46 protein-coding genes, 1 rRNA gene and 1 riboswitch are annotated in these 57320 nt (G+C 38.1%); of the genes, 32 read left to right on the forward strand and 15 right to left on the reverse strand.

All coding sequences use genetic code 11. The annotated features are described in order from the left end of the window. The first annotated feature begins 648 nt into the window (after positions 1 to 648). Entirely contained in the window at positions 649 to 978 is a 330-nt protein-coding gene (locus FCI53_RS16845) for an ArsR/SmtB family transcription factor (protein ID WP_138420212.1), read from the forward strand. Positions 979 to 1115: 137 nt separating this feature from the next. Here the strand turns inward: FCI53_RS16845 and FCI53_RS16850 are convergent, their stop codons facing one another. Beyond that, positions 1116 to 1382: a hypothetical protein gene (locus FCI53_RS16850; RefSeq protein ID WP_138420213.1), complete on the reverse strand. Its 267-nt coding sequence runs from the start codon at positions 1380 to 1382 to the stop codon at positions 1116 to 1118. 275 nt (positions 1383 to 1657) lie between these two features. Here FCI53_RS16850 and FCI53_RS16855 point away from each other — a divergent pair, with 275 nt between their 5' ends. The 11 genes from FCI53_RS16855 to FCI53_RS16905 all read left to right on the forward strand — a co-directional run bounded on the left by FCI53_RS16855 (position 1658) and on the right by FCI53_RS16905 (position 13698). Further along, on the forward strand, positions 1658 to 3589 hold the full coding sequence (locus FCI53_RS16855; RefSeq protein WP_138420214.1) for a fructose-1,6-bisphosphatase: 1932 nt from the start codon (positions 1658 to 1660) through the stop codon (positions 3587 to 3589). A gap of 424 nt (positions 3590 to 4013) precedes the next feature. Then, the gene (locus FCI53_RS16860; protein ID WP_138420215.1) at positions 4014 to 6185 is read left to right on the forward strand and encodes a DNA topoisomerase III; all 2172 of its coding nucleotides are present in this window, start codon (positions 4014 to 4016) and stop codon (positions 6183 to 6185) included. Positions 6186 to 6397: 212 nt separating this feature from the next. Next, positions 6398 to 6763 (forward strand): hypothetical protein, encoded by a 366-nt coding sequence (locus FCI53_RS16865; protein WP_138420216.1) that lies wholly within the window; start codon positions 6398 to 6400, stop codon positions 6761 to 6763. A gap of 282 nt (positions 6764 to 7045) precedes the next feature. Further along, complete coding sequence (locus FCI53_RS16870; RefSeq protein WP_138420217.1) at positions 7046 to 7639, forward strand: DUF421 domain-containing protein; 594 nt, start codon at positions 7046 to 7048, stop codon at positions 7637 to 7639. A gap of 152 nt (positions 7640 to 7791) precedes the next feature. Further along, positions 7792 to 8109, forward strand: a complete 318-nt coding sequence (locus tag FCI53_RS16875; protein WP_138420218.1) for a lmo0954 family membrane protein — start codon at positions 7792 to 7794, stop codon at positions 8107 to 8109. A 21-nt stretch (positions 8110 to 8130) separates the two neighbouring features. Further along, a complete protein-coding gene (locus FCI53_RS16880; RefSeq protein WP_138420219.1) occupies positions 8131 to 8760 on the forward strand; it encodes a PspA/IM30 family protein in 630 nt (209 codons plus the stop codon). 639 nt (positions 8761 to 9399) lie between these two features. Beyond that, positions 9400 to 10122, forward strand: a complete 723-nt coding sequence (gene liaF, locus FCI53_RS16885) for a cell wall-active antibiotics response protein LiaF (RefSeq protein ID WP_171038215.1) — start codon at positions 9400 to 9402, stop codon at positions 10120 to 10122. Further along, complete coding sequence (locus tag FCI53_RS16890; RefSeq protein WP_138420221.1) at positions 10119 to 11156, forward strand: sensor histidine kinase; 1038 nt, start codon at positions 10119 to 10121, stop codon at positions 11154 to 11156. The genes liaF and FCI53_RS16890 overlap by 4 nt, the downstream gene beginning before the upstream one ends. Beyond that, a complete protein-coding gene (locus FCI53_RS16895; protein ID WP_138420222.1) occupies positions 11149 to 11778 on the forward strand; it encodes a response regulator in 630 nt (209 codons plus the stop codon). Before FCI53_RS16890 ends, FCI53_RS16895 begins: the two co-directional genes overlap by 8 nt. Positions 11779 to 11849: 71 nt before the next feature. Further along, on the forward strand, positions 11850 to 12704 hold the full coding sequence (locus FCI53_RS16900) for an alpha/beta hydrolase (protein ID WP_171038216.1): 855 nt from the start codon (positions 11850 to 11852) through the stop codon (positions 12702 to 12704). 94 nt (positions 12705 to 12798) lie between these two features. Further along, positions 12799 to 13698 (forward strand): nuclease-related domain-containing protein, encoded by a 900-nt coding sequence (locus tag FCI53_RS16905; RefSeq protein WP_138420224.1) that lies wholly within the window; start codon positions 12799 to 12801, stop codon positions 13696 to 13698. A gap of 508 nt (positions 13699 to 14206) precedes the next feature. Here FCI53_RS16905 and FCI53_RS16910 read toward each other — a convergent pair. The 3 genes from FCI53_RS16910 to FCI53_RS16920 form a co-directional block, all read right to left on the reverse strand. Continuing rightward, entirely contained in the window at positions 14207 to 14818 is a 612-nt protein-coding gene (locus FCI53_RS16910) for a YpmS family protein (RefSeq protein WP_138420225.1), read from the reverse strand. A 28-nt stretch (positions 14819 to 14846) separates the two neighbouring features. Further along, positions 14847 to 15761 carry an SGNH/GDSL hydrolase family protein gene (locus FCI53_RS16915; protein WP_246050138.1) on the reverse strand — a complete coding sequence of 305 codons (915 nt, stop codon included), beginning with the start codon at positions 15759 to 15761 and terminating at the stop codon, positions 14847 to 14849. Positions 15762 to 15951: 190 nt separating this feature from the next. Further along, positions 15952 to 17697 (reverse strand): PLP-dependent aspartate aminotransferase family protein, encoded by a 1746-nt coding sequence (locus FCI53_RS16920; RefSeq protein ID WP_138420227.1) that lies wholly within the window; start codon positions 17695 to 17697, stop codon positions 15952 to 15954. A gap of 77 nt (positions 17698 to 17774) precedes the next feature. Continuing rightward, a riboswitch (SAM riboswitch) is annotated at positions 17775 to 17882 on the reverse strand. A 232-nt stretch (positions 17883 to 18114) separates the two neighbouring features. On the opposite strand from FCI53_RS16920, the gene FCI53_RS16925 reads away from it, so the two are divergent. Then, positions 18115 to 18585, forward strand: coding sequence for an Hsp20/alpha crystallin family protein (locus tag FCI53_RS16925; RefSeq protein WP_138420228.1), 471 nt, complete (start codon positions 18115 to 18117; stop codon positions 18583 to 18585). A gap of 165 nt (positions 18586 to 18750) precedes the next feature. Here the strand turns inward: FCI53_RS16925 and rarD are convergent, their stop codons facing one another. Both rarD and FCI53_RS16935 read right to left on the reverse strand, forming a co-directional pair. Further along, complete coding sequence (rarD, locus tag FCI53_RS16930) at positions 18751 to 19716, reverse strand: EamA family transporter RarD (RefSeq protein ID WP_138420229.1); 966 nt, start codon at positions 19714 to 19716, stop codon at positions 18751 to 18753. 171 nt (positions 19717 to 19887) lie between these two features. After that, positions 19888 to 20067 carry a gamma-type small acid-soluble spore protein gene (locus FCI53_RS16935; RefSeq protein WP_138420230.1) on the reverse strand — a complete coding sequence of 60 codons (180 nt, stop codon included), beginning with the start codon at positions 20065 to 20067 and terminating at the stop codon, positions 19888 to 19890. 164 nt (positions 20068 to 20231) lie between these two features. Between FCI53_RS16935 and cls the strand changes: the two genes are divergently transcribed. From cls to FCI53_RS16960, 5 genes are all read left to right on the forward strand, one after another. Continuing rightward, positions 20232 to 21674, forward strand: a complete 1443-nt coding sequence (cls, locus tag FCI53_RS16940; RefSeq protein ID WP_138420231.1) for a cardiolipin synthase — start codon at positions 20232 to 20234, stop codon at positions 21672 to 21674. A gap of 27 nt (positions 21675 to 21701) precedes the next feature. After that, positions 21702 to 22244: an acyl-CoA thioesterase gene (locus tag FCI53_RS16945; protein WP_138420232.1), complete on the forward strand. Its 543-nt coding sequence runs from the start codon at positions 21702 to 21704 to the stop codon at positions 22242 to 22244. 497 nt (positions 22245 to 22741) lie between these two features. Next, positions 22742 to 24634 (forward strand): ABC-F family ATP-binding cassette domain-containing protein, encoded by a 1893-nt coding sequence (locus FCI53_RS16950; RefSeq protein WP_138420233.1) that lies wholly within the window; start codon positions 22742 to 22744, stop codon positions 24632 to 24634. Between the two features lie 119 nt (positions 24635 to 24753). Beyond that, complete coding sequence (locus tag FCI53_RS16955) at positions 24754 to 25998, forward strand: aminopeptidase (RefSeq protein ID WP_138420234.1); 1245 nt, start codon at positions 24754 to 24756, stop codon at positions 25996 to 25998. Between the two features lie 220 nt (positions 25999 to 26218). Then, positions 26219 to 27448, forward strand: a complete 1230-nt coding sequence (locus FCI53_RS16960; RefSeq protein ID WP_425457193.1) for a TolB family protein — start codon at positions 26219 to 26221, stop codon at positions 27446 to 27448. 236 nt (positions 27449 to 27684) lie between these two features. On the opposite strand, the gene recQ is transcribed toward FCI53_RS16960, so the two are convergent. The 3 genes from recQ to FCI53_RS16975 all read right to left on the reverse strand — a co-directional run bounded on the left by recQ (position 27685) and on the right by FCI53_RS16975 (position 32145). Next, positions 27685 to 29826 (reverse strand): DNA helicase RecQ, encoded by a 2142-nt coding sequence (recQ, locus tag FCI53_RS16965; RefSeq protein ID WP_138420236.1) that lies wholly within the window; start codon positions 29824 to 29826, stop codon positions 27685 to 27687. A 448-nt stretch (positions 29827 to 30274) separates the two neighbouring features. After that, positions 30275 to 31579, reverse strand: a complete 1305-nt coding sequence (brnQ, locus tag FCI53_RS16970) for a branched-chain amino acid transport system II carrier protein (protein WP_138420237.1) — start codon at positions 31577 to 31579, stop codon at positions 30275 to 30277. Positions 31580 to 31965: 386 nt separating this feature from the next. Continuing rightward, positions 31966 to 32145, reverse strand: a complete 180-nt coding sequence (locus FCI53_RS16975; RefSeq protein ID WP_138420238.1) for an SE1832 family protein — start codon at positions 32143 to 32145, stop codon at positions 31966 to 31968. Between the two features lie 103 nt (positions 32146 to 32248). Here FCI53_RS16975 and FCI53_RS16980 point away from each other — a divergent pair, with 103 nt between their 5' ends. The 4 genes from FCI53_RS16980 (at position 32249) to dctP (ending at position 36426) form a co-directional block, all read left to right on the forward strand. Further along, positions 32249 to 33100 (forward strand): GNAT family N-acetyltransferase, encoded by an 852-nt coding sequence (locus FCI53_RS16980; RefSeq protein WP_138420239.1) that lies wholly within the window; start codon positions 32249 to 32251, stop codon positions 33098 to 33100. Between the two features lie 249 nt (positions 33101 to 33349). Further along, positions 33350 to 33910 carry a TRAP transporter small permease gene (locus FCI53_RS16985; RefSeq protein ID WP_138420240.1) on the forward strand — a complete coding sequence of 187 codons (561 nt, stop codon included), beginning with the start codon at positions 33350 to 33352 and terminating at the stop codon, positions 33908 to 33910. 30 nt (positions 33911 to 33940) lie between these two features. Next, positions 33941 to 35218, forward strand: coding sequence for a TRAP transporter large permease (locus FCI53_RS16990; RefSeq protein ID WP_138420241.1), 1278 nt, complete (start codon positions 33941 to 33943; stop codon positions 35216 to 35218). A 71-nt stretch (positions 35219 to 35289) separates the two neighbouring features. Beyond that, positions 35290 to 36426 (forward strand): TRAP transporter substrate-binding protein DctP, encoded by a 1137-nt coding sequence (gene dctP, locus FCI53_RS16995; protein WP_138420242.1) that lies wholly within the window; start codon positions 35290 to 35292, stop codon positions 36424 to 36426. 377 nt (positions 36427 to 36803) lie between these two features. Here the strand turns inward: dctP and FCI53_RS17000 are convergent, their stop codons facing one another. Further along, entirely contained in the window at positions 36804 to 37895 is a 1092-nt protein-coding gene (locus FCI53_RS17000) for an AI-2E family transporter (RefSeq protein ID WP_342774226.1), read from the reverse strand. A gap of 221 nt (positions 37896 to 38116) precedes the next feature. Between FCI53_RS17000 and FCI53_RS17005 the strand changes: the two genes are divergently transcribed. The 4 genes from FCI53_RS17005 to FCI53_RS17020 all read left to right on the forward strand — a co-directional run bounded on the left by FCI53_RS17005 (position 38117) and on the right by FCI53_RS17020 (position 43414). Continuing rightward, entirely contained in the window at positions 38117 to 39829 is a 1713-nt protein-coding gene (locus FCI53_RS17005) for a phospho-sugar mutase (RefSeq protein ID WP_138420244.1), read from the forward strand. 311 nt (positions 39830 to 40140) lie between these two features. Beyond that, complete coding sequence (locus tag FCI53_RS17010; RefSeq protein ID WP_138420245.1) at positions 40141 to 40926, forward strand: TerC family protein; 786 nt, start codon at positions 40141 to 40143, stop codon at positions 40924 to 40926. Between the two features lie 180 nt (positions 40927 to 41106). Then, a complete protein-coding gene (locus tag FCI53_RS17015; RefSeq protein WP_138420246.1) occupies positions 41107 to 41559 on the forward strand; it encodes an OsmC family protein in 453 nt (150 codons plus the stop codon). 460 nt (positions 41560 to 42019) lie between these two features. After that, positions 42020 to 43414 carry an L-cystine transporter gene (locus tag FCI53_RS17020; protein ID WP_138420247.1) on the forward strand — a complete coding sequence of 465 codons (1395 nt, stop codon included), beginning with the start codon at positions 42020 to 42022 and terminating at the stop codon, positions 43412 to 43414. A gap of 98 nt (positions 43415 to 43512) precedes the next feature. On the opposite strand, the gene FCI53_RS17025 is transcribed toward FCI53_RS17020, so the two are convergent. Then, positions 43513 to 43848: a hypothetical protein gene (locus FCI53_RS17025; RefSeq protein ID WP_138420248.1), complete on the reverse strand. Its 336-nt coding sequence runs from the start codon at positions 43846 to 43848 to the stop codon at positions 43513 to 43515. Positions 43849 to 44081: 233 nt separating this feature from the next. Here FCI53_RS17025 and FCI53_RS17030 point away from each other — a divergent pair, with 233 nt between their 5' ends. Beyond that, positions 44082 to 45326, forward strand: a complete 1245-nt coding sequence (locus FCI53_RS17030; RefSeq protein WP_138420249.1) for an aminopeptidase — start codon at positions 44082 to 44084, stop codon at positions 45324 to 45326. Here FCI53_RS17030 and FCI53_RS17035 read toward each other — a convergent pair. Further along, on the reverse strand, positions 45323 to 47143 hold the full coding sequence (locus FCI53_RS17035) for a DNA ligase D (RefSeq protein WP_138420250.1): 1821 nt from the start codon (positions 47141 to 47143) through the stop codon (positions 45323 to 45325). The two genes, FCI53_RS17030 and FCI53_RS17035, sit on opposite strands and share 4 nt — an antisense overlap. A 301-nt stretch (positions 47144 to 47444) precedes the next feature. Between FCI53_RS17035 and ku the strand changes: the two genes are divergently transcribed. Beyond that, entirely contained in the window at positions 47445 to 48335 is an 891-nt protein-coding gene (gene ku / locus FCI53_RS17040) for a non-homologous end joining protein Ku (protein ID WP_138420256.1), read from the forward strand. A gap of 426 nt (positions 48336 to 48761) precedes the next feature. Further along, positions 48762 to 49781, forward strand: coding sequence for an acyltransferase family protein (locus FCI53_RS17045; protein WP_138420251.1), 1020 nt, complete (start codon positions 48762 to 48764; stop codon positions 49779 to 49781). Between the two features lie 31 nt (positions 49782 to 49812). Here FCI53_RS17045 and FCI53_RS17050 read toward each other — a convergent pair whose 3' ends face one another. Together FCI53_RS17050 and FCI53_RS17055 are read right to left on the reverse strand one after the other, a co-directional pair. Then, a complete protein-coding gene (locus tag FCI53_RS17050; RefSeq protein WP_246050139.1) occupies positions 49813 to 50739 on the reverse strand; it encodes a fructosamine kinase family protein in 927 nt (308 codons plus the stop codon). Between the two features lie 286 nt (positions 50740 to 51025). Further along, complete coding sequence (locus FCI53_RS17055; protein WP_138420252.1) at positions 51026 to 51763, reverse strand: AraC family transcriptional regulator; 738 nt, start codon at positions 51761 to 51763, stop codon at positions 51026 to 51028. Positions 51764 to 51964: 201 nt separating this feature from the next. Here FCI53_RS17055 and pgmB point away from each other — a divergent pair, with 201 nt between their 5' ends. Both pgmB and FCI53_RS17065 read left to right on the forward strand, forming a co-directional pair. After that, positions 51965 to 52645: a beta-phosphoglucomutase gene (gene pgmB / locus FCI53_RS17060; protein ID WP_138420253.1), complete on the forward strand. Its 681-nt coding sequence runs from the start codon at positions 51965 to 51967 to the stop codon at positions 52643 to 52645. A gap of 21 nt (positions 52646 to 52666) precedes the next feature. After that, positions 52667 to 54961 carry a glycoside hydrolase family 65 protein gene (locus tag FCI53_RS17065; protein ID WP_138420254.1) on the forward strand — a complete coding sequence of 765 codons (2295 nt, stop codon included), beginning with the start codon at positions 52667 to 52669 and terminating at the stop codon, positions 54959 to 54961. 688 nt (positions 54962 to 55649) lie between these two features. On the opposite strand, the gene FCI53_RS17070 is transcribed toward FCI53_RS17065, so the two are convergent. Next, a complete protein-coding gene (locus tag FCI53_RS17070) occupies positions 55650 to 56384 on the reverse strand; it encodes a YwaF family protein (RefSeq protein WP_138420255.1) in 735 nt (244 codons plus the stop codon). A gap of 811 nt (positions 56385 to 57195) precedes the next feature. Here FCI53_RS17070 and FCI53_RS17075 point away from each other — a divergent pair. Further along, positions 57196 to 57320: ribosomal RNA gene (locus FCI53_RS17075) — 16S ribosomal RNA — on the forward strand; the annotation flags it as partial.

Below are 57320 nucleotides of genomic sequence, written 5' to 3' on the forward strand. Positions count from 1 at the left end.
ATCATACAAGAGGGCTATTTTTATATCAAGTACCTTTTGGTTCACTAACAGGAATGCTCCTCGCTCGTCCCTCGCTGCGGGGTCTCACCTAGGCCTTTCCTCCCGTAGGAGTCTCCGTGTATTTCCTTCGCTGTTTACTGTACTCCGAAATTTTATAGTGCATTGCTTAATAAAAATTATATAAAATACCTTTAATAATAATTGCCATGCTGCAATACAAGCTTACAGGAAATTTGTTATTTTGAATTTATAGAGTATTGCATCATCACTAATCAGAAAACCTAATTTAGTGGAGGCAGAATACGGAGACTCCTATGGGAACAGCACGAGCTGAAGATCCACTTGGTAAAGCGGTTTTCTTTACCAAGTTAGCTGAAGCCGTGCCCATGGAAAGCGTAGTATTCTGCCGGAACGGTATATTCGCTCTTATTACAACCAGAATGCAAGAAAGTAAATTCTAGTTACTGCACATAATACAGCTAATGTGCAATAAAAAAATAGAGTTTACGAACTAAGCTAACGTTATTTTGAGGTTGATAGGCATAGATTATGTGGGGAGTTTAAAGAAAGTTCATGCTAGATGTTTGGCGATTGTACTTGTTTTTTGTTAATGGAAAAGTTCATATGCACGTATAAGGAGTGATAAGGATGGAAAAGGATACAAATCAATCGAATGAATGGGAAGGTGCTGATTTAGATGAAGAGACATTGTTTGTGGTTTCCCAAACGTTTAAAGCATTAGGAGATCCAACTAGGATTAGAATCCTGCATTTATTATTTAGTAACGAATACTCAGTCAATGACATAGCGAAACAACTAAATTTACGGCAATCGACGGTTTCGCATCAGTTGCGCTTTTTGAAAAATTTGCGCTTAGTCAAATACCGTAGAGAAGGAACCACATTGTACTATTCCCATGATGATGAACATGTGATTAATATATTAAAACAAACGATTAAACATGCGTTACACCAATAAGGTTAATGAGGAATTTGAAGAAAATAAGATTGGAGAAAGAGAAGCTGATTGGTGCTTGTGAAGGTAAGGAAACCTTCTCCAATCTTCGTTTTTAAGTAGACAACTAGCCCTGACCGGTGGCTCTAAGCATTTGTTCTCTATTTGGAAGAAGTCTCTAACTTATGGATCGCCATGTCATGCTTAGAAACCTGTTCACGAAGATAGTCAATTTCAGCAGTATGGTTGCGTAATTCTTTTATTATTTCTTTATGACGCTGTGCGTTTGATTTTTCCATTTGATCCATTCGCTCAGATAAGCTAGTAACCACTTTATTATTTTCAGTTACCATCTTATTATTTTCAGCAACCATTTTCATCAATTGTTCCATATGTTTTTCGATACGATCTAATTTCTCTTCACTCATTTTTTTACCTCCTTTTAAGCCTTGTTCTTCTCTTATATTATATCGAATACACGTTCGCAAAACAATGCTCCACCTAGTTATTTTATCACCTTATAACGAAACTATGTCCGTTTTATGAAGGATTTAGAAAGGAACGATTCACCACTAATATTCTTAATAATTTGAAAATTAATCCCATTAAAAATATAATAACCATATACATTTAACTTTTTCAATTGGGGAATTTTGAATTAGTCCTATTAGAAATAAAAAAATTAAAGGGGGATGCGGGAATTTTGTATAAAAGATATTTGGATTTATTAGCTCAAGAATTTGATAGTGAAGAGAAAGTGGCCACTGAAATCATTAATCTTGAAGCCATACTTAATTTACCTAAGGGAACGGAACACTTTGTTAGTGATTTACATGGGGAGTTTCAAGCCTTTCAACATGTGTTACGAAATGGTTCAGGTAAAGTGAAGGAGAAAATAAGAGATATCTTCACTGATGTATTATCTGAAAAAGAAATCAATGAATTTGCCACATTGGTTTATTATCCTGAAGAAAAGTTACAACTAATTAAAAATAATTTTACAACGGACCAAGAATTACACAGTTGGTATATAGACATGATTGATCATATGATTAAGCTGATTGCGTATGCATCCTCCAAATATACACGTTCCAAGTTACGTAAAGCATTGCCTAAACAGTTTGTATATATTATCGAAGAATTACTATACAAAACAGATGAATACACCAATAAGAAACAATATTATAAAAAAATTGTCCAGCAAATCATTTCCCTCGATCAAGCAGATAAACTAATCATTGGTCTTGCCTATACCACACAACGTTTAGTAGTGGATCACCTTCATGTGGTGGGGGATATTTATGACCGTGGACCAGAACCAGATAAAATTATGGATACGCTGATTAACTATCATTCCGTTGATATTCAGTGGGGAAATCATGACGTCTTGTGGCTCGGTGCTTTTGCTGGGTCAAAGGTATGCCTTGCTAATATTCTTCGTATCTGTGCTAGATATGACAATTTGGATATCATTGAGGACGCCTATGGAATTAATCTAAGACCACTTCTTAATCTTGCTGAGAAATATTATAAAGACAATCCAGCCTTTCGACCAAAAATCCAATCAGAAGAAATGCTATCTGAACAGGAAACCGTACAAATTACTAAAATTCACCAAGCCATTGCTATGATTCAGTTTAAATTAGAAATGCCGATCATCAAAAGACGACCAACTTTCAATATGTCCGAACGGCTCTTACTTGAAAAAATTGATTATGACAACAACAAAATTACAATCGGGGGAAAAACGTATCCACTTGAAAACACCTGTTTTGCAACGGTTAATCCCAAACAACCGGAACAATTGTTAGAAGAAGAAGAGCAAGTGATGGACAAGTTATTATTTTCAATCCAACATTCAGAAAAACTGACTAGACATATGAAATTCTTAATGAAAAAAGGCAGTTTTTACTTGAGGTATAATGGTAACTTATTACTGCATGGCTGTATACCTCTAGACGAAGATGGAAAAATGGAAAAGATGGAGATTGAAGACAAAACCTATACAGGTCGTGAACTACTTGATGTATTCGAACACTATTTAAGATATGCTTTTGCACATTCAGAAAAAACGGACGATCTTGCTACAGACATGGTTTGGTATTTATGGACGGGAGAATATTCCTCCTTGTTTGGCAAGAGGCAAATGACGACATTTGAAAGGTATTTTATAAAGGATAAGGAAACACATAAAGAAACAAAGAATCCCTATTACTATTTACGGGAAAATGAAGATACTTGTAAAAGAATCTTACAAGAATTTGACCTCGATCCTGACCAAGGTCATATCATAAATGGGCATACACCGGTTAAGGAGATTGATGGGGAGAATCCAATTAAAGCTTGCGGCAAGATGATTGTGATTGATGGTGGCTTTTCGAAAGCTTACCAATCGACTACAGGGATTGCTGGTTATACATTATTGTATAATTCCTATGGGATGCAACTTGTCGCCCATAAACAGTTTACGTCAAAACAAGATGTGCTTTTAAACGGAACGGACGTGTTATCGGTAAGAAGGTTGGTGGACAAAGAATTGGAGCGCAAAAAAGTTCTAGAAACGAATGTTGGGGAAGAATTAAAACAGGAAGTTTCTCTTCTCAAAAGTTTGATGGAGTATCGTTATACAAATTAATTTGATGTGCTGTGTGAGTAACAGGAACATGATTCCTTGCTCACGCAGTTTTTTTATGATCACTGGAGGAAAGAGGTCATCCATAATAATATGGTATATATTAATAGTATAAATGAAACCGCACACCAGTTCTTGCTTTCACTCAGAATTAAACAGAGACTCTTGGTAGAAGTTAGCATGATAGATGTTTGCGATAGATAAGGACGTGTAGATAGATGATTAAAAATGCAGGGCTTGCAATTCCATTAAGATATTATAGTTGCGACCACGCTGATTGGCTACATAAGAATTTCCAATTAATGGGTCATCATGGCGCACGGTCCATTTCGTTTATGTTACTAAAAATTAAAAAGATCCTATAAAGGTTGTTTGGTACAAGTATGTTATAGTAATAGGAGTAATTTACTTGAAAGGATGTTCATCCATGAAGAAGACTGTAGTCTTAGCGGAAAAGCCCTCTGTGGGCCGTGATATTGCTAGGGTATTAAATTGTAACAAAAAAGGCAATGGCTTTTTTGAGGGTTCGAAATATATTGTAACGTGGGCACTGGGGCATTTGGTTACGTTAGCTGATCCAGAAGTCTATGATGATAAATATAAAACATGGAAATTAGAAGATTTACCGATGCTTCCATCGCGATTAAAACTTGTTGTCATAAAAAAGACAGGGAAGCAATTTAATTCGGTAAAGACACAATTAAATCGAAACGATGTTGGCGAAATCGTCATTGCTACCGATGCAGGTCGTGAAGGGGAACTTGTCGCACGCTGGATTATTGAAAAGGCGCGAGTGAAGAAACCGGTCAAAAGACTGTGGATTTCTTCGGTAACAGATAAGGCCATTAAGGATGGATTTAAGAAACTAAAACCAGGCAAACAGTATGAAAACCTGTATGCGTCAGCAGTTGCTCGTTCAGAAGCAGACTGGTACGTTGGGCTAAATGCAACACGAGCGCTAACGACCAAGTTTAATGCACAACTATCAAGTGGTCGTGTGCAAACACCTACCTTGCAAATGATTGCTTTACGTGAACAGGAAATTCGTAATTTTAAACCGAAAGATTATTACGGGATTAAAGCGGTAGCTAATAAAGGGTTAACCTTAACATGGCGTAGTCAAAAAAATGATACGAGAATTTTTGACAAACAAACGGCAGAGAAAATGGTTGCTAATCTAAATGGTCAACAAGCAAAAGTAGTGCAGATTGATAAAAAACAGAAGAAAAGTCATGCGCCTGGCCTATATGATTTAACCGAACTACAACGTGATGCCAATAAAATATTTGGTTTCTCTGGTAAGCAAACATTATCTTTGATGCAAAAATTATATGAACAACATAAGGTACTAACTTATCCACGAACGGATTCAAGGTACATTTCATCGGATATTGTTCCAACGCTAAAGGATCGCCTCAAAGCTTGTGGTGTTGATCAATATGCTCCTGTTGCTAACAAACTTGCAAAGCGGGATATCAAGCCTAATAAATCATTTGTTGATGATAATAAAGTGTCCGATCACCATGCGATTATTCCAACAGAACAAACCGTGTATCTGTCAGAGCTAAATGATAAAGAAAGAAAAATTTATGATTTAGTCGTCAAACGATTTTTGGCCGTCCTATCTCCTGCTTTTGAATATGAACAGACCACTTTGGAGGTTGCAATTGGAAACGAGAAATTTACAGCCAAAGGGAAAAATGTGAAAAAACAAGGGTGGAAAGAGGTTTACAACAACCGCACTGGTGAGGAGGAGGAAGAGGATCAGCGAATTCCTAATCTTCAACAGGGAGACACATTATCTGGCGTAACAGTTAAACTGACAAAAGGCCAAACCAAAGCCCCTGAACGTTTTACGGAAGGAAACTTGTTACAAGCAATGGAAAATCCAGCGAAGTATATGGAACAACAAGATAAAAAGCTTGTGAGTACCCTTAATAAAACAGGCGGACTCGGAACAGTAGCGACACGAGCAGATATTATTGAAAAGCTATTTAATAGTTTTTATATTGAGAAAAAGGGTAAACATATTTTCCTTACTTCAAAAGGCAAACAGTTGCTAGACCTTGTTCCGGAAGACTTGAAATCCCCAACCTTAACGGCTGAGTGGGAACAAAAGTTAGAAGCCATTTCAAGCGGGAAATTAAACAAAGATACATTTATTAAAGAAATGAAAGGCTATGCAAGTAATGTTGTGAAAGAGATTAAAAATAGTGATGCAAACTTCAAACATGACAATATGACGGGAACAAAGTGTCCGGATTGCGGTAAGTTAATGTTAGAAGTTAACGGTAAAAAAGGGCGCATGCTCGTTTGTCAGGATCGTTCCTGTGGAGGCAAGAAGAATATTGCTAAGAAAACGAATGCTCGTTGTCCAAACTGTCATAAACGAATGGAACTTCGTGGTGAAGGCGAGGGGCAGATGTTTACTTGTACATGTGGACACCGAGAAAAATTATCGACCTTTAATGAACGGAAGCAAAAACAAAAACAGAGCAAGGTATCGAAGAAAGATATTAATAAATATATGAAAAAGCAACAAAATGAGGAATTTACCAATACGGCTTTAGCAGATGCATTGTCTAAGTTGAAAAAGTAATATAGATGAAAAACTCGCCCAGCTAGTGGCGAGTTTTTTAGTTTTTAATACGGTTTTTTATGGGACTGAAGTACAGAGGTTTTCAAATTACGGAACCAAAGGGAAAAGCGCTGAGGTGATGTAAGAAAAAGCTGTAAATACGCAGGATCTAGAGAAAAAGTGCTGGATGATGTAAGAAAAAGCTGTAATACGTAAGATCTAGAGAAAGAGCGGTGGATGATGTAAGAAAAAGCCGTAAATACGCAAGATCTAAAGAAAAAGCGGTGGATGATGTAAGAAAAAGCCGTAAATACGCAAGATCTAGCGAAAAAGTGGTGGATGATGTAAGAAAAAGCTGTAAATACGCAAGATCTAGAGAAAAAGCGTTGGATGATGTAAGAAAAAGCCGTAAATACGCAGGATCTAGAGAAAAAGTGCTGGATGATGTAAGAAAAAGTTGTAAATACGCAAGATCTAGAGAAAAAGCGGTGGATGATGTAAGAAAAAGCCATAAATACGCAGGATCTAGAGAAAAAGTGCTGGATGATGTAAGAAAAAGCTGTAAATACGCAAGATCTAGAGAAAAAGCGCTGAGGTGATGTAAGAAAAAGCCGTAAATACGCAGGATCTAGAGAAAAAGTGGTGGATGATGTAAGAAAAAGCTGTAAATACGTAAGATCTAGAGAAAAAGCGTTGAGTTAATACACATAATACAGCTAATGTGCATTAAAAAACAATGAGGGTTACGAAATAGTTAAGCGATTATTAATAAATGTATCTAGAACGGTATCAATTTTCATCTCACTACATAATAAATGCATGAAATCTCCTAATAAATTACCTGTTAAAACAAAAGCTAATATAGATAAGGAGGTTTGCTTATGTCAGGTTTAATAGACGCCATTATCTATTTGTTTGCTACGCTTATTTTGTTAAGATTTGCTGGGAAACGAACCATTTCTCAAGCAACACCAAGTGAAGTCGTTATTATGATAGGAATTGGTACTGTGCTTGTTCACCCATTGAAATCAGTAGATGCTTGGGTTAGTGCTTATCATGGTTTGTTAATTGTAATCGGAGTGATTTTCGTTTCGATTTTACAAATTTATGTTCCAAAGGTGCAAAAGTGGATCATGGGTGAACCACTTCTCGTTGTGAAAAATGGACAAATTTTACATAAAAATATAAAGAAAGCACGAATTACTGAAGATGAGTTAAAGATGAAGTTGAGAATAAAGAAAATAACGGATATTACAAAACTAAAATCCGTTACATTAGAGGTGAGTGGTGATGTAGGTGTAGAAGTGGCGGAACAACCTGCTACTCAAAAGGATATTGATGACATAAAAAAAGCATTAGAAATGATTGGAGATAAAATTGGGTCTCCTGTTACTTTTTATACACCACCCAATGACTCAAAACAAAACCTTTTTAAACAGATAGAAGGAGTACAAGAAAAGGATCCACTTCAATAAATGAAGCTAAGTTGGCTCAGATAGGGAATTGTCTGAGCTTTTTTTGTTACAACATTCTAAGCCTCTAGTCTTAGTCTAAAATATACCGCTAGTCCGTTACCGTGGACAAGCATGAAAGGTATGATGGAAATATGAAAGGAGGGAGTAAAACAATGAAAACATTATTACTACTATTACTAGGGATTACAGCGGTGATTATTTTTCTTGCCAATTTGGGACCAATGATTGTGCTCGCAATTAGCGTAGTCATTTCCTATTACGCAGTGAAGAAATTTATTCTAGCAGATACAGTTGGAAAAAAAGTGCTTTGGGGATTTGTTATATTAATCGGACTAGCTATATCACTATCAAATATTCCAGCTTTAATTGGTGTCGCCTCCTTCGTGGTGCTTTATTACACCTATAAAACATGGAAAAAAGACAAACAAGACACATACGTTGATGATGATTTCTTAATGACTGATCAATAGATAATAAAAGGAGTGTTTAAAATGGCAAACCTATTTACAAGGATAAAAGAAACAATTCAAGCCGACCTACATGAATTAATGGATCAAAAAGAACAAAAGAATCCTATTACACATTTAAATCAGTATATTCGTGAGTGTGAGCAGGAAGTTCGGAACATGAAGCAACTCGTTGAAAAGCAATACACGTATAAACATGAATTCACACGCGAATTGAGCCAAGCAAAGAAAATGGCTGCAAAACGCAAACGCCAAGCAGAGCTTGCGAAAGAAGCGGAAGAGAATGAACTTTATCAATATGCAACAGAGGAACAACAACAATTTGAAACAAGAGTCAATCAACTAACAGAACTACTAGATAAAACGATTGCTGAATTAGAACAATTAGAAAACAAGTACGTACAAATGAAACATAAATTGAAAGATCTTTACGTAAAAAGAATGGAGCTAAAAGGAAGAGAAAATGTGGCAAGAGCACACAAGGGAATGAATAAGGTGCTTAATTCAGGTCTAGCCGAAAAGACGGTATCTAAATTTGAAGAAATGGAAAGTTATATTGAAAGGTTAGAAAACCAAGTAAAAACTGACCATCGCTTACACACACTAGACGCAAGGTTAGCAGAGCTAGAAAAAAATGAGGCTACCCCTAACTAAAATATGTTAATCTGAAAGAGGCACTCCGAGCGTACTTGTGTGCCTTTTTCGTTTAGATACTAAGTAAAACTAATGTGTTATTGCAGATAAGCTGTATTATGCGGCATAACTATTTACTTTTTTACATTCTGATTGAAATAAGTGCTAATATATCGTTCCGGCAGAATACTACGCTTTCCATGGGCACGGCATCAGCTAACTTGGTAAAGAAAAGCCCTTTACCAAGTGGATCTTCGGCTCGTGCTGTTCCCATAGGACAAGGAACGCTTCGGCAGCGATACATCGCACGAAGAAAATGGCTTTGTATTTTCGAGGAGTCTCCGTATTCTGCCTACGCTTGGATAAGTTCACTGATTAGTGGTAGATGTAATACGCAATAAAATCAAAAGTAGTAAATTTATTGCAGTATTGTGTTACAACATATCAATTAACAATAAAAAGGTATATTTTATGATTTTTATTAAGTAATGCTCTATAAAACTTCAAAGTGCCGAAAAAAGCGTAGGTGTATTTCCGCAGCGATATATTAGTACTCTTTTTATAAAGAGGACAGTGGAGGTAAATGCGTATAATACAGCAAATGCGCAATTGTATAAGTTATAACTGCATGCCAAATCATTAATGAAAAGGAGATCTTTTATGGATAAAAGAAACAGCACAGATATTGTTCATATACTTTTATTTGCCATGGTGGTCTTATTTGTATTTGAATTGATTTTCATCAATATGGGCCATCTTGTGTCTATCTTGATTTGGCTTGCATTTATTTACTATGGAAAAAAAAGATATAGTCGCATGCGGGGAAAAGTACTTTTCTGGCTAGGTGTTTTCTTGTTAACAGTAACCATTTTAAATACGCTCGCATTCAAATTTTTGTTATTTATTCTAATCGTTTATTTGATCGTGAAATGGTATAAAGCAAAGCAAGAGCCAACTTATATGCAGCCAGAATTTTCGGTGGATGAACATGAAGGCATATCGGAAGAACCAATATTGTTCACGAATAAATGGTTTGGTCAACAACGTACCAAACGTCAAGCATATGAATGGAAAGATGTTAATATCCAGTCCGGTGTTGGAGATACTGTCATTGATTTAAGCTATACCGTGATCCCTAAAAGTGATCCAGTAGTTGTGGTGCGGCATTTAGTCGGGAATGTCCAAATTGTTGTCCCTTATGATGTCGAAGTCAGTGTACATCATTCGTCTCTCTTTGGTTCTGTGGATATTTTTGATTACCATGAGCAACATACATGGAACCGTGTCGTACATTTACAATCTGAAAATTATCAACAGGCAACAAAAAGAGTGAGGATTTTCACCTCAGTACTTGTCGGAAAAATTGAGGTGAAAAGAGGATGAAACCAGTACTACACCGAGCGATTGTAATAGGGGTTGCGTTTTCCATTTTGCTTATGGTCTTGTTACTCACTTTAGTATTTATCGTGTTCCCATTTACTAATTGGACTGAACTGTGGGAAAGAAAATTGTTTGAACTTCCGTTTGTGTTGATGATTCTTGCGATTACATTGTTTGCAGGAGCTATATTTGGTATAGGAATTGGGTTGTTTTTAAAAAGACAATTAACCGGATTAGAAACAGCAATGGATTCTGTACATGAGGGTTCGTTTGATGGAACGACGTCGATTACAGAGATACAAGTATTGTTTGAAAAAGTCAATCAATTGCAACAATATATTCGAGAACAAACACTACGTACTCAAAAGTTAATTGATGAACGTGTGCAAGACCAAGAAGTTCAGATCAACAAAGTTGTGTCAGAAGAACGGAACCGGTTAGCAAGAGAATTGCATGATTCCGTTAGCCAGGAATTATTTGCGGCTTCAATGTTAGTGTCTGCTATTAACGAAAGTTTTCATAGCCAAGATCCTGCTAGCAAACAATTACAACAAGTAGAAGCAATGATTCAACAAGCACAGCTTGAGATGAGAGCTCTTTTACTTCATTTACGACCAGTTGCGTTAAAAGATAAATCCTTAAAAGACGGTGTGAAACAATTGTTAGAAGAATTAAAACAAAAGGTGCCCATCGAAGTGGACTGGAACATGGAACAAGTGACAGTCAGTAAAGGGGTGGAAGACCAGTTATTTCGCATTTTACAGGAATCGATTTCGAACACGTTAAGGCATGCCAAAGCACAGTCATTGTCGATTTTATTGATTGAGCGTGACAGGCACGTAATTTTGCAAGTAAATGATGATGGTGTCGGATTTGATGTGGAGGAACAACTTTCTGGTTCCTATGGATTAATGAACATGAAAGAAAGAGCAGCAGAAATGGGAGCTAAGTTTCGGATCATTAGTGTGCCAAAGGAAGGGACACGCTTGGAAGTTCGCGTTCCAATAATGGAAGTAGGAGGTGATGAATATGATTAAGGTTCTATTTGTCGATGATCATGAAATGGTACGAATTGGCGTCAGTGCATATTTGGCAACGCAAGCCGATATTGAGGTTGTCGCCGAAGCGGATAATGGAAAAAAAGCTGTCGACCTCGCCCTAGAGTTGCGACCAGATATTATTTTAATGGATTTAGTCATGGAAGAAATGGATGGTATTGAAGCAACACGCCAAATTATCGCAGCTTGGCCTGATGCAAAAATCCTTGTCGTCACAAGTTTTATTGATGATGAAAAAGTGTATCCAGCACTAGAAGCAGGTGCAACCAGTTATTTGTTAAAAACGTCGAAGGCAAGTGTGATAGCAGCTGCCATTAGGGATACCTACAACGGGGAATCTGTGTTTGAAAGTGAAGTCACCAATAAAGTGATGTCCAAGATGAGAAATAAGCAAGAATCACTTCCACATGAAACATTGACAGCGCGGGAAATGGAAATTTTACTACTTATTGCGCAAGGAAAAACAAACCAAGAAATCGCGGATGATTTGTTTATTGCACTAAAAACAACGAAAGTCCATGTCAGCAATATTTTAAGCAAATTAGAAGTACAAGATCGAACCCAAGCTGCTATTTATGCACATAAACATGCTTTGCTTTAAGTGTAGTGACGTTTGAGTTTTCCAATATTTGTTAGTAAAATGAAGGAAAATTTAGAGGAGTTGTCATGTTTGTGAATTTTTCGAATATACCATCACTAAAGGATTTTCAAGCGAAAGATGGTGATGTGCTTTCTTATCGCTACTATCCAGCAACTAGTAATTCTGATACCGTCATGATTATGTTGCACGGAATTTGTGAAGATAGTAAATATTTAATGCCACTTGCTCAATTCGTTTCAGAGCACGGTCTTGCCCATGTGTATACTCCTGACCTAAGAGGCTATGGAGAAAAAGCGGTTGGACGCGGTGATATAAGTTATATTGGGCAATTAGAAGATGATCTTGTTGATTTTATGGAGGTTGTCAAACAAAAACATGCTTCAAATGCAAGGATCATATTAGCTGGACATTCCGCTGGTGGTGGAACTGCACTTCGGTTTGCAGCTAGTAAACATTCGAAGTTAGTGGATCACTATTTGCTACTTGCACCATTTGTCCATTTCCAAGCTCCGATTATGAAAGACTCCGATGCAACGACAGCAAATAAAGGAAGACTAATTTGGTTAATGATACTAAACCGTTTAGGAATTAAAACTAAAAATCATCTTCCAGTATTAGCAAGCAATAAGCCAGAGGAAAAACGCCATGGATCGGAAACATTGTCATTGAGTTATCGATTGTTTATGTCTCGTTTACCCGACAATTATAAAAAAGCTTTGATAAGTGTGCCGGATGATACGCTGGTACTTATTGGTAGTGAGGACGAGGTATTTAAATCCGAGGCTTTTTCCCCATTGTTTTCTAAATATACCAATGCAGAAGTACAAGTAATAAAAAACATTGATCATGATGGAATTTTATCAAGTGAAGAAGCATTTAATTTGATAGAAGATTGGTTACATAAAGTGGTTAAAGTTAGCAACTAGGTGATAGTTGCTTTTTTTGTGCGTGAAGAGGGATTTGGCTTGTCTTTATTTTAACGTTGGCATACTATGGAGGTAGAAAGGAAGTGATTTATGCATGGAGCCGCGACAAAAACCTTTGGAATTGGTGACCTTAGAATTGTTGAGTCATCGTATGGCTCTCCCCCTCAATGAACAGCAACGTTTGACAAAACTAGAAAAAGGCTATCAAGGAGAAAAGAAGTTTGACGGGATGATAGAAATATTAAAGAATGACGCAATCGTTTTAAATGATTTATGGTTTGAAATTAACAACACAAAGTTTCAAATCGATTCATTAGTTATCCTCCAAAATATGATTTACCCTTTTGAGGTAAAAAACTACGAAGGTGACTTTTATGTGGAAGTAGACAGATGGTTTACGATGTCAAAAAGAGAAATTAGTTCCCCACAACAACAAGTGAACCGCAGCACCATTCTCCTACGACAATTACTTCAACAACACGGCCTTCATTTTCAAATTCAACCTTATTTGGTTTTTGTTAATGATGCTTTTACTTTGTATCAGGCGCCCAAAGACCCTACCATTATTTTTCCAACACAACTTAATCGTTTCTTAGAAAAATTGCATAATGAACCCTCAGCTTTAGGAGCACGTCACAAAAAACTGGCGGAAAAATTAGTGGAGCTTAGGACTTCCGAACAGCCGCGTGCGTATGAATATACGTATGATCAATTGGAGAAGGGGATTGTTTGTGCGGAGTGTGGGGGATTGCTAGTTCGCTTTAATCTAAAGAAACTGGCCTGTAATAAATGCAATCATGAAGTACATGTAGAAACAGCAGTCCGATCCAATATTGATGAGTTACAGATTTTGTTTCCTGATAAAAAACTAACGGTAGCTAGTGTGTATGACTGGTGTGGAGGATATGTTTCTCAAAGGACTATTAATGAGGTATTAAGGAAAAACTTTAGATTGATTTATAAGGGACGAGCATCCTACTATATAAAACAGTAGGCGATGAAACGATAGGCATATAATAGATCATTTAGTTACACATAACATATATAGTTACGCAATCAGGCGTAAAAAATGTAAGAAAAGCTGTTAAATAAGCAGAATTCAGTGAAAAAAGCCGATATGATGTAAGAAAGGCTGTTAAATAAGCAGAATTCAGTGAAAAAAGCCGATATGATGTAAGAAAAGCTGTTAAATAAGCAGAATTCAGTGAAAAAAGCAGATATGATGTAAGAAAAGCTGTTAAATAAGCAGAATCCAGTGAAAAAAGCCGATATGATGTAAGAAAAGCTGTTAAATAAGCAGAATCCAGAGCAAAAAGCAGATATGATGTAAGAAAAGCTGTTAAATAAGCAGAATCCAGTGAAAAAAGCCGAGATAATGTAAGAAAAGCTATTAAATAAGCAGAATCCAGCGTAAAGAGCCAAGATGATGTAAGAAAAAGCCGTAAATAGCCCGTAAGCAAAAAGAAATAAAAGGCACTCGCTCCAGCGAGTGCCCTCATACTCTACAACCCTAATGTTTCATTAGGTACCTTAATTCTGAAACTTAATTGATCATTTTCCAGGTCAAACTGCTGGATTCTTACTTTGAAATTACTCCTAATGTCCATTTGGGTAACGGCAATATAAATGTCTTCTTCATTAGGGTTGATTGTAACCCACTCAGGAACTGGAAGATTATCTTTTAGGTATTTTAATACACGTTTGTTTGGTAAATGTAACAGGCCTAAAGATATTTCCTTTTGCTTTAAGATTAGGTCACCGTTTTCTTGGACAATTGGTTCTAACCGAATGGTAATTGGAATTTCAGAATCAAATGCTTTAATGGAACCATTTAATTGAACATCATCATTCAGTTGTACCGAATATTTATCACCGTCATCTTTCATGAGTTTATCAACATAGCCATTAACTAATTCATTTAAGTTACTTTTACTAGAGTGAATCGTAAACTCAGCACCATCTTCATCTTCAATAAATTCTTTTTGTGGTACGTCCTCCTTTGGCACAGGCCATAGGATAAGCGTAATAACAATCAAAACGACAAAGCTAGTTAATCCCAATAAACCAAAAAATAGTGTTTTCCATAACTGTTCTGTTCCCCTTGGTTCTCCCATTATCTATTCACCTTTTCTTAACGGTCTTTTACTCCTCGGATTCCTTCATTATATAGGGTCTTAAATACGTAAGCACCCGTTCTGCAATTAATTGATAGCCATCTGCATTAGGATGAAAATTATCGTCCGCGAATAAATTTTTATCTACGCTTTGAAATAAATCATCCGTAGGGATAAAAGATGCTTGGTCATACTGATTTGTGACGTTTCGTCCTGCAGTATTCCATCCATCTAAAATAATTCCTAACTGTTCGATGTTACTAAAATATTTTTCAAATGGGTTATAGAAACCTACTAAAAAGACTTCGACCTCAGGATTAATGGCAAAAATTTTATCAAAAATAGCTCGCAGCCTTTCGATGTATGCGACCTTCTCTTGATTAAAAGGCTCTTCTCGAAGGTTAGTGAAATTGTCTTTAACAACTTTCATAATATCATTAGCGCCGATTGTTAGAAGTACAATATTAGCATCTTCAATAGATTCAACAATTTCTTGTTGTTCTAACCGAGCGAGTAATTGATCAGAGCGATTGCCGCGTTTTCCAAAGTTTTCAATTTCAATTTTTTGGTCAGACCGTTCAAAGGTATGGTTTAAGATACCAACATATCCACCATTATCGGTTTCATCACCAACCCCTTGTGTCAGTGAATCTCCAATCGCAACCATTTTTAAATCATCTTTAAGAAATAATTCAACCGTATTCCCAACAACTTGTTTTACTTTTTCGGTTATTTCTTCTGTAATGGTATTGTTTGATTCCTGGTCCTCAGCAATTTGTTCATCTTGTATTTCTACTTGCTCATCTATTGGTTCCTTATTTTCGTCATTACCGCTCGCATCGTGTACTTGTTCGGTTGGATCATTAGGGGAAAGGTTCAAATAAACAATAGATAATGCAACAAGGATTAAGATACTTAATAAAAATACAATCTTTTTGCGCATTATCATCACACCTCAAAAAATAATGTAGTAGTATAGTTCCCTATTAAAACATAAGCAAAACGGATTGCACAATAAAATATTCATTACTTTATCATATGTTTTTTTGGGGGGAAATAGCAATACATTATCTCTTATTAAATAAGAAAAAAATCCTCATCCACTAGTTTGTGGATGAGGATTTATATTATGTTTAAATGCTAACTGGTTGCTTACTTTCCTTTCTGCGTAACCGGTCGAATTCTTTGTAAGGACAGCGATTTTCGACAACAATTTTTCCATTCGCTACTGCTTGCTGTTTGATAGACGTATTCGCATTGTGCAGCCATAAAATTGCAGCGTTGCTAGCAGTGACTTGCGTAATGGCATCCACATCTAGCACATAACAAATATCAATGGTAGTAGGAACAGCGTCAATCGATGGGTAAGTCGGTTTGCTTAAGATTTCTTCCTGTTGGTCATCAACCACAGCGATGTTAAAGCCAGCTCGTTGTAGTTTTTGAATGGCTTGATAATTTGGATCGCTAGGGTTACTTGCTAAACCAACTACCGCAATCGTTTTTTGCCTAATCGCCCCATCTTCTCTAGCAAATGGTGAGCGAAGTGCCCATTCAATCGCTTCTTCTGTAGATGGAACAATCGTCGGTTCGGTGTCTGTAGCTTTTGCAATTGCTTGGTCTAAGTCTTTGATAATGTCTTCTGCTGTCTCAAGCCCGACAGACAAACGAATTAATTCCTCGGTTACCCCACTTTTCTCTAAGTCCTCACTGCTTAATTGTTGGTGTGTGGTGGAAGCTGGGTGAATGATTAATGATTTTGCATCACCAACGTTTGCGACATGTGACCATAATTGAATGTTGTCAATCACTTGTCGACCTGCTTCACGGCCACCTTTTATACCAAAAACAATGATCGAACCAAACGTATCGTTTAAGTACTTTTTTGCAAGCTCGTGGGATGGATGTTCCTCAAGTCCAGGATAAGAGACCCACTCAACGGCAGGGTGATTAGCTAAAAAGCTCGCCACTTTTTTTGTATTTTCGCTATGTTGTTTTATGCGTAAATTCAATGTTTCTAAGCCTTGAAGAAAGTAAAAAGCGTTTTGTGGGCTAAGACATGCACCGATGTCACGTAAAAGTTGGACACGGAATTTGGTAGCAAACGCTGCAGCCCCTACATCAATATACTTTAAACCATCGTAGCTTGGGTCTGGCTCTGTAAATCCAGGAAACTTGTCATTGTTCCAATCAAAACGTCCACCGTCAATCATGACGCCGCCAACGGATGTACCATGTCCACCAATCCATTTGGTTGCGGAGTGGACAACAATGTCAGCTCCCCATGTGATTGGCTTTGCGCCATAAGGGCTAGCAAACGTATTATCAATAATAAGAGGGATGTTATTTTCGTGCGCAACATCTGCAACAGCTTCTACGTCTAAAACGTTAAGACTAGGGTTGGTGATGGTTTCTCCAAAGATTGCTTTCGTTTTCGGTGTTATGGCTTGGCGGAAGTTTTCTGGATCTGTGCCATCTACAAACGTCACATCGATTCCGTATTTAGGAAGTGTGTTCGCGAAAAGATTATACGTACCGCCATAAAGGTTGCTGTCTGTCACAATTTCATCGCCGGACCCTGCAAGGTTCAAGATCGACAATGTGATAGCAGACATCCCAGAAGCGGTTGCGACTGCAGCAACACCATCTTCAAGTAAGGCCATTCGTTGTTCGAAGGCATCAATGGTTGGGTTCATTATACGAGAATAAATGTTACCAGGTTCGGCGAGGCCAAAAAGGTTTTGGGCATGTTCTGTGTCGCGGAAAACATAAGAAGTTGTTTGATAGATAGGTACAGCGCGTGAGCCTGTGGCTGGATCTGGAGATTGTCCTCCGTGTAGTAATAAGGTTTCGTCTCCTTGGAAATCAAAAGAATTGGTCATGTTCCATCCTCCTACGCAATTTTTATTAAATAAAAAAACACCTACTTCTAAAGAAGAGGTGTAAATGTACATTCCTCCTCTTATCTACCAGGTTAGATTACCTGTAGGATTTGGCACCTTTTCAAGTGTTCTTGATGGTTGCCGGGCTTCACTGGGCCTATTCCCTCTGCCACTCATGATAAGAGATGTCCAAATATTTAAACTTAATACGGATTATAGATTAACCATTCTGATAAGTCAACGTTAAATTAAAAATATTCTAATAATTGACACAAAAGATAAGGTATTCTGATTAAGGTTTGCATGATTTCGATCAAACAACAATTCTGAAAACAACCTTAAAATATGCATTTGCCCATACCCTCAAGGTATCCCACTACATACAATGTAGTAAAAAAGCTAAGAGGAGGGTGAGACATGGGCAAAGGTTCGAATTATCCATCCAAAGATTTTGGTGACTTCGGCCATGATCTACTAAAAAAGATGGATGAGTTGTTTTACAGTACACCATCACAAAATATCTTGGATTCAATTGATACGTTTTTTCAACAAAATAATGCAATGGGAAAACTACCAGTGGATGTATATGAAACGGATAAGGAATGGGTGGTGAAAGCAGATTTACCAGGGATTAATAAAGAAGATATTCATGTTAATATCATCGGAGATCGCGTGACCATCCAAATTAGTAATGAGCAAGAGATGAAAACAGAAGATGAAAAAAATGCCTATTACCGCAGAGAGCGCAAAATCCAACGTGCCGAACGATCCGTACAACTTCCATATGTGATAGATAAACAAAAAACGAAGGCCCGCTTTCACAATGGTGTATTAGAAATAAAAGGACCAAAACAGCCGAAGACAGATGGTCAACTTGAGATTGAATAATAATATGTTAAAAGAAAGACGAAGGACATGGAGAGTATTCCTTTGCCCTTCGTCGTATTTGTATGCCTGTTTCGGGTGAATTTGTGCCTTGAATTTGGTGTGAGAGCTCCAATCGGTGACGATTCGTTCCTAAACATACCCTAAATCTTTAACTATCCCGGAATTTTAGTTAACATTCTTTTGCTTTTCGTCACCAATTGGTTCGGCTACATAGGCATGGTTAATAGCAGATTTTTTACTTGTTAGCTTTTGGAACCAGGTTGTTTTAGAAAGCGTGTAGATCGCTAGTGCCGTCCAAATGCAAATAAAAGCAACGAAGTGTCCTTGTGTAAATGCCTCATGGTAAAGAAAAACACCGACAATTAGCATTAATGTTGGGGCGATGTATTGTAAAAAACCGACCATAGAAAGTGAAATGCGTTTGGCGCCACTGGCAAACAGTAAGAGTGGTACAGCTGTAGCAACACCAGCACCGAATAAAATAAGTGCATCTAACTGAAATACGTTAGGTAATGTCCCTGCATTAATCTGATGGTTTATTAAATAAATTACCGCAATCGGTGTGACAATCATTGTTTCAATTGTTAAACCGAACATGGGGCTAATATCAACCGTTTTTTTCAATAATCCATAGACCCCAAATGTTAGTGCTAAAAGAATCGATACCCACGGAAAAATTCCGAAGTCTACCGTCAGATAAGTTACGCCAATAGCAGCTAATAAAAAGGAAGTGATTTGCCATTTGGTTAACCTTTCTTTTAACACAAGTATTCCGAGCAGAATGCTAATTAACGGATTAATATAATAACCAAGGCTTGCTTGGATGACATGATCGCTATTTACTGCCCAAATAAATAAGAGCCAGTTCATACTGATTACTAATGAAGCGACAGTAATGCCGATCAATTTACGTTTATCTCGAACAATGATTTTGCATTCTTGTATAAATCCGTGCCATTTTCGCATAAATAACAGAAGGGCAATCATAAATACGAACGACCAGACAATTCGATGGGACAAAATGACGCCAGCTGAAGTACCTTGCATTAATTTCCAATAAATTGGCAGGAAACCCCATAGGATATATGCACTGGCAGCATAACCCATCCCTATTTTATTTTCTTGTTCCATGTCAACATCTCCATCACGTTAAAGTCATAAAGTACAGTGTAGGATTTGTTAAACAAAAAAGCAATGGTTTTGTTTGAACACACTTTGATCAGATAGCCAGGAAAAGAAAAACGTGCATAAATGTGCACGAAAAACGAAGGAGTGTGGCATCATCCACACTCCTTAATCACCTTATTTCAATTTGTTTCGTATTTCTGAAATATCTGTATCAGAAAATGCTTGGGTGTTATGCCCACCAGTTGTTTTGGCAATATAATTTTTTGCTTCATTATAAGACATGCCTGATTGAGCATTTTTTCTTTTTACTTCATTAATATTTGTTCCGCTTGTTGTGAAAGACTTGTCATTCATAGCCAAACCTCCCTGTGCATAGTTTAATCTAATACGTTCCTATTATCCGTTAATAAATTCGGATAGAGATAAAGGAACAGGATCTAAGCCTTATTAGATTTGATTTTCAATTGTTTGTGCTATATTATGGGTAGAATATTTCACTCCGTTTGGGGGCGTACTAAATGGTGCTTGTACCGTATATTATGGGTTTTATTTTATTTTTTAACATTTTGTTGGCCCTGGCGATTGTGTTTTTAGAACGAAAAGATGCCTCAGCAACTTGGGCATGGTTAATGGTATTGCTATTTATACCTGTTGTTGGATTTATTTTGTACTTAATTTTTGGCAGAAGATTAAGTAATAAAAAATTATTTACTTGGGATACAAAAAGCCGGTTAGGTGTGAAACAAGCAGTTAACCAGCAGATGAAAGCTTTGGAGGAAGGAACATTTGAATTTAAGGATGCCCAATTACTCCCTTATAAAGATTTGTTTTATCTCCATTTGCGTAATGATGATGCAATTTTCACCCAAGACAATCAGGTAGAAATTTTTACAGATGGTCAAGAGAAGTTTAATGCATTGATTGCTGATATCCAACAGGCGAAAGACCATATTCATTTACTGTATTACATCATTCGAAGTGACCAGCTAGGAGAGCGAATTGCCAATGCTTTAATACAAAAGGCAAAGGAAGGCGTACAAGTTCGAATATTATATGATGACATGGGGTCGCGGCGTTTAAGTCGAAAGTTTATTCGTAAAATAAGAGATGCCGGTGGAGAGGTAGAAGCATTTTTCCCACCACTGATTCCCAAGGTCAATCTAAAAATTAATCATCGAAATCACAGAAAATTGGCAATTATTGATGGGAAAATCGGCTATATCGGTGGCTTTAATATGGGGGATGAATATTTAGGTTTTAATAAACGGTTTGGTTATTGGCGTGATACCCATTTGAAAGTGATTGGGGAAGCGGTTAAAAACATGCAAACACGGTTTATTTTGGATTGGAACCAAGCATCACGGAATGATATTTTTTATGATAATCGTTATTATACGACAGAACCAGTAGGAGACGTCGGTATTCAAATTGTCTCCAGTGGTCCTGATTCAGAATGGGAACAAATTAAAAATGGTTATATTAAAATGATTTTAAATGCGAAAGAATATGTTTATATCCAAACCCCCTATTTTATCCCTGATGATAGCTTGGGTGATGCATTGAAAATTGCTGCCTTATCTGGTGTTGACGTACGGATGATGATTCCAAGTAAACCGGATCATCCGTTTGTTTATTGGGCAACATTGTCGAATATTGGTGAGTTATTAAAGGCTGGTGCCAAGGTTTATATTTATCAAAATGGATTTCTCCATGCGAAAACGATTGTTGTTGATGGAAAAATTGCTTCGGTAGGGACAGCAAATATTGACGTTCGTAGTTTTAGATTAAACTTTGAAGTGAATGCTTTCTTATATAATCAACAGATCGCACAGGAGTTAACAGAAGCGTTTAACAATGATATTGAATTATCTTCTGAATTAACAGAGGATCTATATATGAAGCGGTCGAAATGGGTTCGGTTTAAAGAATCGATCTCACGTCTTATTTCACCAATTTTGTAGGTGGAGGGAAAGGAGGTCTGTTTACATATGGATGCAAAACCTTGTATCGCATCTTTAGCAGTAAAAAATTCGAATGTACTACCACCAGATACTAATAATCATGGAACATTATTTGGTGGAAAATTAATGGCATACATTGATGATATTGCAGCGATTGCCGCCAAGCGACATGCGCGCAAAAATGTTGTCACAGCTTCAACTGACTCTGTTGACTTTCTTTATCCGATTAAAGAAGGCGACTCGATTTGTCTTGAAGCGATCGTCACATGGACGCACAATACGTCGATGGAGGTTTTTGTTAAAGCTATTACAGAAGACTTGCTAACAGGAGAACGCAAAGTGTGTACAACTGCATTTATCACGATGGTAGCATTGGACGAAAATCACAAACCAACGGCAGTTCCTGGCGTCTATCCCGAGACCGAAGAGGAAAAATGGCTCCATCAAGAAGCGGCCAATCGTGCAGCCTATCGAAAAGGGCGACGAAAGAAATCAAAAGAAATGGCCAATACGTTTGGTACTGCTTTTCCATGGAATGAACAGTCGCGATTTGGCTCTAATCACGAATAGGTTTCTAAAGAAGCCACTTCTCACTGGAGGGGTGGCTTTTTTAGATGATTAAATTAGAGAGATACGCGCAAGTCCTGAGCAGTTACGCGCAACTTTGAGCTAGATACGCGCAAGTCCCGGAAACTTACGCGCAACTCGGCAATAGATACGCGCAAGTCCCGGAAACTTACGCGCAACTCGGCAATAGATACGCGCAAGTCCCGGAAACTTACGCGCAACTCGGCAATAGATACGCGCAAGTCCCGAAAACTTACGCGCAACTCGGCAATAGATACGCGCAAGTCCGGAGAAGTTACGCGCAACCCGGCAATAGATACGCGCAAGTCCCAAAAACTTACGCGCAACCCACCAATAATTACGCGAATCCGTGCTCACTGCCCACACTCTTCTAATCAATAACATACCACTAACGGAAACTATTGTTTTCAACTCGCACCACAATTCGATATACTATTTAAGTAAAGGATCATGTGCATGATGGAAAGGTGAAAAAAATTATGAGCTTATTAGCTGTTGAGAATGTATCAAAATCATACGGAGATAAAACATTGTTTCAGTCTGTTTCTTTTACCATTTCCGAGCGGGATCGAATTGGCCTGATCGGTGTCAATGGGACAGGGAAATCAACCTTGTTAAAAGTGATTGCTGGGTTAGATTCCAAAGAAACGGGAACAATCAAGCATGCCAACCAGTTTCGGTTGGAATATTTAAGTCAGGAACCAGAACTTGATCATGATTTAACCGTGTTAGAACAAATTTATTATGGGGATTCGACAATCATGCAAGTGATGCGATCCTATGAACAAGTGTTAATGCAATTGGAAGAAAGTCCGCAAGATGTAAGTTTACAAGATAAATTACTGCAAGCACAACAAAAGATGGATGAACACGATGCATGGGATGCCAATACAACGGCGAAAACAATCTTAACTAAGCTCGGTGTGACCGACTTTAATAAAAAAGCAGCACACCTGTCAGGTGGACAGAAGAAAAGGGTTGCAATAGCGAGCGCGCTAATTCAACCTGCTGATTTACTTATTTTAGATGAGCCGACTAACCACTTGGATAATCAGACGATTGAATGGTTAGAAGGGTACTTACCAAACTATAAAGGTGCACTTATATTGGTGACGCACGATCGTTATTTTCTAAATCGAATTACCAATCAAATTTATGAACTTGATAAAGGGAATTTGTACCAATATGAAGGAAATTACGAAACATTTTTGGAGAAAAAAGCGGAACGAGAAGAACTAGAATTACAAAATGAACAAAAACATAAAAACACTTTACGTCGTGAATTAGAGTGGTTAAAGCGTGGTGCTAAAGCTCGATCGACTAAACAAAAAGCACGCAAACAACGTGTCGAAGAAATGAAAGAGACTACGTTTGATACGACCAAACAAAATTTGGATTTTCAAGTTGGATCGACCCGACTAGGTAAAAAGGTCATTGAAATGGAAGGGATTAGTAAATCTTACGGGAAAGCAACCTTGTTGAAAGATTTTAGTGCCTTGATTAAACCTGGCGATCGAATTGGTATTATTGGGCCAAATGGTAGTGGAAAGACAACACTATTAAATATAATGGCGCAAAAAACTACGCCAGACCAGGGTACGATTGAAATAGGACCAACTGTAAAAATTGGTTACTATACCCAAGATCATTCGGAAATGGATGAAAACTTGCGGGTAGTCGAATATATACGTGATGTGGCCGAAGTCGTTCATACAATTGATGGGGACGTGATTACGGCAGAACAAATGCTTGAACGGTTTCTATTCCCACGTTCCCAACAGTGGACCTATATTCGTAAACTATCTGGTGGCGAACGACGGAGATTGTATTTATTACGTGTCTTAATGAAAGAACCGAATGTCCTATTTTTAGATGAGCCCACCAATGACTTGGATACGCAAACATTAGGGGTGTTGGAAGATTACTTAGATCAATTTCCAGGTGTCGTAATCACTGTCTCGCACGACCGTTACTTTTTAGATCGTGTCGTTGACCAGTTGATTGCGTTTGAACAGCAAGGTGTAACAAGCAATTTTTATGGGAATTATACGGAATATTTGGATCAACAAAAACAACTAGAAAAGCAAGCAGAGCCAAAAGCGAAAAAAGAAAAGCAAGCGAGACCAGCCAAGAAGAAGCGTAAATTATCCTATCGTGAACAACAGGAATGGAACGGGATTGAAGACCGGATCACAGCACTTGAGGAAAAGGTAGAATCGATCGAAGCAGAAATTGCGGAAGCTGGTAGTGACCTTGAGAAAGTGCAACAACTGTATCAAGCACAAGAGGAAGCGGAACAAGAACTCGAGCAACAGATGGAACGATGGACGGAATTATCGCTGTTAATTGAAGAGCTAGAAAACAATAACTAATGTGGGTTGTTGGAAAACGACAAAAAGCGACAGAATAGGCAGTCTTTTGGTAAAATAGAAATGTATGGAATAGTGAAAGAATAGAAATGCTATGGAAAGATAGAGATGGAGGTTTAAGTATGGTTGAAACAAATATGTTAGAAAAATATGCAGAGTTAGCGCTGCGCACAGGTGTGAACCTTCAAAAAGGTCAAGCGCTTGTTGTCAATTCATCGATTGAAGGGGTTGACTTTACACGAATCGTCGTAAGAAAAGCATATGAATTAGGTGCGAAAAATGTTCATGTCAATTGGAGCGATGACGAACTAACGTTATTAAAATATGAAAATGCACCAGAAGAAGTGTTAACAAACATTCCGCAATGGCAAGTGGATAAACAATTATCTTTTGCAAAAGATGGTGCAGCATTGTTATCGATCCGTTCTACCAACCCTGATTTACTAAAAGACATTGATGCAGAACGTGTTGCCAAAGCATCCAAAGCTGGTGCAGAGGCGATGAAAGAATTTAGAACGTATACGATGAATGACCGTATTCCATGGTCGATTATCTCGATTCCAACAGGAGATTGGGCACAAAAGATTTTCCCTGAAAAGTCTAAAGAAGATGCGATTGAAAGCTTGTGGGAACAAATTTTCACGATTGTGCGTGTCGATCAAGAAGATCCTGTTAAGGCTTGGGATGAGCACAATACGTTATTACGTAAAGCACGCGAATTTTTAAACAAAAAGAAATTCCAAAAGTTAGTATTCAAAGCACCTGGTACCGATATTGAATTTGAACTACCACAAGGACACATTTGGAAAGGCGGTTCTGCAAAAGTTGCTGGCACCGACTTAGACTTTAATCCAAACATGCCGACAGAAGAAGTGTTCACCATGCCACATAAATATGGCGTAAACGGTACAGTTGCAAGTACAAAACCATTAAACTACGGTGGGAATGTGATTGATAACTTTAGCTTAACTTTCAAAGACGGTAAAGTGGTGGATTTCGAAGCAGAACAAGGATACGATACCTTGAAACACTTGTTAGATACCGATGAAGGGGCAAAACGTTTAGGAGAATTGGCACTTGTACCACATGAATCACCAATTTCACAATCAGGGTTAATTTTCTATAATACGTTGTTTGATGAAAATGCGTCCTGCCATATTGCGTTAGGGAAAGCATACCCAACCAACATGGAAGGCGGCTCTGACATGAATGATAAGGAGCTTGATGAGCACGGTGTCAATGATAGTTTGACTCACGTTGACTTTATGATTGGTTCAGCAGACTTGGATATTGATGGTGTCACTGCTGATGGTGAAACAGAAGCAGTATTCCGTAAAGGAAGCTGGGCGCTGGATTTTGATGCGTAAATAATGAGATAGCCAAACAGCAACTTCTAATTATGTGGAGTTGCTGTTTTTTTGTGGGTTGAGTTTACGGTTGCTGGTTAGTTGCGGATATATCCCCTAAACTTACTGATTTCAAGCCCAAAAGCGGATTCTTCCTGTTGTAATGGCAATACTGTTGTGAACAAAAATTGCCTGATTAGAATGTTTGACCAATGATTCGATCATCCTAAAAGCAGGAGGGATGATATTGGTTTTTCGAATCATCGTATTATTACTATTCCTTAGTTTTCAATTTACAACAATGGTTAGTGCAACTTCTTCATTAACAGCAGCTTTTACCCGAGATCACCAGCTGTGGGTGAAAAACGGTGAGACAGAAATACAACTTACTGAGGACAAATATGTCTATTCTCCCAAATGGTCCTATGATGGTCGATTTATTGCTTATCTGAGTGGGGATGAGCTAGGAGAAAAAGCGGATTTATTCATTTATGATACAAAGGAAAAAGAAAACTACCAGCCATATGTAAGTGTAGAGACGACCAACTTCAAATGGTCCCCAGTTAAAAATCAACTAGCATATAATATGAACGGGGTACTTAATATTACAAAAATGGAGGAGGGGCGTCCATATGGCTTTGAAAATGTTGCGTTAGGTGTAAGTGATTTTGAATGGTTTCCAAACGGAAGGGAATTTATTGTTTCTTCTCGAGCCAGTTTACGGCCTACAGGGTGGGGGCCAGTTCCGCTTTACCGGGTCCCGATTGATGCGAATCTTTCGGAACAGCAAGTGAAGCCCTTGTTTACCCTTCAAACAGACCAAGATTTGTTTGCCGTTTCGGCAAGTGACTTTAAGTGGAGCTCTGATGGAAAGTGGGTTAGCTTTTTAGCCACTCCGACAGCTTCTTTGTCAAATGACAGTAATACTTTATGTGTGTTGTCGTCAGAAGGAGAAGATTTTCAAGTAATAGGGAACATGCTTTGGTATCAAGATTGGATAAAATGGGCACCGTCGGCTAACAAACTAGCCTATATTTCTGGAGAAGGAAGATTTTTTGTTGAGAACAAAACGACCACAATTGCAGACATACCAACTTCTAAGAAGCAAAAAGAATACACACCTAAAGGGTATGTCGATCTTGATTTGGAATGGTTTTCCCCCGATCACGTGATTGTTGCGCGTGCCAAAGAGAACAGGGAGTGGGATGAAGGCCCTGTCCCAACTATGTTCACAGAACTGTATGAGATTAACATCAAAACGAAACAACAAAAACAAGTAACCTTTCCACCAAAAAATCATTTTGATCTGGATCCGCAAGTTGTTGATTCTACTATTACTTGGTTTCGTCAGCATGAAGATCGCAACAAAGGAGAGGTATGGCTCAAGGAAGGGGTAAGTGGTCAAGAAAGGTTATGGATTAAAAATGTTGATGCAGCTCCAACTTTTTTTACTAAGAGTGGTAATCCTTGAGCAATGTCACGCGGCGGATTCGCTAGCCAGATGAGTTTGAGACATCGGGAGAGGCGTTGTCATGGTAGATTCATAAGCAGCCAGATGAGTTTGAAACAATCGAGAAGACCTGCGTACCTTGGAGTTTCAGTCAGCTGCGAGTTTATGATGTTTCATAAATAAAAAATGACTCATCCATTCTTAAATAAGCGAACGGACGAATCATTTTCAATTAGGTAAGCATAAGCGTGAGGGCATTAAAGTATCTCGTTTTTGACCAATGCGGCTTTAATCATCGTATAAGAAAAGTCATCAGGCAAGCTATCTTTCAATGGCTTTAGCTTTTTTTCTTCTATGCTTTCTCGTGCTTCTAGTATCAACATTTCTTGTTCTTCATTAAAGAATAAATCCCACTGCAGGTCGTTTCCGTCTTTATAAGCTTTGAAAAGATGGTTCGTTACCGTTTGTTCGGTTAAGTTCCGGTTTAAAGCAATTTCCCGGAGAGGGGTTCCATCTTGAAATAAATGATAAGTAATCATGTGACTTGGCTCATCGCTGGTTGTTTCATGTTTAATGGTGGATGGCGCCTCAGGTTGTGGCATTTTGGTGGGCTCCACATCGTGGTGATCCACCCATTCACCGATCACAGCTAAAAAAGCCTCGCCATATTTGTCATATTTCTTCTCCCCAACGCCTTTAATGGATAACATCTCATCTTTGATGGTCGGGAAATACCGGGACATATCCTTTAAGGATGCATCGGAAAAAATCACATAAGGTGGTACCTGTTCATCATCTGCCAATTGTTTTCGTAGTTGTCTTAGTTCTTCAAACAATGCTTCACTGAAGTCGAGTTCTTCGGTACGATCAATACGGCTCACTTGCATCCAGATTTGTTTTTCCCCTTTAAGAACGTCTGCGGCCTGTTTGGTTAGTTTTAAGATTGGAAAACGGTCATCTCCAGTGGAAAGGACACCTTCTGCAACAAGAAAATGAATAAAATTGGTGATGTCCTTTTCTTTGGTTTTCATCATTAAGCCATAGGTAGATAGGCGTTCAAAACCAAAGTCGGCAATCTTTTTGCTTTTCGATCCTTTTAAAACTTTGGCAGTTAAGCCGGCACCAAAGCGTTCACCCATTCGTTTGACACAGGATAACACCATTTGCGCCTCTTTGGTGACGTCTTCCCGTTCAATATCATGTTGGCAATTGCCACAGTTCCCGCAATCTTCTTGTAAAGAATAGTCATCGAAATATTCCAGGATATGTTTTTGTAAACAGTGATCGGTGTGACAATAGTTGATCATCGCTTGTAATTTTTTATATTCATTGGTTTTGTTTGCTTCATCCATTGGTGATTGTTCAATTAAAAATTTTTGCAATTGGATATCTTGTCCAGAGAAGAGCAATACGCACTCACTTGGTTCGCCATCCCTACCAGCACGTCCAGCTTCTTGGTAATAGGATTCAATATTCATCGGTAAGGCATAATGAATCACATAGCGGACGTTTGATTTATCAATTCCCATTCCAAATGCATTGGTTGCCACCATAATCGATAATTCGTCCTGAATAAAGGCTGTTTGTGCCTGCTTCCGTTGTTGTTCCGAAAGACCTGCATGATAGTTGCCAACAGTAAACCCTTTAGCTTGAAGAAATTCATAGAGCTGATCGGCTTGCTTACGGGTTGCGGTATAAATGATACCAGATTCTAGTTTTCTATCACTTGCATAATCTAGAATAAAGCGTTGTTTATCTCTTCCTTTGACAACATGAAATGCCAAGTTATCTCTCGCAAAACCAGTATTCACAACAAAATCTTCATCGATAGCTAGCAGTCTACGAATATCTTGAATAACTTGATCGGTTGCGGTTGCCGTTAAAGCCATCACAACTGGTAAATTAGGGATCGTCGATAGGGTTTGAACAATCGAACGATAGCTTGGACGAAAATCATGGCCCCATTGGGAAATACAATGGGCTTCATCAAATGCGATCAATGATAGTTTCATGGATTGAATGGTGCGAAGAAAGGAAGAAGATTCAAATCGTTCTGGTGCGACGTAGACAAAGGAATAGTGTCCCTGGTGGAGTTGGTCCAACCTCTCCTGTTGTTCAGAAGTGGAAAGGGAACTATTGATGTAGGTTGCTGATATCCCTAGAGAAACAAGGGCATCGACTTGATCCTTCATTAATGAAATCAATGGCGAAATAATGATGGCTGTCCCGCTTTTTGTTAGTCCTGGGATTTGATAACAAAGTGACTTTCCACCACCGGTAGGCATGATTGCTAGGGTGTTCGCATCATCTAATACATGTTCGATTACTTGTTGCTGGCCAGGCCGAAACGAATCAAAACCATAATAACTTTTAAGTAGTTGTTGTGCTTGGTCTAACATTAACATCATCCTTTTACGAGGAATTTACCATAGTGCAATCGTTGTAGCTGTATAAAGAAATGCTCGGTATGAGTGAACAGATGTGAACATTGTTATAGTTTTTTTGTAAGGTTGTTTGTTTTTTTAATTTGTCATAGGTGATAGAAACTTTGACGTAGATCAAGATGAAAACTCCAGAAACGTGTACATTAAGAAAGAATTTCCCCTCAAATATAGACGAAAACGCAAAAAACGTGCACATTAAGGAAAAAATTCCCTTCAAATATAGACGGAAACGAAATAATTGTACACATCTGGCTTAAAATTTTCGGTGAATATGAGTAATTATTTTTGAGCTACGTCGGATTCTATCTTTATTGTGACAAAAACAGATATTATTTAGAAACAACATTCCGTTAAGGCTCTTATGTGAACGATCAGTGGAATTCTCCACTGATCGCAATAAACATTATGAGTGTACGTTCACCGTGCTTTTCTGGGTAAGAAATTGAATCACTCCACCAATTATACCACCGATTATGGCAGGGACAACCCATCCCATTCCAATAGAGAAAAATGGGAGATTTTCAAGCAGTGATTGGACCAAATCAATGGTAATACCAAACTCTTTTAACCCATCAAAAAGGCTGATGAAAGCTGTTAATAAAATAGCTCCTCTAGAAATCGGGGTAGAGGCGTTTAGGAATGTTAACAAAATGAGAACAATCGCAATTGGATAGATGGCAACTAATACTGGAACAGAAATAGCAATTATCTGATTTAATCCTAAGTTGGCAACTAGTAGGCTAGCGAGTGTAATCGCGGTCACAACTGTTACATAAGGAAGTTGGAATTTATTAGAGAAAAATTGACCACAAGCTACCGTTAGTCCGATCGAAGTCGTTAAACAAGCAAGTAGAACAATAATACCTAAAATTGCCGTGCCCAATGGGCCAAAACTTTGTTCAGCTGCGGCCGACAAAATAGCCCCGCCATTTTCGAATGTCTGGTTTGCTGTCATTTTCGCTCCAATCCAACCAATCGAACTATACACAACTGTTAAGCCAATACCTGCAACAAGACCAGCTTTAATGGTGGAGGTGACAATTTTTTTGTTAGCTTGTACCCCCTGTTCGCTAAACGCTGTGACAACAATAATACCAAATGCTAAGGCTGCGATCGCATCCATGGTTAAATAGCCTTCAACAAATCCTGTGAAAAAGGGACTTGCTTGATATTTTGCTGCCGGTTCCTGAATGGTTGTATCAAGTGTGAAAAATGCTCCAATACTAAGTGCCGCAATTGCAATTACTAGTGCCGGAGTCAGCCATTGACCAATCCGATCTACTAGCTTTAATGGGCTCAAACTTAACCAAAAGACAAGCCCATAAAAAGCCAAAGTAAAAATGAGTAAGATCAAAGATTGTGTAAGTCCAGAGCCGCCTAAGAATGGTTCAACCCCCATTTCATATCCTACATTTGCTGCTCGCGGACTACCGAAGAACGGCCCAATTGCCAGGTAAATGACCGAAGAAAATACAATACTAAACATAGGATGAACGCGCATGCCAAGTTCTGCCGATTTGTTTTTTGTCAAAGATATAGCCACAACGGCAAGGATCGGTAATCCGACTCCAGTTGTAATAAAACCAGCTATAGCAATCCAATAGGATGTACCTGCTTCCATACCAAGAATAGGGGGATAAATAAGGTTTCCTGCTCCAAAAAATAATGCAAAAAGCATCAAGCCAATAACGACTGTTTTATTTCTCATAATGTACCTCCATAGATGTTGTGATCTCCGTTCTAAATTGCTAAAAAGCAGAATAATATTAACAATCAAACAACCTTTTGTCAATATTTATAGAATTTTTAGATAAATTGTCGAAATATGGACTTAATTAAAGGGGGATGCTTTACAAGATAAATGTAGATTTTGACGCGAAATAAAGCAATAAATGACCACTTAAAGAAGGCAGGTCAATATCTAACCAAAAGGGGAGAAATGCGTATTGCATGGACATCCTTTCCAGAAAAAATCTCCGAGTAAGATAAAAAAGAGCTAACCCTTTAACAAGTTTCGTCGGAGTTTTTTCTGATATACAGCATATAATAAGGCAAAAGGAGCTTGGTGACCCAAACTCCTTCATATGGCATTCCTTACTTATACGCAGCCAGTTGCTTATTCAATTCTGCAAGTTCTTCCTCTAATTGTTCTAGTTGCTTTTCGGCATTGGCCGTGTTCCCTCCAACGGAATCTAATTTTTCTAGGTCAGATTGGATGCGAATGTAATCTGATTTCACTTCATTAATTTTGTCTTCAATCTCTTTTTTTGACATGATCAATCTCCTTTTCTATTATGTATTAAATTAATTATAAACCTAACGACTAGAGAATGGCTAAAGTTTTGGTAACAAAGAATGATAGAAGGGAGCGAGACAAATGAACATTTATTTATGTACTAGTGTCGAGAGGTTTGCCACGCATGTGGAACCACTGCTATTAAAAAAGGAGGCATGTAATAACCTGCCGTTAGGTATTATCAATCAATTAATGACAACAGGTGACGCTGAGCAACACGCATATTTAGGTGTTGTCGAACAAGACCGAGAAGTTCTCTATGCCTTTTTGCAAACAGGAAAACATAATATTATTTTGCCAGATATTGATGGTGTTGATTCAAAAGCAGTGGAACTGATTGCCTCGTTTATATATAAGGAAGGCATTGAGTTTCCAGGTGTAATTGGACCTCAACATGTGGTACAACCATTTGTTCATAAATGGAAACAGTTGACCAATTGTAAGGAAAAAATACATATGAGGCAATGTATTTATCAATTGAAGAAGGTGAAGGATAGGCCGTTAGCAAACGGGCAATTGGAAAAGGCAGCAACGAAAGATCAACCGCTCATTACACAATGGCTGAAACAATTTGCCTTAGAGATAAACGAACCTCATCTATATGAAGAGGCAAATACCATGGCGAAAAAGTTTATCTCCCAACGTTCCATATATTTATGGAAAGTGGATGGCGTAGCCGTGTCGATGGTCAACCAATCGCGTAAGACGAAAAATGGCACAACAATTAATGCTGTTTACACACCAGACCAATATAAGCGTCAAGGGTATGCAACGGCGGCAGTTGCGACTATTTCCAAGCAACTATTAGAGCAAGGTTTTCATTTTTGTTCCTTATACACGGATCTAGATAATCCTACATCCAATCATATTTACAAAAATATTGGATACGAATTAGTAGGGGATTCCCTTGTATATGTGTTTTATAACAGTTGATTGTGGGTATACAAATAGTTTGAACTGTTTAGCATATCTGAGGCAATTTTTGAGTATAAATTATATATCTAGAGTATATAGGCCTATATTTAAAGTATGATGTTCCATTCTACACTGGAGAGGTTATTTGAATAAATTTTCTAAATATTAACTGTGTAGGAAATTTGTACAAACTTAACCTGTTTAATAAAATTAGAGTATCCGTTATGAAATAATAGGTTTTTCATCCGAAGAGGAGGAAACAAATCATTGAAAATATTTCAGATGCTTGATAAAGCAATTATGAGATTGGAAGAATTTATCTTAAGCTTTTCTGTTATTGTGATTTCGATTATGACCATTAGCAATGTAATTGCACGAGAAATATTTAATTCTGGATTCTTTTATTTTCATTCTGAAGTTAGTAAATTTGCGCTTGTTATTGCAACCTTTATGGGAATTGCCTATGCAGCGAGAAAAGGTAGACATATAAGTATGTCAGCTTTCTATGACTTTGGTTCATTCAAAGTTCGAAAAGCAATGATGATTTTGATTCATTTTGTAACAGCCATTGTTATGTTAGTTTTAGCCTATTTTTCATTAAATTATACGATTTCAGAGTTTGAAAGAGGGACGGTTACGCCATCGTTACAGTTACCGCAATACTTAATGGTTATTTGGATTCCGCTTGGATTTTTTATGGCTGGTATACAATTTCTTCGGAATATGTGGATTAATATTCGGGTGAAAGATAAAGTATATCTAGGCATTGATGCGGAAGATTACAATGACAAAGAGAATAGTGAGATTGCCGAAGAAATTCGCGTTTAAAAAAAGATACCATATAGAAAGGAATCTATTATGTTAGGGACATTAATTGCCATTATGGTTATTTTGCTATTGCTGAACTTTCCAATGATGGTTCCGCTAATAGTAGCTCCAATTGTTGTTCTTCTAATATTTTTCCCTAATTTAGGACCAGACCTGCTTATGGATCAACTTATAACAGGTATTGAATCACCAGTCCTAATTGCTGTCCCACTATTTATTTTTGCGGCAGACATTATGACCTCGGGGAAAACTTCCAATCGACTACTAGATTTTATTGGTGCATTCGTTGGACATATTCGCGGTGGTTATGCTATTACAACGGCGGCCGCTTGTACGTTGTTTGGCGCTATTTCAGGTTCTACACAGGCAACCGTAGTAGCGATTGGTCGACCAATGCGTGAACGATTATTAAAGGTTGGTTATAAAGATTCAAAAGCAATGGCACTAATTATTAATTCCAGTGATGTGGCTTTGTTAATTCCGCCAAGTATCGGGATGATTATTTATGCATTAGCAGCAGGAACAGGTGTATCTGTAGGGGACTTATTTATAGCAGGGATTATCCCTGGGATTATGGTCTTCCTAAGTTTTGCCATATATAATTTCATTTATGCAAAAATTAAGAATATTCCGCTAGCCCCTCAGGTTACTTGGAGAGAACGATTTATATCATTAAGAAGAGCATTATTGCCTCTAGGTTTCCCTGTTTTAGTAGTTGGTGGGATTTACACAGGTATCTTTACACCAGTAGAAGCTGCAGGCGTTTCTGTGCTTTATGCGTTTTTATTAGAATTTATTTTCTTTAAATCGATTCATATCAAACAGTTGCCGAAGATAGCTCTATCAACAGGACTTGTAACCTCAGCTGTCTTTATATTAGTCGCTGGCGGGCAAGTGTTTACATTTCTAATTGGGTACGCAAGAATACCTCAACAAATAACCGAGGCAGTGCTAGGTACTGATCCGAGTGCGATTTATGTGCTGATTATTGTTAGTATTTTCTTCTTTGTTGGTTGTATGTTTGTTGATCCAATTGTTGTTATTTTAATCTTAACACCAATTTTTGTTCCGGCGGCTCAAGCTGCAGACATAGATTTAATTCATTTAGGTGTAATTGTTACATTCCAAGCAGCGTTAGGTTCAGCAACACCACCATTTGGGGTAGATATTTTTACCGCCAGTGCGGTGTTTAATAAACCATATTTAGAAGTTATTAGGAGTACACCACCATATATTGTGATGTTGTTAGTCATTGGTGTGTTACTCATTTTATTCCCGGAATTATCACTGATGTTAATTCCAGAATAAGGTTAGGTTTTAAAGGATTCTTATTTTAATAGAAATATGAATCTTTAAAATAAAAAAATTTTTAGGGGGTAATGGTTATTATTAACAAAAAGTTTTTATTCACGTTTCTAACTGTTCTAACACTTAGTATGTTGTTAGCAGCATGTGGGGACGATGCAGGTACAGAGGCAGACAATGGGGCAGAAAATGATACAGGAGAAACAGAAAATACTGAAGATACAAATGAAGGCAATGGTGATGAAGCAGCATCAGAATTTGAAAATGCTACTTGGCGTATGATTACAGAAGAAGTGGATGGCCAAGTACAATATGAATATGCAGAAGAGTTCGCTAATCGTATTAATGATAAAACAGATGGTGCGATTACAATTGAACCATATGAATATGGTCAACTTGGTAGTGAGGTAGACCAAGTAAACCAACTAGAACAAGGTGCAGTTGAACTTGCTGTTATGTCACCTGGTTTCACTGGAAACATGGTAACAGAAGGACAACTTTTCTCACTTCATTTCTTATTCCCAGCTGATGGGGAACAAACGCAAGAGATTTTAAACACAAGTGATGCGCTTAACACAGATCTTCGCGAAAGATATGAAGAACATGGAATTTCACCGCTAGCTTATTGGACTGAAGGGTTCATGGCGTGGACTAGTAACGTAGGTATTGAAGAACCATCCGACTTTGATGGGCTTAACATGAGAATTCAAGAAACACCATTAATGCAAGAGACATATAGCGCATATGGTGCAACAACACAATCTATGAGTCAAAGTGAATTGTACACGGCATTAGATCGTGGAACAATTGATGCGCAAGAAAACCCAATTTTCTATATTTATGATATGTCATTCCAAGAAGTACAAGATACGGTAACACTTTCAAGACATAACAGTTATATTGCAATGACGACGGTTAATACGGATTGGTATAATGGCCTTGATGAAAATGTGCAAGCTGTCATTGATGAAACCGTAGAAGAAATGCAAGATTGGATCTATGAAGAGCAAGACCGTCAAAATACAGAATACCTAGAATTGATGCAAGAAGAAGAAGGTATGGAAGTAATTGAACTTACCGAAGATCAACGTCAAGCATTTAGAGATGAAGCTCTTTCTGTTCATGACTACTACCGTGAAGAGCTTTCTGAGGTAGACGGTGCAATTCTAGATCAACTTGAAGAAGAAATCGCTGAAGTTACAGGAGAATAATAGAACAATAGAAAAAGTCCCAAGTTGCTTAGGCAGCTTGGGATTTTTTTTGATGTCTAAGAAATTATAAAAATGTGACGCTGTGGATTACTAATTGCAGTGTAAGCCATGTCCGCGAAGCGCTAAAGCTGTAGCGCAACTTCCCTCACCTCGGGCCTACAGGACAAGGAAAACTACGAGTAGTTTTGCGTGATTCTAATGGGCATCCGTTCCTCAATTTCCATAAAAATTTGGGAGGGGCGGCCATTTATTCCTTGATTTGAAGCATCTAGCGTACCTGTCACCCCAATTTGTGCTTTTAATGAAACAAATGTCAGCTCCAAACTCCACTCAACATCAGGATAGAAAATACCACGACCACCACAAACTAGTAACTCTTAAAATAGATTTTTTTCCCCTTCTGGTTGTTGGCTACGCCATTCAAAATAAAAATGAGAAATAATTGTTTTCACCACTGCATATGCTGGAATGATAAACAACAACCCAAGAAATCCTGCAATTCCACCAGCCGCAAGAATTAGTGTAATTACTGTTAGTGGGTGGATTTGTAGGACGCGCCCCATAACATTTGGAGATATAAAGTTACTTTCAATCTGTTGGGCAACGACCATTACAACAATTGCCCAAACTGCGACCATTGGGTCTTGAAAAAAACCAATTAAAACAGCAGGTACGGCAGATAGAAATGGGCCGACAAATGGGATGAAGTTCATCACAAGTGCAAATAATGCGAGTGATAACGAATAATTAAGTCCAATGATAATATAACCAATATAAAGCATGATACCAACGCATAGACTGACAATAAACTGTCCTTGGATGAAAGATGCTAATGTATGGTTGATATTGATCATTAGTCTTGCAAAACTTGCCGATTTACGTTCACTAAGAAATTTAGTGATAAAGGGTACCAATTTTTCCCCGTCCTTTAACATAAAGAATAAGAAAAACGGGATAAGGAAAAACGAAAATACAAAACCAAATATTTGCCCAATGGCATCAAATAAAAAAGAGGTGATCATTTGAACGTAATTATTTAAGTTTTCCGTTACATTTTGGATCATATTCTCTAGTTGTGGCGGAATAAACTCTTGATTATTTTGCCATAGAATTAATAGTTTTTCTGCGTTATTGACCCAAGTAGGGGTATTGTCCATTAGTCTAGCAAATTGTTGCTGGACAATTGGTGCGATAAAAATAACAATGAAATACCCTAGCAAAATAATTAATAGAAATACAATCAGAATGCCTAGCACACGATGCACTTTATATCGTTCCAACAAATTAACAAGTGGATTGGTAACATAAAAAATAATCCCGGCTCCAATAATTGGAACAGCGATTGCAGTTAAATACGCACCGACTGGAACAAATACAAATGTCGTTTCTGAAATTAAGTATATTAAAGCGAAAATTAGGATCGCCGTTATTAATACTTTAAAACTCTTTTTATGAACCAAAAAAATCACACCCTTCTCACGATAGCAATATATAAATCTAGCATAGCATATTTTATAACAAGGTTGTCCTAATTTTCCAATTTTTACACACGAATAAACAATAAAATATCATATGGGACAAGGGGACAGGGTTGTTGTCCCGCCCTTTAAATGGGACAATGCCCCTGTCCCCTTGTCCCTAATTGTGGTAAAATTTGACTAACGATTGATGGATAATAAGGAGGAGTAAAATGGCTTGGCAGGATACATATAAGAAATGGAAGGAATTTTCATTACTTGATTCAAATTTAAGACAACAATTAGACGAGCTTTCATCTGAAAAAGAATTAGAGGATGCCTTTTATAAAGAATTGACATTTGGAACAGGTGGAATGAGAGGCATGTTAGGACCTGGTACCAATCGTATGAACATTTATACGGTCCGTAAAGCGGTGGAGGGTCTTGCGAATTACTTAAAAGAAAACGTTTCAAATTATGACACAAGAGGTGTGGCGGTTGCCTATGATCCTAGATACATGTCACAGCAGTTTGCGATTGAAACTGCAAAAGTATTAGGCGCGCATGGGATTCAAACTTATGTGTATGAATCACTACGCCCGACACCAGTACTTTCCTTCGCGGTACGCTATTTACACGCTGCTGCAGGGGTAATGATTACTGCTAGTCACAATCCACCGGAATACAATGGATTCAAGGTTTATAATGAAGATGGGGGACAATTGCCACCACAAGAGGCATCAGCAGTGATTGAGAAAGTACAAGCGGTAGAAAGTGAATTAACCGTTCCTGTAAAGACGCAGGAAGAGGTAGAACAGAGTGGATTACTAACATGGATTGGTGAGAAAGTGGATCAAGCATACTTAAACCAACTCTCAACCTTAACTAATACAGAAGCCGATAAAAACTTGAATATCGTGTTCACTCCGCTACATGGAACAGCTTACGATCTTGTCTTACGTACATTAAAACAAGCTGGTTTTGGAAACATCCATGTCGTAGAAGAACAAGCAAATCCAGACCCAGAGTTCTCGACGGTAGCATCACCAAACCCAGAAGAACACCAAGCGTTTACAATCGCGATTGAACAAGGCAAACAAGTAGATGCAGACATTCTGATTGGGACAGATCCTGACGCAGACCGGCTAGGAGTGGCTGTTAAGGACGGCAAGGGGTCCTACCAAGTTTTAACCGGTAACCAATTAGGCACATTGATGCTTGACTTTATTCTCTCTCAAGCGAATGAACAAGATAAAACGCATGGTCAATTAGTGAAAACAATTGTGACGTCAGAAATGGGTCGTACCGTTGCATCTCACTATGGCATTAATACGATTGATACGTTAACAGGATTTAAATATATTGGAGAGAAAATCAAACAGTTTGAAACAACTGGAGACAAATTTTTATTTGGTTATGAGGAAAGCTATGGCTACTTAATTGGAGATTTTGTCAGAGACAAAGATGCGGTACAGGCAGCACTCATTGCTAGTGAACTGGCTAACCATTGGAAACAAAATGGAAAAACATTATTACAAGCACTTGAAACGTTATATCAACAACATGGCTATTACTTCGAAGACATGACATCGTTGACGCTAAAAGGAAAAGATGGAGCCCAGCAGATTGCGGCAATTATGGAAGATATCCGAAAACAACCTTTTTCAAAGATTGGTGGTCTGCAAGTAAAAGCGATAGAAGATTATCATATCGGAGAGCGGTCAATCATACAATCAGGTGAGACGGAAAAAATCGAGTTACCACAGGAAAATGTGCTTAAATTTATCATTGAAAAAGATAGTTGGGTATGCCTAAGACCATCTGGTACGGAACCGAAAATAAAGTTCTATTATGGTGTTTCGAGTTCATCACGACAAGAAAGCGAAACATTACTAACTCAGTTAAAAACCGAACTACAACAACGAATCGATACAATTATCAAGTAAATGGGACATGGGGACAGGGGCATTGTCCCAGTATGGCCTGGGACAACAAACCTGTCCCCGTGTCCCATAATTGACTTTTTTCACTTATATCGATATCATGTTAATAGTTTAAAGGGGAGTAGCTGTACAATTAACGTCGTCATTTCGAGAGTAGTCTCTCTCCGGCGTGATTGGCAACGAACATGTTGTTAGCGAGACCTTTACCGTTTGAGGTAAAGGTCTTTTTTTGTGGCCTTTACCGCGTTGTGGTAAAGGCCACTTTATGTTTTTAGCTAGATCACCCAAGGTAAATACAGAGAAGGAGTGGTGTTGTGGACATACAACTATTAATTGAGTATGGTTGGGTACTGATTGTGCTAGTCGGGCTAGAAGGAATTTTAGCTGCTGATAATGCACTTGTATTAGCGATTATGGTAAAACATTTACCAGAAGAACAACGAAAGAAAGCTCTATTTTACGGATTAGCAGGGGCTTTTGTGTTGCGTTTTGCTTCATTATTTATTATTTCGTTTTTAGTCGATGTATGGCAAGTGCAAGCACTTGGTGCGGCATACTTACTATTTATTTCAGGCAAGCATTTATATGATACATTTTCGAGAAAAGAGAACGAGGAAGAGGAACCTGATGAAGTGGAGGCTAAAGGAAGCGGCTTTTGGATGACTGTTGTCAAAGTTGAATTAGCTGATATTGCTTTTGCAGTTGATTCAATTTTGGCAGCAGTAGCACTAGCTGTTGCTCTTCCTGTAACAGGTTTACCGAATGTTGGGAGTTTAGATGGCGGTCAATTTGCCGTTGTATTAGCAGGTGGAATGATTGGTTTAATCATCATGCGATTTGCAGCAAATGTATTTGTACGCTTATTACATGAACGACCAGGACTAGAGGTAGCGGCATTTGTGATCGTTGGTTGGGTCGGTGTGAAATTAGTAATTAGTGTGTTAGCACACGATGCAGTACATATGTTACCACACGATTTTGCCCATTCCACCATATGGAAAGTGATCTTCTATGTAGTGTTAGTTGGAATTGCGGTTGCGGGTTGGTTTTTATCTTCCAACAACAAACAGGAACAGGTGCAAAAACAAGAACAAGCATAAACTTGTCATGTGATATATCTAATGAAAGTGACCAATCCGATTATGGAGTTGGTCGCTTTTTATTAGATGGGGAAGGCTGAGAAACTTTTAAGATGTTCATTAAAATAATGCAAATTTCTTTTACCCCACAAACATTTCCTATTAAAATAACTATTAAAACGTTGGGAAAGGGATGGTTGAATGGCAACACATCATTTTCATTTAAAAGCAGATTGGCCTGGTGGACGTAACGCGGTGGGGAACATTGATGCAGGAAATTTAAAGACTGAGATTTCGATCCCACCTGAGATGGATGGCCCTGGTGTAGGCACTAACCCGGATGAAATGTTACTTGGTGCAGCGTCCACTTGTTATATCATTACACTGGGCGCCATGTTTGAGCGGGCAGATTTACCAATTGATTATATGGATTTACAGTCAACCGGAGTGGTGGATGTGACCAAAGGAGTTTTTACCTATCAGAAAATAATTCATAAACCTACTGTTATTATGAAAGCCTCCGCTACGGAACAACAATTGACAAAAGCCAAGCAATTAACCGAAAAAGCGGAACAATCTTGTATGATTTCCCGTGCAATAAAGGGAAATGTCGAACTAGAGTTACAGGCAAATGTGGATATCCAGTCAAAATAATGAGAACGTCTATGTTTGAAGTGCACGGCTTCAAGTATAGACGTTTTTTTAGCGTTTAAAATCGTAGCTAGGATCTTTTGAAAAGTTTGGTTGTTAATCTAGTTTCGCAGTTGATAGAAACTTAGACGTAGAGTAGATCTTAACATACTCTAGAAACGTAGTATTTGGTAGGGAATTCTTCCGAATGCAGGCGGTAACGAAATAAACGAGTACATCTAGCTAAAATAAAGCCGTTAATATACACGATAACGCGAGAAACGTGCACATTAAGAGCGGATTTCACCGCAGGTATAGATAAAAATGAAATGTATATTTGGTGATAATGATGAAGTTTATGTTAATTCCGTTTCTAAAAATAATTTTACTTTCATATCATTGACAGAAAAGTAATACAGTTGTAATATAATACCAAGTTAATTCATAGGAATTGTAAACATTAATTCAAAAAGGAGGAGAAAAGATGAATACTTTACTAATTATAGTGAATATCGCGATTATGTTTGGACTTATTAGTGTTCTTTATTATATGCAAAAACAACATGTATCTTTTAGTAAACGCGTATTCACTGGTTTGGGTTTAGGAATTTTATTAGGTATCTTTTTACAAATTGCTTATGCGGCAGATTCTGTCGTGGTTAACACGACAACAGATTGGTACAACATTGTTGGTCGAGGGTATGTCAGTCTGTTAATGATGATTGTTATTCCTTTGGTAATGGTGTCCATCATTCAAGCTATAATGAACCTAGAAAAAACAGTTGAACTAGGTAAAATGTCAGCTTGGATTATTGGGATTCTAGTTGCGACTGCTATGGCAGCCGCTATTGTAGGTGTTGGGACAGCATCGATCTTTGATTTGAATGCAGACCAAATTGAAGCAGGTCAAGCTGAAAGTGCTCGAGGGGAAGCATTAGAAGAAACATTAGGTACTGTTGAGGACCTAACGATTCCACAGCAAATTTTGAGCTTTATTCCATCCAATCCATTTGAAGATATGACAGGAGCTCGTTCAACATCGACGATTGCCGTTGTTATCTTTTCCGTGATTGTTGGGGTTGCGGTACTCGGGGTTCGGCGGAAGCAACCAGAACAAGCGGCTCGCTTTATTGACTGGATGAATGCTGTTTATGCAATTGTCATGAGAATTGTTACGTTAATTCTTCGTTTAACACCATATGGTATTTTAGGTTTAATGGCGAATACGGTAGCAAGCACGAATGTTGGCGGAATTATCGAACTTGGAAAGTTTGTAGGCGCATCCTATGTGGCACTACTTGCTATGTTTATCATCCATTTAGTAGTGGTAGGTTTGTTTGGCTTAAATCCGTTTACATTCCTACGTAAAGTGTTACCAGTATTAAGCTTTGCTTTCACATCACGTTCTAGTGCTGGTACGATCCCGCTAAATATCCAAGCACAGAAAAACAGTTTAGGTGTTAACGAAGGGATTGCTAACATGTCAGCTTCGTTTGGAGCAACAATCGGTCAAAATGGTTGTGCCGGGATTTACCCAGCGATGCTAGCTGTCATGATTGCTCCGTCCCAAGGAATTGATCCGCTCGCGCCAGGATTCCTTATTCAACTTGTTCTTATTATTGGTATAAGTTCCTTTGGTGTGGCAGGTGTTGGTGGTGGTGCTACATTTGCAGCATTAATCGTGCTATCATCTATGAACCTACCAGTCGCACTAGCTGGTCTACTAATCTCTGTAGAACCGCTCATTGATATGGGCCGTACAGCGTTAAATGTTAATGGAGCCATGTTATCTGGTACCTTAACATCAAAAATTATGAAAAAATTAAACTTGCAAACTTATAACAACCCAGCAGCAATTGAAAAAGATACAGCTGCTTAGGCATCAAAGCCCTCCAACGTTGGAGGGCTTTGTTTTCGTATAAGTTGTATTATGTGCATTAATATTTATAAATAGTTTTTGATTGTTGTTTTGTCATGTTAACGTGCATTTAAAGCTTTTTCATACATGATCCAGCGCAATTTCACAAGATCCTGCGTATTTACAGTTTTTTCATACATGATCCAGCGCAATTTCACTAGATCCTGCGCATTTAAAGCTTTTTCATACATCATCCAGCGCTTTTTCTCAAGATCTTGCGTATTTAAAGCATTTTCGTACATGATCCAGCGCAATTTCTCAAGATCCTGCGTATTTAAAGCATTTTCGTACATGATCCAGCGCAATTTCACAAGATCTTGCGTATTTAAAGCATTTTCGTACATGATCCAGTGCAATTTCACTAGATCCTGCGTATTTAAAGCATTTTCGTACATGATCCAGCGCTTTTCCCCTTGATTCTGTGTAAATCACAGTACTTCCAGTTTAATTAGTTAATAATTTAATGCACATAATACAGCTAATGCAACACAAATAGGATTGATTTCATGAAACTAGAATGGATCCTTAATCAATAATGATCCGATACCTAGTAAAACCACAATACGAGAAATGTCTTGAAAAATATGAAATAATAAATAAGCACACAAACACAGTGGGAGGCATGAATATGGAAAATAAACAACAATTATTAGAAAAATACGCTGAATTGGCGATCAAAACTGGTGTACACTTACAAAAAGGCCAAGGACTAATCATTAATGCACCAATTGAAGCTGCTGAATTTGTTCGTATCGTAGCGAAACAAGCATACGCTGCAGGAGCAAAAAATGTACATATCGAATGGAACGATGATGAATTAACCTACTTAAAAATGAAACATGCTCCAATGGAAGTATTGGAAAACTTTCCGCAGTGGCGTGTAGATGCGTTAGAAGGCATGGCTAAAGATGGCTATAGTGTGCTGTCTATTTTTGGTGAAAATCCTGATTTAATGAAAGACATTGATTCAGACCGGATAGCGGCTGTAACGGGAGCGAGCGGCCAAGCGCTTAGTACGTATCGTGATTATGTGATGAATGATAAAGTGAGTTGGTGTGTCATTGGGTACCCAATTGCAGCTTGGGCGGAAAAAGTATATCCAGAGAAAGCGACGCAAGAGGCAATCGATGCTTTATGGGATCAATTATTTAGTATCGTTCGTGTTGATCAGCCAAATCCAGTCGAAGCCTGGCAAAAGCATAATGAAACATTACGACAAGCTCGGGAATACTTGAATCAAAAACAATACAAACAACTCCATTACAAAGCGGAAGGTACCGATTTAACCATTGATTTACCTGAAAACCATATTTGGCATGGAGGTTCAGCAAAAACAGAAGCGGGTGTCACGTTTAACCCGAACTTGCCGACAGAAGAAGTATTTACTATGCCACATAAATATGGTGTCAATGGGACGGTAGCAAGTACCTTGCCGCTAAGTTATGGTGGAAATTTAATTGAGAATTTCACCTTAACGTTTGAAGATGGAAAAGTAACGGATTTCACCGCGGAAACAGGGGAGCAAGCACTCCAAACATTACTAGATGCGGATGAAGATGGTGCTCGTCGCTTAGGTGAAGTCGCACTTGTTCCACATGATTCACCGATTTCGAATGCTAACATTATTTTTTACAATACGTTGTTTGACGAAAATGCATCTTGTCATCTTGCCTTAGGAAAGGCTTATCCAACGAACATTAAAAATGGCCCATCGATGGATAAACAAGCGATGGACCAACATGGTGTAAATGATAGTATTGTGCACGAAGACTTTATGATTGGATCTGCCAAATTAAATATTGATGGTGTCACAAAAGATGGTAAAAAAGAAGCGATTTTCCGTGGTGGTAATTGGACGATTTCTTTTGACTAAGTCATGTCAATAAATTGTTTCACCAACTCTAGTGATTGGTTGTCCCTTGCTTGCTGGTAGCTTGCAAACGGGCAACCTTTTTCTTTTACCCGCTTCACAACGTTGGCAATCGTAAATGTTTTAGGTGATAGCTTGTTGTTTACTTCTTCCCAAAACAATGGCGTGGAAACCGTCGCATCTTCCGTTTTTCTTGGGGAGTAGGGTGCGATTAATGTTTTGTCTTTTCCGTGTTGGACATAGTCGATGTATAAACGATTGTTTCGGTTTTTTTTCATTCGTTCGGTTGTGAATAAATCTGGGTAATTTTTCTCGAGTAAAAAAGCTAGTCCTTGAGTAAAGGTTGCTGTTTGTTCGTACGTTAAGGAACCTACTGGAATTGGAATGTACACTTGGATTCCTTTATTGCCAGATGTTTTGACAAAAGTATGAAGGTGAAACTCATCCAGAAGTTGCTTCAGTAATTGAGCAGCATAAATCGCCACATCAAATGCTTCTACACTTGGTGGATCAAGGTCAAACACAATCTCGTTAGGTGTCGACATGTCCATTCGTTGAAATGGTACATGGTATTCTAATGCCCCGTGATTTCCTAACCAAACCAGAGCCTCAACGCTTCTAGCATGTAGTAATGTTTCCTCGCCTGATTTATTTCCTGCCAAATAATTTGGCGCATAGTCAGGCAAATGTTTTTGGAAAAAAGACTCTCCGCCCACGCCGTCAGGGCAACGAATGACGGTTAATGCTTTTCCTTTTAAAAATGGCAGCATAAATGGTGCGATGTTGCGTAAATAGAGAAGCAGGTCGCCTTTCGTAAATCCGTTTTTGTCCCAAAAGATCTTTTCTTGTTTAGTTAGATCAATTACATGCGGGAACATAGCGAGATCTCTACGTACTTTTTGCCTTGTACAATCGCCTGTGTCAAGGTCAAAGCGAAACTGCTTAAACTGTGGCTCACGCAGTTCTCCTTCTTTCACGCCCAAACAATGGATATCGACACAAATCGCTGGTGGAAGGTGATAGACATCTCCATGTTTTGTGCCCTTGGATGCAACAAGAGTCTTTAAAGTGTTCAATTCCTCACCATCCAGTCCATGTTTAAACTTGCCAATTGGCTGGAGATTGTCTTGGTTATAGACGGCTAATTCAAAGTAACCATTATCTTGGTTATAGGACGTAAGAATCCCGCTAACCGTACGCCAATTCTTTATTTTAAACCAGTCACGATGACTCTTCCCTTCTATGTAGGAACTGTCGCATCGCTTGGCGATGATTCCTTCACCATGGTGCTCAAACAATGTCTCCCATAAAAGCTTAGGATTAGTTGTTTCTTCAATATATCCAATTCGGTCATGCCAACTAATCAAAGTTTTCGTATTTAGCGAATCGTATAGATTGCGAAGTTGCTGCTTGCGCTCATACCAGTTTGTTTTGGTTAGCTTTTTCCCTTGGAATATTAGGAGATCAAACGTTAGAAAATGGGCTGGACGATTATTGGCTGCTTGTTTAATTTTGTCGCTTGTTTTTAATCGACCGCGTTGTTGTAACAAAGAAAAGTTAGCTTGATACGGTGTATTTAGTACAACAAGCTCGCCATCTAATTTTATAGGTAATAGGTTTTGGAGTTGGTTTTGTTTTTCGTGACAATAAGCAATAATCTCAGGGAAATTTGTTGTTAGATCATTCCCGTTACGACTGATGAGCTTAATCGTATTCTCGCTCCATTCCAATGTAGCTCGGAACCCATCATATTTAACTTCATAAACCCACTGATCGCCAGACGGAATCTCCTCGCTCGCGATCGGCTGCATGGTTCTCATATGTACCACCTCAAGTTTAGTCTGTCTTTAGATTGCGTGAATAAACATGTTGGTATGGTTTTTAAGTCAACGAAAAATTTAAGCAAGATGTGGACGATTAGTCGTTTTCGTCTATATTAGAGGCAAAAATCCTTCCTAATGTGCACGTTTGTTTCATCTTGATCTACATAGGATTTTCTCTCAACTACGAATATGAATAACAACGTACACACACAAACCTAAAAACATAATACCTTCCACAATCGTGCATAAAAGCGGGGCGGCGCTGCAAACTAAACGTAAAAGGAGGTCGGTCGTGTCGATGCATACAATGTGGAAAGGGACGATAAGTTTTGGCTTGGTTAATATCCCGGTCAAACTCCATTCGGCAACAGAAAATAAAGATGTCAAGCTACGTCAACTCCATAAAGAGTGCCAATCGCCAATTAAGTATGAAAAAGTATGCCCTGTTTGTGATCGTGAAATCGAAAATGATGAAATTGTCAAAGCCTATGAGTATGCAAAAAATAAATTTGTGATGTTGACGGATGAAGAGTTGGCAGAAATCCAGGAAGAAAATAAAGAACGTGCAGTGGAAATTGTTGATTTTGTTCAATTAGATGAAATTGATCCGATTTATTTTGAAAAAAGTTATTACTTATCACCGAATGAAGGCGGGGGCAAGGCGTATACATTGTTACGCAAAGCATTGGAAGACACGGGGAAAATTGGTGTCGCGAAAATGGTGATTCGCTCCAAAGAACAATTGGCGGCAATTCGTGTCTATAAAAATACATTAGTCGTCGAAACAATTCATTATCCAGATGAAGTACGAAATGTCCAAGATGTTCCAAATGTACCAGAAGACATAGAAACGCCTGAAAAAGAATTAGATACTGCCAAAATGCTAATTGATCAATTAACTAGCGAGTTTGATCCAGATAAATATCAAGATGAATATCGTACAGCATTATTAGATTTAATTGAAGAGAAGAAAAATCAAGACGAAACGACAACAGCAACGGAAAAACCGAAACCGAACAATGTAACCAACTTAATGGAAGCATTAGAAGCATCACTAGATCGAGCGAAAAAGGACAACCCCGCATCTGAAGAAAAGAAAAAGGCGCCAACGGCCAAGAAGGCGACCGCCAAAAAAACACTAACACCGAAAAAGGCAAATCCGAAAAAACAAACGAGAAAAAGAGCATAAACTTTATCCCGCATGTAACTGGCAGTAAGCCCCCACTTCAATTTATGAGGTAAACCAAACAAGATAACTTGGGGAGGGCCTGCGGGTCTTTATCAATAAGTGCGAGATGAAAGTACCCCCAACTGATGGAAGTTTCACTTTATAACAGCCAATCCATTAATGATGGATTGGCGATTTTAATGTACGTCATTCATTTCTAGTGTGATGTGTTTTTTTGTGAATTCCTATCATTTCAAAAAAAGGGGGTTATTACATACAGTCAGATAATTTTACAAAGGTAGGACTTTTGTTACAAAAGTTACAAGGAGTTAAATGGTACTTTACAAGTTTCTAACATCTTCCTATTATCCCTTAACTTTAAGTTTAAAAAATAATACGCTAGGGAAAGAAATAGTGCCAGAAACTAATTATATAAAGGATGAGCCTATGCAACGGGAAGCATTTTTTGATAATGCGAAAGTCTTATTGATCTTTTTTGTCGTATTTGGACATGTGATCCAGCCATTAACATTGGATTCTGACCCCATTCAAGTGTTGTACCATTGGGTTTATTTCTTTCATATGCCAGCATTTATTCTATTGAGCGGTTTCTTTGCTAAAGGAATAGGAAGCAAGTCTTATATATCAAAGTTGTTTAAAAAACTAATCGTCCCATATATTCTTTTTCACATCTTATACACTGGCTATTATTTACTGCTAGGTATGGATGGTTGGCAAACAACGTTTATTTATCCGCGTTGGTCATTATGGTTTTTACTCAGCTTATTTTGCTGGCATCTATTATTAATCATATTTAAAAAGTTACCACCACTTTTATCAATGAGCACTGCTGTTGGAATAGCAGTTGCGATTGGTTATATCGATTGGGTTGGACACACCCTTAGCTTATCGAGAACGTTTGTATTCTTTCCATTTTTCTTGCTTGGCTATTGGCTAACAAAGGACCAACTTCTGAAAGTGAAAACAAAAACAGTAAAGACTATATCTATTGTTGTTATGTCAATTGTTGCGATTGGTTTGGTGATTGCACCTCCATTTGCAAATGAATGGCTATTAGCTTCGCATTCGTATCAAGCACTCGGTTTTCCGGTTCTTGGCGGAGGCTTTCGTCTAGGTGTGTTTGTAGTCGCCACTCTCATGATAGTCAGTATCTTGGCTTGGGTTCCGACTAAACACAACATATTCACTCATATCGGTGAAAAAACATTATACGTCTATTTACTGCACGGCATATTCATTCAATTTTTCAGGCAAACAGAGCTGCTAAAGGTAAGCAACTTTTTCGATATGATCGGCTTAGTCATTATATCGTTTGCGATTGTACTTGTTTTAGCTTCTAAACCTGTTCGAATGGTGGCCCAACCACTGGTTGAAGGTAGATTTACGATGTTAAGGGAGAGATTTCAATCTTCTCCAAAATACAAAACATCCAATACGTCCACCTAATGGAGAAAAGGAGAGGTTGTTTGCCTCTCCTTTAAACGTAATGATTTAAAATACGATCAACCGAATTCCCATAACTTTCCCCAAACATATTTAAATGCACGAGTAAATAATAGAGCTGGTACAATGGCTTTATTTCTTGATAATTTTCCGGGAGTGGATTTGCTTCTTGATAAGCGTGGTAAAAGTCGGAAGAGAACCCGCCAAATAGCTCAGTAAATGCGATTTCGAATGCTCGATCCCCATATAATATAGAAGGATCGATTAGGTAAGGATGCCCATCTGGTCCTGCGATCCAATTGCCTCCCCATAAATCGCCATGTAATAAAGATGCTTCAGGATTATGATTTACCCATTTCCCTAATTGATCGATCACTTTCTCTAAATTTTTTCTCCGTTTTGTTGGTAGCCGTCCACGTTCATTTGCAATTTTTAACTGCTGTCCAAGTCGTTGCTGTTTGTAATAGGTTAACCAGTCCTGGCAAAGCTCGTTCCTTTGTGGAAGTGTCCCAACAAATGTGTCTTTATCAAATCCGTGTTGGTTGTTTGTGTGTAGATGCATGTTAGCCAATTTTGTTCCTAACTCTGATGCAGTATGAGTGCTTGGGTGGCCTTCGATCCAGTCCATCACCATAACAGCCAGTTCATCTTCGTGTGGTCTGTCATAATAGTGAACATGTGGGACGTGAATCGTCTCTGATGCTTCGATTAACGAAAGCCCGTGTGCTTCTACTTCAAAAAAATGTGGAGGTACCTGGCTATTTGCTTTGACAAAATAATTGGATTGTTCTGTTTGTACACGAAAAGCCTGATTAATATCCCCGCCAGCAACTTGATCAATGGACACTAGTGTAGAATTGTCACCAATTTGTGCCAAACGATCTTGAATGATTTCCTTCATGGTCATCCCCGCTTTCATTTGTGTTTGTTGCGTACTATTTGAGATTATTGTCTTTTGCAAAATAAATATAGACTCCGATGCAACTTTTGCATAGCTTTCCTTTTCTTAGTTTTCTTGTTATTTATAACTTTAAAATTCTGCTTAGTCTGATTTCGTGTCACTTATAAGGCATTGACGACATGAAATCCATTCCTCGTGCAAGTTTCATGTTGCATCTAAATTTCTCCCCGCTAAATAGAAGCGCAATTAAGTGCCGTCAGATTTTCTATCACCGCGAAACAACTAAAGTAGCACTCCTTTACCAATCTTTTAAAACCTGTCACACAGTCTAACAAAAAACCAAAACTCACGACAAATGCCGGTCCCTGAACTGTCGTGGGGTCATACCTTGATACAATTTAAACTGAGAAGTGAAGTAACTTGAATTACAGAAACGAAACAGCATGGCAATATCGGCAATGGAATCGGTCGTATGTAGCAAGACATATTTCGCTTCTTCCACTCGCTTTTTATTAATATATTTGACAACAGAAATACCCACTTCTTTTTTAAACAAATGGGATAGATAGCTAGGATTGACAAAACAATGATCAGCAATCTGCTGAAGTGTTATGTCTGATAATATGTGTTCGTTGATAAAAGAAATGGCATTATTGATGGTGGTACTATAGGGGGATTCTTCCTCCTCACTTAACACATCAATAAAATGACGAAGCATCTCATACTCGAGTTCATTTAAGGATGGCGCACTGTCACATCTTTCAATTTCTAAAATATAAACATCACTTAAGGTGAACGCCTTTTCTGGATGGACGCCTCCAGCAATGATCGAACGTGTGAATAGTGTACAAGAACATATTAACGAGTTTTTTAGGGATCGAATCGTTGTTGTAGATAATTGTGGTCGTTGATCTTTATTTATACTTTCTAAAATTTTTAATGCCTTTAATAGGTCAGCATTTTTAATCGCATCTTGTAGGCGTGTTTCCATTAGGAAAGATGGGTGTAAATACTCGTTTTGTCTATTTTTTAATTGTAGTTTGATGAACTGGGAATGTAATTTATCTCGATTTGAATAGTGCATAGATCCTCCTAAACTAACAAAAATTTTATCTATAACCTAAAAATCTTAATATTATTGTAAGCGATTTTATAATAGAATGAAAGAACTAGTTGCTAGGAATGGGAAAAGGTGAGCGGAAGAAGTTTTTCCATTCTATCAACATTCATACTTACCATTGCAGTCACGTTGATAAAAAAGGTACATCAGAAAGGAAATCAAATCATGACACAATTTCCCAAAGCATTTATTTTTGATTTAGATGGTGTCATTACCGACACGGCAGAATTTCATTATTTGGCATGGAAAGAACTAGGAAAGGAACTAGGTGTAACGATTGGTCGGGAGTTTAATGAACAGTTGAAAGGAATCAGTCGAATGGATTCATTGGATAGAATTCTTGGATTAGACCCTTCATTGACTGATATGCCGGAAGCAGAGAAGGAGCAATATGCGACCAAAAAAAATGAGCATTATAAACGATTGATTGAAACAGTTACACCTGCACACATTTTGCCTGGGGTCAAAGGCTTGCTAGAAGAAATAAAGCAGCATGATATAGAGATTGCGCTAGGTTCAGCAAGTAAAAATGCACCAGCTGTATTAAAGCAGCTTGGCTTAATGAGCTATTTTGATTATCTAGTCGATGCAGCAAAAGTATCCAAAGGGAAACCAGATCCGGAAACCTTTACAACTGCTTCAGATGGTCTTGGGGTTGCTTATCAAGATTGTATCGGGATTGAAGATGCCCAAGCGGGAGTGGAGGCAATTAACCAAGCTCATATGTTTTCTGTAGGTGTTGGAGAATTATTGAAAAACACTGATCATAAGGTGGCGACTACTGAACAATTAGACTTTCAAACGATTTTAACTAAATATGCGGAATGGAGAAATAAGAAACAATAATAACAGATGGGGTGCTACACAATGACATGGAAACTAACGAAAAACAACCTTGATAATGCGAACCTTTTAGTTGATGAAAGTTTATTATCATTGGGCAACGGCTATCTCGGTGTACGTGGAAATTTTGAAGAAGGATATAAAGAAGCGTTTCAATCGATTCGAGGAACATATATTAATGCTTTTCACGATCAAACAGAAATTAGTTATGGGGAAAAACTACACGCCTTTCCTGATACCCAGCAAAAACTATTAAATGTAATCGACGGGCAGACTATTGAGATTTTTTTAGATGAAGAACGTTTCTCCGTGTTCACAGGCGAATTGCTAGCGTTTGAACGTAACTTGCATATGGATGCAGGATTTGCAGAACGGATCGTACATTGGAAATCAGAAACGGGTAAGGAAGCAAAAATTCATTTTAGACGCTTTACGTCATTTGTAACGAGAGAGTTATTTGCAATTGATGTAAAGATCGAGCCGCTAAACAATGTGAACCAAGTAAAAGTGGTGTCGACTGTTAATGGAGATGTGTCGAATTTTGTTGATAAAAATGACCCGCGGGTTGCATCAGGCCATGCCAAGCGATTGGAAGTTGTCGATGTCAACAATCAAGCAGACTTTAGTATGGTGAAAGATGTGACATATGCATCCAATCTTGAAGTGGCCTGTGTGACAACAACGCAACTTGCATCGGAGGGCTATTCGTATGATTGCCATGTAACGAATGGGGCGGTCGAAGAAAGTTACAGAGTGGACGGCAAGCAGCCTGTTCATTTTTCTAAGTTCAATGTTTACACAGACACATTAAGACATGGGGAAGGGCTAGTGGATCGAGCGGTAGCAATTCAAGAAAGCTTACGTAGTAAAAGTTTTGATGACCTATTAGCAGATCAGAAAAGGTATTTAGATGATTTCTGGAAAATATCCGATATATCAATCGGTGGAGATGACCAATTGCAACAAGGAATTCGTTTCAACTTGTATCACTTAATGCAATCTGTTGGAAAAGATTCAGTAAGTAATATTGCTGCCAAGGGATTGTCTGGTGAAGGGTATGAAGGACATTATTTCTGGGATACCGAAATTTACATGTTCCCTGTATTCTTAATGACCCAGCCAGACATTGCTCGTAATCTATTAATTCATCGTTACTCCTTGTTGGATAGTGCACGAGCTAGAGCGAAAGAAGTGGGGCACACCCAAGGGGCACTCTTCCCATGGCGCACCATTACAGGTGGAGAAAGCTCTGCCTTTTTCCCGGCAGGAACTGCACAATACCACATTAGTGCCGATATTGCTTATAGTTATATTCAATACTATTTAGTGACCAAAGACCAAGCATTTTTACAAGATTATATGGCAGAACTGTTATTTGAAACAGCTCGCCTTTGGATTGATACCGGACATATGAAAGATGGCGAGTTTAGAATTGACGATGTGACAGGGCCTGATGAATATACATGCATTGTCAACAACAACTATTACACCAATGCAATGGCTAAACATAATTTACAATGGGCAGTTAAGGCATATAAGCATTTGAAGGAACATGCTAATGATAGGTTAGCAGAATTAACTGCGAAACTTAACCTTAATGAAAAAGAAATCGAGGGTTGGATAGATGCAGGAGAAAATATGTATCTTCCATATGATGAGACATTGAACATCAATGCCCAAGATGATAGTTTCTTGCAAAAGGCTCGTTGGGATATAGATCATACACCGAAAGAGAAATTTCCATTACTATTAAACTATCATCCGCTAACCCTTTATCGTTATCAAGTATGTAAACAAGCGGACACAGTTCTTGCCCATTTCCTTCTAGAGGATCAGCAAGATTTTGATACGATTAAGAATTCTTATGATTACTATGAACAACTGACAACACATGATTCGTCCTTGTCTTATTGTGTATTCAGTATTATGGCATCGAAGTTAGGATATGACGAAAAGGCTTATCGTTACTTTAATGAAACAGCTCGTTTAGATATTGATAACACACATGGTAATACGAAAGATGGCTTGCATATGGCGAATATGGGGGGCACTTGGCTTGCGCTCGTATATGGTTTTGCTGGTTTAAGAGTAAAAGAAACTGGTTTATCTCTGGCTCCATCATTACCAGAACAGTGGGATTCGATTGCATTCCACTTACACTATCAAGGACGTTTGCTCCGGGTAAACATGGATCACGATAAAGTTTGTTATAAAGTAGTGGAAGGTGACGAGCTAACGGTCATCCATCACGGAGAACAGGTTAAGTTACCTAATGGAAAAGAAATTGAGTTGACATTTAATAAGAAGGTTAATCTGTAAAAACAAAAGACTGTGCTAACTCTTCAATGAGTTAGCCAGTCTTTTTATTTGCTGTGTGTGCAAACTGTTTTTGGAAAATTTGGATCAAGGTATCGAGGTGTATATATGCATTCATAATAATGCTGCAAGTAGTGTTTGTTATAGAAGTTCCTTAACTTTGGTCTAACTATAAATTTCGAAAAAAGTTAAAAGCGCGCAATCAGCGGAGGCTCATCAGCCGTCCTAGGATGCGCGTAATGTATTGCCGCAGCGACTTTTAAGCACCCATCTTTTATAAGAAGTGGCGAGTTATGTCGTACAATACGTCTTATATGCACTAACATTAATCTTTTGAAACAATTAAAAAAATAAGTTTTATAAAAAATAAAGTAGGGTATAAGTCGAAGGGATTCTATGAATTCTTTTGTGAAATCACACTGCCTTTTAAAAATAATTCATAGAATTTTCTGTTTACTCATTGAATATTACTGTTACATCAACTAAAATAAAGGGACGTAATGAAGCGCTTTCAACCAACTGGGGGGAATTTATTGCATGGAGAACTTCTCGCAATTAGTTAGAAGTGTGGAATCAAATTTAAGTAGAACAGTTCAAGATAAGGAATACAATTTTTTGGTATGGTTATATTCCAAACACCAAAAAGAGAAGAAAAAGGAAGCTTGATGTGTTTAAGCCTTGAAAAAGGTTTTCAAGGCTGCCTATGATTTGTGTTGTGATGGTTAAGTAATGAAAAAACACCTAAAAGAAATAAGAATATACCTAGAGCGACTAGCCCAAGCTTAATGTAATATGCAAAACCTGTTCCAAAGTAATGTAATAAGGTGTTTGCAGCGGGCTCAGACAAATATAAATAATTGGATCCAAACGTTGGATTAATCCAGGTACCTACGATAATTGCATAGCCAACTAGTAACGAATAGGCAGTCACTAAACCTTTCGCTGTTGCTTTATAATGACTTGTTAAAATTAAAAATAAACTTGCCCACGAGATGGCAATGTGATGAATGAAAAATTTCCAAAAACGAAAATGCTGATAATCATAAGGGATATCTGGTGTGATTATGGCTAACAGTGCAGGAACAATGCCGAAAAATACAGCTAATTGGACAAGCGTACGATTAGGCTTCCATAAGGCGAGGATTGCAATGATTGACGCAACTCCGCACAAGTGTAGTGGCATGTGATCTCCGAATGTCCACAGACCATTTAGGATGGCCCATAGTTGATAGGAGGCCTCTGATAAAACTAAAACGACAAGTAATGTCCAACGAATCGTTTGATACACGTTTGGCCTTGCCGCAATTTGTTTATAAGTTAAAAATAGGACAATGATTCCGACAACATAGAGTAGCATCATAATGATATGGCTGGTTGAAAACAGTAAGAAAGGCTGATCAACCGCTTCCCCAAACCAAAGCCGCAAAGAGAACACCTCATTTCCGTTGTTCTTATCCACAGAATATCATAAATAAATGTTAGACAATAGGCGATGGAGTAAATAGTATAGTAATAACGTATCTTGGAAGGATAAATAGAATAGTTGTGTAAGTATACTTGCGTTAGAAATAAGATGGAGGTAACATTTTTCGTTCTAGTATTAGTATGAGAGGAAACGTGTTATTATTATGTAGAAAGTCTATCTTATCTTAAAGCCGATTCTTTCATAATACTGTACGCTAATAGTAAAAAAGCATTGACTAATCAGTGAAGAAGAATATATGATGGGTAATATTCTATTTATCTCACATGTAACCGGCAGTAAGCTTGTGCTTCAATCTAAGTGGTGAAACCAAAGAAGATGAGTGGAGGATGAAAGCTATTTGCTGGTTGAAGTATCACTCTATCTAGTCGGTCTTATTAAGTTGATTATCGGCAACAAAAATAAAATTGCGAAAAGTGATTGACTTTTAGTTTGATAGCATGGTATTATAGTTTTTGTCGCTTTGACAGGCGGTTTTGAAAAAAACAAATTGAAAAAAGTTCTTGACTTTAAAATTTCGATTTGTTATTATATTAATTGTCGCTGAAAACGACTTAAACAATTTGATCTTTGAAAACTGAACAAAACAACCAGTATGAAACAGATCGGGTAAGACGTTTCATTCATTTGAAACGATTAACCTTGAATCAATTTTTAAAAGCTAGTTTTTGAAACGAGCAAGATTTAAATGACCACCGACTAAGTTCGTCACGTCCTGTGACAACGTCGGCATTAGCACATCCGTGTGCGTCATTTTATGGAGAGTTTGATCTTGGCTCAGGACGAACGCTGGCGGCGTGCCTAATACATGCAAGTCGAGCGCGGGAAGCAAGCAATCACCCTCCGGGGTGTGCGCTTGTGGAACGAGCGGCGGACGGG

This window comes from Aquibacillus sediminis (assembly GCF_005870085.1).
Lineage (GTDB): Bacteria > Bacillota > Bacilli > Bacillales > Amphibacillaceae > Aquibacillus_E > Aquibacillus_E sediminis.

Bases quoted from the DNA above. Each gene is read 5' to 3' on its own strand.
- FCI53_RS16845 (WP_138420212.1), top strand. From the start codon at position 649: ATGGAAAAGGATACAAATCAATCGAATGAATGGGAAGGTGCTGATTTA.
- FCI53_RS16850 (WP_138420213.1), bottom strand. From the start codon at position 1,382: ATGAGTGAAGAGAAATTAGATCGTATCGAAAAACATATGGAACAATTG.
- FCI53_RS16860 (WP_138420215.1), top strand. From the start codon at position 4,014: ATGAAGAAGACTGTAGTCTTAGCGGAAAAGCCCTCTGTGGGCCGTGAT.
- FCI53_RS16870 (WP_138420217.1), top strand. From the start codon at position 7,046: ATGTCAGGTTTAATAGACGCCATTATCTATTTGTTTGCTACGCTTATT.
- FCI53_RS16875 (WP_138420218.1), top strand. From the start codon at position 7,792: ATGAAAACATTATTACTACTATTACTAGGGATTACAGCGGTGATTATT.
- FCI53_RS16880 (WP_138420219.1), top strand. From the start codon at position 8,131: ATGGCAAACCTATTTACAAGGATAAAAGAAACAATTCAAGCCGACCTA.
- liaF (WP_171038215.1), top strand. From the start codon at position 9,400: ATGGATAAAAGAAACAGCACAGATATTGTTCATATACTTTTATTTGCC.
- FCI53_RS16890 (WP_138420221.1), top strand. From the start codon at position 10,119: ATGAAACCAGTACTACACCGAGCGATTGTAATAGGGGTTGCGTTTTCC.
- FCI53_RS16895 (WP_138420222.1), top strand. From the start codon at position 11,149: ATGATTAAGGTTCTATTTGTCGATGATCATGAAATGGTACGAATTGGC.
- FCI53_RS16905 (WP_138420224.1), top strand. From the start codon at position 12,799: ATGGAGCCGCGACAAAAACCTTTGGAATTGGTGACCTTAGAATTGTTG.
- FCI53_RS16910 (WP_138420225.1), bottom strand. From the start codon at position 14,818: ATGGGAGAACCAAGGGGAACAGAACAGTTATGGAAAACACTATTTTTT.
- FCI53_RS16915 (WP_246050138.1), bottom strand. From the start codon at position 15,761: ATGCGCAAAAAGATTGTATTTTTATTAAGTATCTTAATCCTTGTTGCA.
- FCI53_RS16920 (WP_138420227.1), bottom strand. From the start codon at position 17,697: ATGACCAATTCTTTTGATTTCCAAGGAGACGAAACCTTATTACTACAC.
- FCI53_RS16925 (WP_138420228.1), top strand. From the start codon at position 18,115: ATGGGCAAAGGTTCGAATTATCCATCCAAAGATTTTGGTGACTTCGGC.
- rarD (WP_138420229.1), bottom strand. From the start codon at position 19,716: ATGGAACAAGAAAATAAAATAGGGATGGGTTATGCTGCCAGTGCATAT.
- FCI53_RS16935 (WP_138420230.1), bottom strand. From the start codon at position 20,067: ATGAATGACAAGTCTTTCACAACAAGCGGAACAAATATTAATGAAGTA.
- cls (WP_138420231.1), top strand. From the start codon at position 20,232: ATGGTGCTTGTACCGTATATTATGGGTTTTATTTTATTTTTTAACATT.
- FCI53_RS16945 (WP_138420232.1), top strand. From the start codon at position 21,702: ATGGATGCAAAACCTTGTATCGCATCTTTAGCAGTAAAAAATTCGAAT.
- FCI53_RS16950 (WP_138420233.1), top strand. From the start codon at position 22,742: ATGAGCTTATTAGCTGTTGAGAATGTATCAAAATCATACGGAGATAAA.
- FCI53_RS16955 (WP_138420234.1), top strand. From the start codon at position 24,754: ATGGTTGAAACAAATATGTTAGAAAAATATGCAGAGTTAGCGCTGCGC.
- FCI53_RS16960 (WP_425457193.1), top strand. From the start codon at position 26,219: ATGATATTGGTTTTTCGAATCATCGTATTATTACTATTCCTTAGTTTT.
- recQ (WP_138420236.1), bottom strand. From the start codon at position 29,826: ATGTTAGACCAAGCACAACAACTACTTAAAAGTTATTATGGTTTTGAT.
- brnQ (WP_138420237.1), bottom strand. From the start codon at position 31,579: ATGAGAAATAAAACAGTCGTTATTGGCTTGATGCTTTTTGCATTATTT.
- FCI53_RS16975 (WP_138420238.1), bottom strand. From the start codon at position 32,145: ATGTCAAAAAAAGAGATTGAAGACAAAATTAATGAAGTGAAATCAGAT.
- FCI53_RS16980 (WP_138420239.1), top strand. From the start codon at position 32,249: ATGAACATTTATTTATGTACTAGTGTCGAGAGGTTTGCCACGCATGTG.
- FCI53_RS16990 (WP_138420241.1), top strand. From the start codon at position 33,941: ATGTTAGGGACATTAATTGCCATTATGGTTATTTTGCTATTGCTGAAC.
- dctP (WP_138420242.1), top strand. From the start codon at position 35,290: ATGGTTATTATTAACAAAAAGTTTTTATTCACGTTTCTAACTGTTCTA.
- FCI53_RS17005 (WP_138420244.1), top strand. From the start codon at position 38,117: ATGGCTTGGCAGGATACATATAAGAAATGGAAGGAATTTTCATTACTT.
- FCI53_RS17015 (WP_138420246.1), top strand. From the start codon at position 41,107: ATGGCAACACATCATTTTCATTTAAAAGCAGATTGGCCTGGTGGACGT.
- FCI53_RS17020 (WP_138420247.1), top strand. From the start codon at position 42,020: ATGAATACTTTACTAATTATAGTGAATATCGCGATTATGTTTGGACTT.
- FCI53_RS17025 (WP_138420248.1), bottom strand. From the start codon at position 43,848: ATGTACGAAAATGCTTTAAATACGCAGGATCTAGTGAAATTGCACTGG.
- FCI53_RS17030 (WP_138420249.1), top strand. From the start codon at position 44,082: ATGGAAAATAAACAACAATTATTAGAAAAATACGCTGAATTGGCGATC.
- FCI53_RS17035 (WP_138420250.1), bottom strand. From the start codon at position 47,143: ATGAGAACCATGCAGCCGATCGCGAGCGAGGAGATTCCGTCTGGCGAT.
- ku (WP_138420256.1), top strand. From the start codon at position 47,445: ATGCATACAATGTGGAAAGGGACGATAAGTTTTGGCTTGGTTAATATC.
- FCI53_RS17045 (WP_138420251.1), top strand. From the start codon at position 48,762: ATGCAACGGGAAGCATTTTTTGATAATGCGAAAGTCTTATTGATCTTT.
- FCI53_RS17055 (WP_138420252.1), bottom strand. From the start codon at position 51,763: ATGCACTATTCAAATCGAGATAAATTACATTCCCAGTTCATCAAACTA.
- pgmB (WP_138420253.1), top strand. From the start codon at position 51,965: ATGACACAATTTCCCAAAGCATTTATTTTTGATTTAGATGGTGTCATT.
- FCI53_RS17065 (WP_138420254.1), top strand. From the start codon at position 52,667: ATGACATGGAAACTAACGAAAAACAACCTTGATAATGCGAACCTTTTA.